The sequence below is a fragment of the Staphylococcus sp. GDY8P85P genome, from assembly GCF_017892405.1.
In the GTDB taxonomy this organism is placed as follows: Bacteria; Bacillota; Bacilli; order Staphylococcales; family Staphylococcaceae; genus Staphylococcus; species Staphylococcus borealis.
Genome location: NZ_JAESLA010000047.1, coordinates 1 through 57671, shown reverse-complemented (window position 1 = coordinate 57671; position 57671 = coordinate 1). Strand labels below are relative to the sequence as shown.

Genomic DNA, 57671 nt, shown 5'->3' with positions numbered 1-57671 from the left:
GTAAGAATTGAGGTGGTTGTAATCCTGCACCCACACCAGCTGGTGTACCTGTAGCAATAATATCTCCTGGATGCAATGCTACATATTTAGAAATCTCTTCAATTAAGTCATCAATTTTATTAATCATTTGACTTGTATTACCATCTTGACGAATTTCATTGTTAACTTTAGTTACAATATTAACATTTTCTGGTGTTGGTAACTCATCTTTAGTTACAATGTAAGGTCCCATTGGGCAACCACCAGTTAAACTTTTAGATAAAAATGCCTGATCTTGTTCATTTTGTGCTTTACGGTCAGTGATATCATTAATAATTGTGTAACCATAAATATAGTCCAATGCTAACGCTTTTGGAATTTTTTCTCCAGATTTGCCGATGACGATACCTAATTCGCCTTCATAATCTAATTGATCAGTGATATCTTTATGATTTGGAATTGTTGATTCATCACCAGTTAATGATGATGCTGCTTTAGTGAATACGTATAAACGTTGTACCTCATGATTTAATTCACTTGCGTGATCTTGGTAATTACGACCGAATGCGATAACATTATTTGGTGGTGTAACCGGTGGCAAGAATTCAATATCATTGAAAGCGATTTTGAATTCTTCTGCTTTACCACTATCTTCAGCTGCGACAACTGCTTTACGTACTTGTTCTTGGAAATCAAGTGTTTGGTTTTGTTGTAAACCTTCTAATAGTGTTTTAGGGTGGAAGTCACCTTCGCCAAATTGTGCAAACACTTTTTTTAGATCCCAAACTGCGTCTTCACGCTTAACTTTTACGCCGTAAGATTCAGCGTCATTATAATTGAATGATAGAAATTTCATTCAGTATCAACTCCTCATCTATATCTTAATACATATTATAACTTTAATCTTTGCTAAACCACAAATATATATGTCTGAAATTTTAGAAATTTAGTGAATTGCATGATATTTAATTAGAAGATCGTTTGTCGCCGTCGTCGATACTCATTTGACCAAATTGGAAGAAATACAGATAACCATACACTTTAGAATTCAAAATCGTTTCTAAGGTATTTTGATAATACTTCATTTGAATTTTATATTTATCTCGAAGTTGATTACCTATTTCTTCATCCGTCATACCCCTACGTTTATTAAAGGCATCCGTCTTATAATCTACAAAGTAATATTGCCCGTCTTTTAAGAAAATTAAATCAATCATTCCTTGAATTATGGATACATCTTCATCCTCTTCAGGCATTTCGTCAACACGTGCTTGATTTACAACAAACGGTAACTCTCTATATACTTCATCAGCTTGTGTAATCGTCATATACAAGTCACTTCTGATAAAATTCATAACTGCTTCAAATTGAATATCTTTCTTAGCGTCCTCTTCAATGATATGCTTTGCGATTAACTCATCAATATAATCATTTAATTCTGTTTCAGTCATTCGTGTTTCTTTAAATGGTAAATGTTGCATAACCGTATGCATTAAGGTACCAATTTCATTAGCTTTTCGATTGCGATTAGCGCTTAAGAATTTTGGTCTTTCATACGTTGAAACACCAATACGATATTGTCTGACTCTTTCATAACTTGTGCCACTTTCTTCTGTTTCTAATTGTCGCTTTAATTCAGAAACGGATTGTTTTGATGGCTTCTTCGTATCCTTTAAGTAAGGATATTCAAAAGATAGTTGATCATTAATTTGTTGTTTCAAAGCATCATCATGAGCGCCTTCTGTCTCTAAATCCGAAAGGCTACGACGCTCCTGCTCGGACTCACTATTTTCAATCGAAAGTGCTTCAAAATGTACGACCTTAATTTCCACAGAAGGACGTAAACTTTCATCTAATTGATCAACTGATTTTTCAAATTGATATTCCGGTAATAGAGATGAAGATTGATACTTAGCTAAAATACTATAAATTAAATCAAAAGGTCGATCAGCGGATAAACGCTTGTGTAATGCAATATGATTATTTGAAATAGGCAGTCGTTCATATTTTTCTAAGACTTCTTCCTTATCAATTGTCCCAATAAGAATGAGTTGTTCTTTAGCACGGGTCATAGCCACATACATCAAGCGCATTTCTTCTGAGATTAATTCTTTTTCAGTAATTGATTTAATGACTACTGATGATAGAGAAGGATACGTCACATTTTGTTCCAAATCATAATAATCAATACCCAGACCATATTTTTGATTTAAAATTAGTGGTTTGCGTAAATCACCTTTATTGAAATTTTTAGAGAGTCCAGAGTAAATCACATATGGGAACTCTAAACCTTTACTACTATGAACTGTCATCATTCGCACCACATTATCATTAGGTCCTATAACGTTCTCTTCACCAAAGTCTTTATTGCGCTCGATTAATTCATCAATAAATCTTATGAATTGATATAATCCTCTAAAGCTAGAATTCTCAAATTCCACTGCTTTGTTGAACAATCCATAAAGATTTGCACGTCTACCTTTACCACCTATTAAGCCACTAAAATATTGAATAACATAGTGGTCATTATAAAATTTGTCAATGAGTTGGTAGACTGGGTGTGACTGACTATATACTTGATACATTGTTAAATCATCGATAAAACGTTGTAACTTTTTAACTAATGCTGGTCGCGCTTCCTCATCTTTAATATAGTGCATGATAGATTGGTAGAAATAATCATCATTCATACTGAGCACACGTATATGGGCTAATTCATCTTCTGTAAATTGATAGATTACCGATCTCATCAATCCAACTAGATAAATATCTTGCAATGGATTATCGACAGTTCTTAAAAAAGATAAGACTAATCGCACTTCAGTTTGTTCGAAGTATCCTTCCTTACTATTTACATGAAACGGAATATTATTGTCTTTAAATACCTGTTGCAAATTACGTGCATTTTTCAAACCTCTCTCAAGTATGATAATATCTTTGAAAGTCGCCTGTCTATATGTTTCCGTCTTCATGTCATATACCTGTTTATTTTCAACGATATCTTTAACTTGTTCAACGATATAACGGGCTTCTTGTTCTAATTTTTCTAAATCAGCATCACTGCTTTTATCTTGAACTAATGCATGTAATTCAAGTGGCATAGATTTATCGGAATATTTAGTAGCACCAAAATAAAGTCGTGCATCAGCATCATAATCAATTTCACCAACTTCTTCATCCATCATATGATCAAATAAATAGTTGGTCGTGGCGAGCACTTCTTTACGCGAACGGAAATTTTTAGATAAATCAATACGCATACCAGTTCCATCACCATTCTTTGTAAAACGATGATATTTATTCATAAATAGCGTTGGGTCAGCTTGTCTAAATTTATAAATAGATTGTTTAACATCGCCTACCATAAATAAATTACCATTAGACTCATCGCCATGTTTAATTTTAGATATAATAGCTTCTTGTACTTGGTTTGTATCTTGATATTCATCTACTAATATTTCTGAAAACTGGTCACGATATGCTTTAGCGATGGGTGAAGCATTTCCTTCTTGATCTGTTAATATTTGTAATGCAAAGTGTTCATAATCAGAAAAATCTAGAACGTTACGACTACGTTTCTTATCAGCAAAATCATTAATAATATCTTTAACAATTCGAACAAGATACTGTATTCTTGGTGCTAAACGCTTCATATCTACCTTTAATTCTTCAAAAGAACGCATTAAATACTTATTTTTTACATTTAATAATAGCTTTTTATAGTCATCATAAAAGTCTTTCGCATTTGTTAAAAATTGAGCACTTATACCTGCGTCTTCATTCGTGTCTTTTAATTTTTTAGTAATTGTAGGCAATTTTTCAGAAGCGTAATTAATAATTTCTTCATAATTTATTACATTACCCTCTAGCATTTTTTCACATTTGTATTTTTCTAATTTAATAACATCTAAATGTTTTTCTGCTTCAATACAATTTAAAAAGTTATTTTCCGCTTCTAATAAGGTACGGTATGCTGCTTTGATATAAATTTTTGCTAGTTTTTCTAATTCTTTCAAATATGCTACATGTTTATCTTCATTGTCATAGATATCAACTAATGAATCTAGCCACTCAAATGGTGATGGATTAGCGATACTAAAGTTGTAGAAACGTTTTAATAAATCTCTAAAACTATCATCATTTCGGTCATTCGATAATTGTTCCACAAGCGTAAGAAACTCAACATCTGGTGTTTCATAATGTTTTTCTAGTACCTCATCAATAGCTTGTTCAAGTAAAAGTACATTTTCCACATCACTTATAGTACGGAAGTTGGGATCTAAATCAATGACATCATAGTGCTGTTGGATAATCTTTAGACAGAAACTATGTAGTGTTGAAATTTGTGCTTGATGAATTTTAATACGTTGATTCTTTAAATGTTCATTGCTTGGATCTTCAATTGAAGCTTGTTGAATACGTTGATCTACACGATGTTTCATTTCTCTAGCACTTAAATTAGTAAATGTGACAACAAGTAACTTATCAACATCTATTTCGTCTCTAATTATTTTTTGGATAATCCTTTCTACTAAAACGGCAGTTTTGCCGGAACCCGCAGCAGCGGCTACTAATATATCCTTCCCATTAGCATATATACTTTTCCATTGCGCATCTGTCCATTGCGCATCTTTAGGTTTAATTGGAATATCATTCATTATTATCACCACTTTCTAACTCGACATCTTGTACTGCTTTAATAGGGTCTATTGTTTCATCTACATGACGATAATGTTTACTATCTATCATCGTATCCACGTGACAAACAGATTTAAAATTACAAAACTGGCATGGGAGTTGGTCATCAAATTTAAGTGGTGCAACTTCAGTGTGACCTTTCATAATGTTTGTAGCAGTATTTATAAAATTATCTTTATTGTGCTTAATAAATTTATGAATCGTTGTTTCATCAGCCACACTACTTCCCCTACTACCAATACTTCCATCTTTCTTCAAACTAACTGGAACAATATCAGATTTGCCAATGTCTTCTAATCGAATATCTAATGCATCTACGACATCCATATCACTATTAACTAAGCCACGTAATTTATACTCTTTCAAAAATGCTTGTTCCAGTTTATCTTCTGTTAAAGCATCATCTTGCAATTCGCCCCAATCTTTAAAGTTAAGACGTTCATCGTGGACATGGAAATACAATAGTCCACCTGGTTTAATTTCATTTGACAAGCCCAGTCTTTGGGCATTTTGCAATGCAATATCCATATAAGTCATCATTTGCATTTGTTTGCCATAATAAACCTTTTTCAAATCTAATGTCGCACTCGGATTAGATGATTTATAATCAATGATATTTATATAACTCGTATCATTCTTAGTATAAGCATCTATACGATCAATTTGTCCGCGTATATTAACTGGAATACCTTGTTTTGTAATTAATGGTTGTGCAATAAGTTCTTCACTGTTCTTAGGTGATTTTCTAAATCCTGCTTCGAATCGTTGCGGTTTAAACTTTGTATTTTTATTTTGGTAGCGTAGTGCTTTCAGCGTACTTTCAACAATAACACCAATTCGTTTAGACATATATCGGTAGTACGCATTTGAATCCATAAGATTAAACTGAACTTGCGGCAATACATTTTCTAAAGCTTCAACAGTTAATGCGCGAATCTTTTTATTATCAAGATTTTTAAAATCGCCATTAATCTTATCAGAAATATACTTTAATGCAGTATGGAAAATATTACCTAAATCAAAATTTTCAAGTTTATATTTCGTGCGTTCATTTAATCTTAGACCATGGTTCGCGTAATGTTTAAATGGACAGTCATTATATCCTTCAAATCTAGAAACGCTGGCATTGATTGTTGAACCATATAATGATGCTGCCAACGGTTCATCTAATTGCACCGTTTCATTATCATATGTCAACGCTGTTAATAAGTAACTTAAACCACCGTTCAATTTGTCATTATCTCGCATAACTTGATACGCATCTACCCATATATCTGCAACCATCTCTGCTTCCAACCAACGCTTTAGCGATTCAAATAGTGCTACCTTAGTTTGATGCGGATGTTCCATTAAAGAAATAGGTTGAGCATTATGTTTATAGTGAATATTCGTTACTTCTAAACCATTAAACAATGCTTGTATTTGATCAAGAAACGGACTCTTCTCTTTATCCTCACCTTGAGCCCCCATTAAGCTATATGAAAATGTAACTTGGTCACTGCCTCGTGTCATCGCAATATAGCAAACAAACGCTTCATCCATTTGTAAGATATCTGAGGTTGGACTCAATTCAACTTGTGTCTGTTGCTCAAACATTTTCTTTTCTTCATCAGTTATTAAACTAGAAGACGAAACAGGTTGTGGCATTGCGCCATCATTCATTCCAACCATATAAATATGCTTTTTATTGTCTACCTTAGCTAGATCCATTGTCCCTATACTAACTTGGTCGAGTGTTTGCGGAATCATAACAAACTCTAATTGTTCCAAACCAATATCAAAAACTTCTAAAAAGCGTTTAAGTGTCATATCTTCATTATCAAATACAGTGACTAAATCATCTAATATTTGGATAAGGCCATTCCAAATTTGGTCAATTTCTTCTGCTTCTTCATGATGACCCTCGACATCTAGTTGGTCCCGATGTGTCATTAAATATTTTGGTAAATCAAATGACTCCATAGTTTCATAAAATGCTGTCGCAAATCCTCTTACATTATCCGCTTCGTTCATTGCCTTTTCGAAAGTTACTATTTTATCGATAATATCATGCTTCAAATTAACGACTTGCTCAAACGTTTCTCGTTCTTCAACAGTCAATTTATGCTCTTTTCGGCCCATTTTAGTAAAATTATCTACACTAAATAATTTATCATCGAGCCAACGTTTGCCATAAACGCCACGTTCAACTACAAAATTCTCTAATAAATCAATTAAATACGCACTATCTTTAAAATGATTAGACAAAATATTGGTTTTAATTAAGCGCATCATCGGACTCATATTCCAGTTCGTTTGAATTACTTCTAAAAGCGAACGCACCATTTCCATGATGGGATGATGTGTCATTGATCTTTTGGTATCTATATTAAATGGGATGTCATATTGTGGAAGTACAGAGTCAAATAAATAGGCATAGCTTTCATCGCGATACAGTATAGCGATATCTTGGTATCGATATTGCTTATCTCGTGTATCTTTTATAATTTGGCGAGCCACTTCATTCACTTCTTCACGTATACTTGATGATTCTAAAATATTAATATTACCTTCATAAGTTACAGGATTAATTTGCAGTGCATCAAATTGTTGTTCCAATTGCATTAAATCTTTGTTGTTAAAACGATGTTGTTGTTTAAATAATTGTTGTTGTAAGTCTATATTTAAATCATTAGCAATTTCCTTTAAGTGGGTTAATACTTCGGATGGTTTTCTAAAGAGACTGAATGGATCTTCATTACCATCTGTTGTCAGAAGGACTGTAACTTTTTTGGCATTTTGTACCAGCGCTTTAATTATTTGATATTCCAATGTAGAGAAGTTATGGAACCCGTCTATGTATATTTCTGACCTTTTAATCCATTCTGATTGATTCAAAATATCAATAAAATGATTTAAGCTATCCTCTGAGGTAATAAACGATCCATTTATACGTTCCTCAAAAGATTGGTATATGAGGGATATATCTTCTAATTTATGTTTCGTTCTCGTACTTATGTCATTATCTTGCAAAAAGGATTTCAAATGTTCAGGCGTAACAGCATATTTCTTAAAATCTTGAATTTGTTCACTTAACTTCTCACTGAATCCATAGTAATTCACTTGTGATCGATATAATTTGAGTTCAGATTGATGTTGTTGAACGAGATCATAAATCATCATCTCAGTGGCTGCTTGCGTTAATCGTTCTTCAGTTAATCCCCCTACTTCTTGAAAAACTCTATAACTCAAACGTTCAAAGTGAAGCACTTCAGTTCTTAAACTTCCATTCAATGCCTTGTCATTTACAAAAGCTTGTTCTAATTGAAACGTACTTTGAGTTGGTGCGATTAAAATAATCGGATCACCAAGTGGGTCATCTTTCATTTGTTGCTTTATATTATTAATCATATAATGGGATTTACCTGTCCCGGCTCTACCTATGTATGCGTTCAACTCCATTATTCCCACACTCCTTTGAGTTCATTTTAACATAGAACATACGTTCCTAAAAATGTTTTGTTGTATTAAAATAATGAACAAAAAAAGACTGGTTGGAATCTCTATAACATTCCATTACCAGCCTTGATAGGTATATATTAAATCATTAGTCAATGCCTTTATTTATCGTTGTCAGGATTAAAATTAAACTTAAATTCACTGAATGGCCAAAATCTAAATGATACTTTACCTACAATTTGATCTTTATCGATTAACCCGAATGCTCTACTATCCTTACTTACTTCTCGATTATCACCTAAAACTAAATACTTATCTTTAGGTATAACATTAGATTTAGGATTGGCATTTAGTAAATCTTTCGTTTCAAATGAACCCGTAATATATTCTCCTTGTTTACGCTTTTCATTGTAATCAAGGTACGGTTCATCTATCTTTTTACCATTCACATATAGTTTGTCATCTTTGTAAACAACACTATCTCCCGGCACGCCAATAACACGTTTTACATAGTCGTCTTGTTGATTCGCATGAAAAACGATGACGTTCCCTTTTTTAATGTCTCCAACTTTGTATCCTAAAATATTGACCATAACGTGTTCGCCATCTTTTAATGTTGGATCCATAGAATCGCCTTTAATCGTATATGACTTAGCGACGAAGTTTACCATTACCCATACTAGTAATAAACCTACCGCTATGGCCACAATCCATTCAACTATTTCTTTTTTCACTATTAACACCTCATCTACTTATTAAATTGATAGGTAAATTCTTTAAATGGATAATATTTCAAACTAACATCTCCAACAATATCGTCTTTATCTATTAATCCATATCTACGTGAATCACTGCGTTTATCACCATTATCATTTAAAACAAAATATGAATTTGGTGGAATAATATCACCATCAGAATCATGTAAATCTCTTATCGCAAAATTATTAATATCTCTATTTTTAGCATAAAATTTGTCAACTTGTCTATCATCTCTATACAATTCACCATTTCTGATTTCTATAGATTCACCAGGTTTACCCACCAATCGACCAAAGTGCAATTGATTATTTTGGCGATACATGATGATATCACCATCATCCAATAAGTTAAAGGTGATTTTTATTTTATTAACAATGACGCGATCACCTTTATTTAAAGTGGGAGACATATCGTTAGTTTGAACGACCGCACTTTTAATGATGAACATTTGTATAAAAATGACAAAGAGACAAGCAAATAGTAATGCTACTACCCAACTTGCAATTCTACGCACGTTGTCACTCCTTGTCCGAACCCATAAAATAGCCTTCTACTTTCTTACCAATAAACCATAATGCTATCGTTATCATTATTATCATGACTGCTCTAAAAGGATGTGTAAAAAAAGTTGTTACACTTTTTCCCATAATTGCCAAAAATGTGATAGAAATAAGCTTAGAAACAAGTAAAATCATAAAATAATATTTCCCTCTAATATGAGACAAACTAGCTACAAAATTAACAAGTGTATTAGGGGTAAATGGAAAGCACATCAAGATAAATATAGGTACCAAACCTTGTCTATCAATAAAATGAATTAATCTTTCGACTGATCGTCTTGATTTAATTCGTTTCATAAAGTTGGCATTCACAAATTTTCTACAGAAGAAGAAGACAGTGTAAGTACCTGCTACAACACCTAACCAACTCACAATCGTACCTGCTAAAAAGCCATACGCATGAACACATAAAATAACATACAATGTTAATGGAAGCACTGGTACAATGGCCCTAAAAAATAATATGATAAACCCAGCTAAATAACCAAAACCTTGTAATAAATCAAACCATTGTTCAATTTGATGAAACACAGTTACATCAAATCCTTCCTATTAAATTAACAGTCATTATTTCATAGAAATATTGTACACTGTTTCATTTATAAATCTACCTCTATGGTTACAAATCAGTCATAGGTAGTAGTTAGAACTCATTCCTTAGCTTTAATATAAAGGTATATAATAAAAAGGGAGTGGAACAGAATTCTTTTAAATTCGTCGTCCCACCCCCGCAAGGATGACTAGAATTGAGAAAAGCTTGATTTAAGCGCCTTCTCAGTTCAGTCAGCTACTGCGAATTTGCAAAATAGCTTCATTATATTATTTTTGTCCCGGACTCTTCTTAATATATATTTAATTTAATCAATGAGAAGATTAGCGTATTATAGACGTTCTTCTAACGCTTTCTTCTTATCTTCATATCCAGGTTTACCTAATAACGCGAACATGTTTTGTTTATATGCTTCAACACCAGGTTGGTTGAATGGGTTAACACCTAATTGATATCCGCTCATTGCGCAAGCTAATTCAAAGAAGTAAACGACATAACCAAATGTTTCTTCATCTAAACGTGGTATATTCACAACTACGTTAGGTACGCCTCCATCAGTATGTGCTAATAATGTACCCTCAAATGCTTTCGTATTGACTTCATCAATTGTTTTTCCTGCTAAGTAATTCAATCCGTCTAAATCATCACTATCTTCTTCAATTGTAAGATCGTGTTTAGGGTTGTTTACTTTTACAACTGTTTCAAATAAGAAACGACGTCCTTCTTGAACATATTGACCTAATGAATGTAAGTCCGTTGTATAGTTTGCGCTTGATGGATAAATACCTTTAAAGTCTTTACCTTCAGACTCACCGTACAATTGTTTCCACCATTCATTGAAATATTGCATTGATGGCTCATAGTTAATCAACATTTCAGTTGTATATCCTTTACTATATAAAATGTTACGGATTGTCGCATATTGGTACGCAATATTTTCATTTAAGTTGTCTGATGATAATTCTTTACGCGCTTTGTTTGCACCAATCATAATTGATTCAATATTAATGCCAGCTGTTGCAATTGGTAATAAACCTACAGCTGTTAATACTGAATAACGGCCACCTACATCATCTGGTACAACAAATGTTTCATAACCTTCATTATCAGCCAATTGTTTTAATGCACCTTTAGCTTTATCTGTAGTAGCAAAAATACGTTTTTTAGCTTCATCTTTACCATATTTTTCTTCAACTAATTGTTTAAACAGTCTGAATGCTACTGCAGGTTCTGTAGTTGTTCCAGATTTTGAAATTACATTCACAGAGAAATCTTTATCTGATAAGTAATCTACTAATTCTTTAGTGTATGTTGATGATAAATGATTACCAACAAATACAATTTCAGGATATTCATTTGAATTTCGGAATGAAGAAGTTAACATTTCGATAGCAGCACGTGCACCTAAGTATGAACCTCCAATACCGATAACTACAAGTACATCTGAATTTGATTTAATGCGTTTTGACGCTTCAACAATTCTTGAAAATTCTTGCTTATCGTAATCTTCTGGTAGATTGACCCAACCTAAGAAATCACTACCTGCACCAGTACCTTCATGAATCGTTTTATGGATAGTTTTAACGATATCTTGTTGTTGATCAATTTCATGTTGACCAAAGAATTCTAATGCTTTGCCATAATCTAATTGAATATGAGTCATTTTATAAAAGCCTCCTGTATGTCCTTGTTGATTTAATTTTACTAACTTTATGCTATCTATTCAATTGACATGACTGACTATTCACATATTTTCAAATTAATTCAACAATTTTAAGACATTTTCTAATAATTCAAAAATGAATATTTTATAAATAAAATAATAATGCTGAAAATGGGTCATGTTGCATTATATCCTTTAATTCAATGCAATTCATTATTATATACAGATTTCAAAATTTTGTATATTTATGTAAAAAAATGGTTTTATTTTCATTTGATATCTGTTAGTATTAATTTATATCAATTTTCAGAAAAATTATGAGGTGAATTTTAATGAAAGAGAAAATCGTATTAGCATATTCAGGTGGATTAGATACAAGTGTTGCCGTTAAATGGCTTATAGATAAAGGCTATGATGTTGTAGCTGTATGTTTAGATGTTGGTGAAGGTAAAGATTTAGATGTCGTTTATTCTAAAGCATTAGATATGGGGGCAGTTGAGTGTCACATTATTGATGCAACGAAAGAATTTAGTGATGATTTCGTAAGTTACGCTATCAAAGGTAATTTAATGTATGAAAATAGTTATCCACTCGTATCGGCGTTATCACGTCCACTTATTGCGAAGAAATTAGTTGAGATTGCAGAGAAAACGAATTCAATAGGTATTGCGCATGGCTGTACTGGTAAAGGTAACGACCAAGTTCGTTTCGAAGTTGCTATTAAAGCGTTAAACCCTAATCTTAAGACATTTGCGCCAGTTAGAGAATGGGGCTGGAGTCGTGAAGAAGAAATTGATTATGCTATCAAACATAACATCCCTGTTGGCATCAATCATGATTCTCCGTATTCTATCGACCAAAACTTATGGGGCAGAGCAAATGAATGTGGTATTTTAGAAGATCCATATGCTGCACCACCTAAAGACGCTTATGACTTAACAGCAGAATTAGAAGATACACCAGATACACCAGATGAAATCATTCTTTCATTTAAAAATGGTATTCCTGTTCAATTAAATCATAAAGATTATGACCTAGATCAATTAATTTTAACTTTAAATGAATTAGCTGGGAAACATGGTATTGGACGTATCGACCATGTTGAAAATCGTCTAGTTGGTATTAAATCTCGTGAAATATATGAAACACCTGGTGCTGAAGTTATCTTAAAAGCACATAAAGCACTTGAGACATTAACCTTAACTAAAGATGTAGCTCATTTTAAACCAGTAATAGAGAAACAATTTGCTGAACAAACATATAATGGCTTGTGGTTCTCACCTTTAACAGATAGCTTAAAATTATTTATCGATAGTACACAACAATATGTTGAAGGTGATGTCAGAATTAAACTATTTAAAGGTAATGCAATTGTTAATGGAAGAAAGTCTCCATATACTTTATATGATGAAAAATTAGCAACATATACTAAAGAAGATGCATTTAATCAATCAGCAGCTGTAGGTTTCATCGATATTTATGGTTTACCTACTCAAGTCAATGCTTATCTTCATGGAGGTTATAGTAATGAGTAGTAAAGCATGGGGTGGCCGTTTTCAACAACAACCTGAAGATTGGGTCGATGAATTTAATGCGTCGATTGATTTCGACCAAACATTGTTAGATGAAGATGTTCAAGGTAGTATTGCACATGCGACCATGTTAGCTAATCAACATATCATTTCGCAAGATGACAAAGAAGCTATCATTAATGGATTAAAAGAGATCCAACAAGATTTCTATAATGGTAAGCTTGATTTTAAGAAGTCACTCGAAGATATTCATTTAAACATCGAACATGAACTCATTCAACGCGTTGGTGACGCCGGAGGTAAATTGCATACAGGTCGTAGTAGAAACGACCAAGTTGCCACTGATTTGCATTTATATGTAAAAAAAGAAGTCCAAGAAATCCAAACACTTATACGTTCATTCCAAACATCCATTCTTAACCTAGCACAATCACATGTCGACACTATTATGCCAGGTTATACGCATTTGCAACGTGCACAACCCATTTCATTTGCACACCATGTTATGACGTATTTCTGGATGCTTGACAGAGATTATTCACGCTTTGTCGATAGTATGAAACGTATTGATATTTCACCATTAGGTGCAGCAGCATTAAGTGGTACCACACACCCTATTGATAGACATGAAACGCAACAGTTATTAGGATTCGGCTCAGTTTATGAGAATAGTTTAGATGCAGTAAGTGATCGTGATTATATTATTGAAACACTGCATAATATTTCATTAACAATGATTCATTTATCACGTTTCGCTGAAGAAATTATATTTTGGTCAACAGATGAAGCGAAATTCATCACACTATCTGATGCATTCTCTACTGGTTCATCTATTATGCCTCAGAAGAAGAATCCTGATATGGCAGAACTTATTCGTGGTAAAGTCGGACGTACGACAGGCCATTTAATGAGTATGCTTGTCACACTAAAAGGTCTACCACTTGCCTATAATAAAGACTTACAAGAAGATAAAGAAGGTTTATTTGATTCAGTGCGCACAGTAAAAGGATCATTGCGGATTTTTGAAGGTATGTTAGATACAATGACTGTCAATACAGACCGTCTCAACGAAACCGTACATCAAGACTTTTCAAATGCAACAGAATTAGCCGATTATTTAGTAGCTAAAGATGTGCCTTTTAGAACAGCGCACGAAATTGTTGGAAAAATCGTCTATGAATGCATTCAACAAGGTATTTATTTATTAGATGTACCACTTGCGCGTTACCAAGAATTAAATGCAAACATTGATCAAGATGTTTATGATTATCTTAAACCCGAAAATTGTCTTAGCCGTAGAAAAAGTTATGGTTCTACAGGTCAAGATGCAGTACGCCATCAACTTAACGTTGCTAAGAAAGTATTAAATAACGATACCTTATAAAGGCTTGGAATGGGGCAGAGTTCATTCATTATTCTGCCCCACTCTAGCCTTTTTTGTTAACATTATTGAGTGAATTTTAACTATTTAATAATTATTTTAAGCTTTTGAAAATTCACTTCCTTTCATAAATATGCTTTGCTAGATTTTAACTGTAACTTTAACTGTGAAAGGATGAGTTTGTTGAGAGCAAAGAAAAAAGGTATCATTTCAAGTCTAACTATAGTTACTTTAGGGTTAGCGATTATACATACGCCTGTTGAAGCAAGTGGTAGTGCGATCTCAAATACTATAACGCCGAACCAATCTAGTACTTCTACACCTCAAGATAATCAATCACAATGGACAACCAATTTAACAGGAGAACGCTACACTACTATTGCTCATCGTGGCGCAAACGGCTATGCACCAGAGCATACATTTGCAGCCTATGACAAAAGTCACAATGAGTTAGGTGCTTCATATATTGAAATTGATCTACAACGTACCAAAGATGGTCATTTAGTCGCCATGCATGACGAAACAGTTGACCGTACAACGAATGGCTCAGGACGTGTCGAGGATTACACTTTATCGGAATTAAAGAAGCTCGACGCTGGTTCACCTTTCAATGAACAACATCCTCAATTTGCTAATGATCGATATAAAGGTGCTACAGTTCCAACATTAGATGAAATTTTGACACGTTATGGTACAGATGCCAATTATTATATCGAAACAAAGCAGCCTGATGTTTATCCTGGCATGGAACAACAACTTTTAGACACACTGGACAAACACAATATGCTTACTTCTAACGCGCTTCAGCATGGTCACGTATTGATACAATCATTTTCAGAAGCGAGTTTATTAAAAATGCATCAACTAAATGCGAATGTGCCATTAATTCGTTTATTAGACAAAGGCGAATTAGCACAACAAAGCGATGCCGATTTACAACGCATTCGTTCTTATGCAATTGGTGTAGGTCCTGAATATAGTGATTTAAACGAACGAAATACAGCGCATTTAAAAGACCTCGGCTTTCTTGTACACCCATTTACTGTCAATGAAACGGCTGATATGCAGCGTTTAAACCAATATGGTGTTGATGGTGTGTTCACTAACTATGCTGATCAATATAAAGCAATCAGTGTTCAAAAATAAAAGTATGACTATGGTTCATAAATTAATAATTTAGAGAATAACAAAATAAACGCTATCGCTTGTTTTTGTATCAAAACAAACGATAGCGTTTTAATTATAGGCGCTTCATCAAATGGGACTGATGACTAAATTCATCAGTCCAATTTATTATGGCGCCTAATTATATTGATATTATGGCTTAAGCCCAACCACGATAGCGTGCTGCTTCAGCAGTACGTTTAATACCGACAATATAAGCCGCAAGTCTCATATCGATTTTTCTATTCTGAGCTAATTCATAAATCGTATCAAAAGCATCTACTAATTTTTCACGTAATTTATCGTTTACTTCTTCTTCAGACCAATAATAACCTTGGTTATTTTGTACCCATTCGAAGTAAGATACTGTTACACCACCAGCACTTGCTAATACATCTGGTACTAATAACACACCGCGTTCAGTTAAAATGCGCGTTGCTTCAGGTGTCGTAGGTCCATTTGCAGCTTCAACAACAATATCCGCTTTAATATCATGCGCGTTATCTTCAGTAATTTGGTTAGAAATAGCAGCTGGTACTAAGATGTCACAGTCTAATTCGAATAATTCTTTATTAGAAATTGTATTATCGAATAAGTTTGTAACTGTACCGAAGCTATCACGACGGTCTAATAAATAGTCGATATCTAAACCTTCAGGATCATGTAATGCACCATAAGCATCAGAGATACCTACAACTTTCGCACCCATGTCATATAAGAATTTAGCTAAGAAACTACCTGCGTTACCAAATCCTTGAATAACTACGCGAGAACCTTTAATTTCTTTACCACGACGTTTAGCTGCTTGTTCAATTACGATAACTACACCTAATGCAGTAGAACGGTCGCGTCCTTGTGAACCACCTAAGACAATAGGTTTACCTGTGATGAAACCTGGTGAGTTAAATTTATCTAATGCATTGTATTCATCCATCATCCAAGCCATTATTTGAGAGTTCGTAAATACGTCTGGTGCTGGAATATCTTTAGTAGGACCAACGAATTGAGAAATTGCACGTACATATCCACGTGATAAACATTCAACTTCATGAATACTCATTTGACGTGGGTCACATACGATACCACCTTTACCACCACCATATGGTAGGTTGACGATACCGCATTTTAAAGTCATCCACATAGATAATGCTTTAACTTCTTCTTCATCAACTTCAGGGTGGAAACGTACCCCACCTTTAGTTGGACCGACAGCATCGTTGTGTTGTGCACGATAACCTGTAAATGTCTTAACCGTACCGTCATCCATGCGTACTGGGATACGAACTTGTAAGAATCTTAATGGTTCTTTGATTAAATCATACATACCATCGTCAAATCCCAATTTGTGTAAAGCTTCTTTAATGATACTTTGTGTAGAAGTCACTAAATTATTATTCTCAGTCATGATCACTTTCGCCTCTTTTTAACAAATGATTTCGCTTTCATACATATTGTAACACATGTCTTTGCTTTTTAAAGGGTTTTCAAAATGAATGTTACAACTTTTTGAACTTAGTTAAATACGCTTCTAATTCTGTCTAATGCATCGTCTAATTCTTCCTTAGAAATAACTAAAGGAGGTGCAAAACGAATCACCGTATCATGTGTTTCTTTACATAATAGGCCTTTTTCTTTTAATGCCTCACAGAATGGTCTAGCACTTTCATGTAATTCAACTCCAATAAAGAGGCCACGACCACGTACTTCTTTAATAGCTGGGTGATTAATTTTTTGTAATTCAGATTTAAAGTATTCCCCTAATTCATTTGAACGACCAGGTAAATCTTCATCTAAAATAACATCTAATGCAGCAATTGAAACCGCACAAGCTAATGGATTACCACCAAACGTAGAACCGTGTGAGCCAGGCGTAAAGACGTCTAATACTTCATTGTCAGCTAACACTACTGAAATTGGTAATACACCACCGCCAAGTGCTTTACCTAAAATATAAACATCTGGTTTAACATTATCCCAATCAGTCGCAAATAGTTTACCAGAACGTCCTAAACCAGCTTGGATTTCATCGGCAATAAATAGAATGTTATGTTCGTCACATAATTCTCTGATAGCTTTCAAATAACCTTCAGGTGGAATATTAATACCCGCTTCACCTTGAATTGGTTCGACTAAAATAGCAGCTGTATTTTCATTAATTGCTTCTTTTAATTTATCAACGTCACCGAAATCCACCTTACGGAAACCATCTAATAACGGACCATATCCACGTTGGTATTCAGCTTCTGATGATAAAGACACAGGTGCCATCGTACGACCGTGGAAGTTACCGTTGAACGCAATAATTTCAGCTTTATCTGGTTCAAGACCTTTAACATCATATGCCCAACGACGTGCAGCTTTTAATGCAGTTTCAACTGCTTCTGCGCCCGTATTCATTGGTAATGCTTTATCTTTGCCAGCTAACTTACATACTTTTTCATACCATTCACCTAAATTATCACTGTGAAACGCTCGAGAAACTAAAGTAACTTTATCAGCTTGATCTTTAAGCACTTGAATAATTTTAGGATGACGGTGACCTTGGTTTACAGCTGAATAAGCTGAAAGCATATCCATGTATTTATTACCTTCTGGATCAGTTACCCAAATACCTTCCGCCTCTGCTACAACGATTGGTAGAGGTACATAGTTTTGTGCTCCATAGTGGTTTGTTAATTCAATAATTTGTTCTGACTTAGTCATAATATCTCCCCTTTGCTTAATTTATATTAAAACTAATGGCCATACGTTTGCGGCTTTCGATGCTATATACATTGAGGATATGTGCAAAATTAATAAGAGCATGAAATGATTAAATATTACATCATATATGCCCTTTGAATCTAAGTGAAAGCCCTTACAGATATAATGACATATCTCCCAATAAATTTACAAGCAAAATATTAAAAATTTTCCGATAAATAAAATACTTCAATATTTGTCATATTAAAAAAACAGGTTAAAGCAAATGTCATTGCCATAACCTGTTTCAACTTGTCATATCATTAAATTGAATAACGACACATGACTTAACATATCATGCACGCGCACCATTACAATATAATGCTAAGTCAACATTTCTTTATAAAGACGAACCAATCGTTCATACTTATTTATCTTTACGAGGTAAAGGATAAAAGCCTTCGTTAAATTGATTCCATAAATTAGGTGTTAATCCATGTTTATCTTCGCGATTTGGGTCAAATTCTGATAAAACTTGATTTTCTTTACCTTCTTGAATTTTGCTGATGAAATTATAATCTAATAGTATTTCACGACCTAGCGCTACAAGTTCAACTTCTGTTGACTCAATCGCATCTAATGCATCATCAGCTGTAAATACTGAACCTACACCAATGACAGGCATACGACCATTAACCCATTGATGGATTAATTTCAATCGTTCTTGTCCAGCATACTTACCTTCTCTTGTTTTTGAATGAATATCGCCTAAAGAAATATGAACATAATCAATGGATTTTTCAGTAATTGTATGGATTAGTTGTTCTGTAATTTCCATAGTAATACCTGGTGATTCTGCTTCTTCAGGAGAAAGGCGATAACCGACGATGAAATCATCATTTGCATATTGTTCCTTGGCATTTAATACCTCATCTATAACAGCAGTTGGAAATTTCATGTGGTCAGACCATTCATCATTTCTTCTATTATAATATGGAGACACAAATTGATGGATTAAATAGTGATTGGCACCGTGAATCTCTACACCGTCAAAGCCAGCTTCAATGACACGTCGTGTAGCTTCACCAAAATCTTTGATAGTTTGTTCAATTTCTTCTGGTGTGATTTCTCTAGCGGCATGTTCTTCTGTTTGTCCGAAGCTTTTTAATGTGACTGGACTTGGCGCAACCACATCTCCATTTGGTGTTAAATTAGGTAAAGCTTGGGCACCGCCATGGTGGATTTGAACTAATGCTTTAGCGCCATTTTTCTTCATTGCGTGCGCTAAACGTTTGAGTCCTTCTATATCTGAATCACGTGCAACAGAAGGTTGTCCCGGAAAAGCTTTACCGATATCGTTAACATTACTTGCAGCATTGATTGCTAAACCTACATCTTTAGAACGCTTTTCAATATACGGTATTTCAACATCTGAAATCGTACCGTCATCATTAGATGAAATATGCGTCAATGGTGCTAAAACAAAGCGATTTCTCAATTCAACTCCGTTAGGTAATGTGACTGTTTCAAATAATTTTTCGTATTTATTATTCATAAGTAAGTCCTTTCCATTTTTATTATGACTAGACTATAGCACGAAGAAATCATCTTCCACCAATATTTTGCTTGCATGTGCATGCATACATATACATAGCACCTTACTTAGAAACGAGTTATCACACTTATAAACGAAGATACTAAAAAAGCTAGCGTTATATGTAACATATAACGTTAGCTGAGCGTGTTAACAGTCAATCAATTATTACGAATCGCACGTTTAGACTGTTTAATCCAGACCGGTAGGCGTTCTTCAAGCGTTTGAAACCCATACTTTTCTGTTTCTTTAATTTCATCTAATACTGACTGCTTTTCTTTTTTTCGTTCATAATTCTTAAAGTAATCATTATCTTTAAGAGACAAATTGAGTTTTCCTTCATCATCAATTGATAAAATTTTTGCTTTAACGATTTGTCCTTCTGATAGAAATTTTTTTAAATTGTGGACATAATCATCCATAATTTCTGAAATATGGATAAGTCCTTCAGTATGGTCAGGGGTCTCAACAAAAGCGCCATACGGTTGAATGCCAGTCACACGCACTTTAATATGCTGACCTGCTTTATAGTGATTATTCAACTTGATAACCCCTTACTTCGATTTACTTAACATAATTATAATAGCATAAATCACAAACTTGGACTAACTATAAACCAATAAAAATCCACATTTTTTCAATAATATTATACGCCTACTGACGATTATGACTTAAACGTTCGCATTTAAATGCGTCCTATGACTATGCTAACTTTTGCTGCGACGTTGACATTAGATTCAAATACGCATCTCATAAAAAAGCGAATCGACATCAACCGCCGACTCGCTAGACAGAACTTTTATTGTATAGCCACTGATTATTTATCTTCTACATCAATAGATTCAATGACTACATCATGTACAGGTTTATCTTGTGCCCCTACTTTCGTATTTGCAATATCTTCTAATGTTGCTTCACCTTCGATAAGTTGACCAAATACTGTGTGTTTTTGGTCTAACCAAGGTGTCCCACCATTCTCAGCATAAGCTTTAGCAATTGGTTCAGGCCAACCACCATCTACTAATTGATTCACCATAGATTCAGGTACTTCTTTCATTTGTACGACAAAGAATTGTGAACCATTTGTGTTTGGTCCTGCATTTGCCATTGAAAGTGCACCGTATAAGTTGAAAGCTTCTAATGAGAACTCATCCTCGAATGAGCCACCATAAATACTTTCACCACCCATACCAGTCGCTGTTGGGTCGCCCCCTTGGATCATAAAGTCATTAATGACACGGTGGAAAGTAATACCATTGTAATAACCATTTTTCGCATGTGTCACAAAATTTTCAACTGTTTTCGGTGCGATATCTGGGAACAGTTTAAATGTCATATCGCCTTTATTTGTATGCATAACTACTTTAATTTCATTATCTTGTATTTCTTTGTTTAGTTGTGGATAGTTAGTCATTTCAATTCTCCATTCATGTTATGATGATATAGATACATCTTAACACATTTGAAAGGAAGTAATATAGCATGTTATATCGATTCTCACATAAGACGGGTGCTTATGGTGTCACAATTAAAGAAGAGAATGATGATCAAGTTCTCGTCCAAGTCGAACAAGTGATTAAACATCCAAAACAAGGTGACTTACATAACCCAGGTCAAACGGAAGGTGTCTTTTTCCATGAAAGACGTGCTTTAAGTCATTATGAGAAACGTTATGCAACACGTTCGCAATTACGTGAATTTAATGTAGAAGCAATGCCTTATGAAGCGTCATTGCAACAAGCCATTACAAAAATGGAAAATGATTTAAAACAACAGGATACAGAATTTTCAAAATTAGCATTAACTAATCTTGAAAATCTAAAAAATGACTACTCAATTCAATATAAACAAAAATTTTTATAGGAAATTTGAACGTGTTTCTTCTTATTTAACAAGTTCCGAAAAATCGCTACCCGTAAGCGTTATCGTCGTTTTTCAGAACAATATGATTCATGTATAATATATTTCATAAATATTTTTTAAGGAGGATAACATAGTGAGTTTGTTACATATTGCGGTCATACTACCGTTAATATTTGCACTCCTTATTCCAATTCTTTATCGATTCTTTAAAAAGATTCATTTAGGTTGGTTTGTATTACCTATTCCTGTTGTCTTATTTATTTATTTCTTATCTCATATTGCGACTACTCAGTCAGGTAATACAGTAATAAAAACATTAAACTGGATGCCTCATATAGGTATGAATTTTGATTTATACCTTGATGGCTTAAGTATTTTATTTAGTTTACTTATCACAGGTATCGGCTCATTAGTCGTCTTATACTCTGTCGGCTATTTAAGTAAGTCTGAACAACTTGGTAACTTTTATTGTTATTTATTACTTTTTATGGGTGCAATGTTAGGCGTTGTCCTTTCAGACAATTTAATCATTTTATATTTATTTTGGGAATTAACGTCTTTTTCAAGTTTTTTACTTATTTCATTCTGGAGAGAAAAACGTGCATCAATTTATGGTGCACAGAAATCTTTAATCATTACAGTGTTTGGTGGTTTAAGTTTATTAGGGGGATTCATTTTAATTTCTCTAGCTGGCGATTCACTTAGCTTACATGAACTCATTGCTAATGCTTCAGTGATTCAACATAGTCCTTTATTCACTTTAGCAATGGTACTCATTATGTTAGGTGCATTCACAAAATCAGCGCAAGTACCATTTTATATTTGGTTACCAGACGCAATGGAAGCACCTACCCCAGTGAGTGCATACTTACACTCAGCTACGATGGTTAAGGCTGGCTTGTACCTAGTAGCGCGTGTCACACCACTCTTTGCAATTTCTCAAGGGTGGATTTGGACCATTACATTAGTCGGTTTAATCACACTATTCTGGGCATCTTTAAATGCAACAAAACAACAAGATTTAAAAGGTATCCTTGCCTTTTCAACTGTGTCTCAACTTGGCATGATTATGTCAATGTTAGGTATTGGTGCTGTAAGTTATCACTTCGAGGGAAGTCAGAGTCAATTGTATATCGCTGGCTTTACTGCAGCAGTATTCCACTTAGTCAATCATGCTACTTTTAAAGGTGCGCTATTTATGATTACAGGTGCTGTTGATCATGTTACAGGTACAAGAGATGTTAAAAAACTTGGTGGCTTACTAACGATTATGCCTATCTCATTTACCATAACTGTTATTACAGCTTTGAGTATGGCTGGTATTCCACCATTCAATGGCTTCCTTTCTAAAGAGAAATTCCTTGAAGCCATGATTGAGATTTCTCATGCTAATCTGTTTAGCTTAAATACGTTAGGTATTATTTTCCCTATTTTAGCTATAGTGGGAAGTATTTTCACTTTCGTTTATTCAATCAAATTTATTACGTATATTTTCTTTGGTAAACATCAGCCGAATGCCTTACCAAAAAAAGCACACGAAGCTTCAATGCTAATGTTACTATCTCCAATCATTTTAGCTGTGCTCGTTATTGTCTTTGGCTTGTTCCCTGGATTAATAACACAATCTATTGTTGAGCCAGCTACAACTGCAATCAGTGGCATGCAGAATGTGAATGCAGAATTCCATTTATTCCATGGTATTACACCTGCGTTTATTTCAACATTAATAATTTGGGTAATCGGTATTCTATTATTACTCACATTTAGTTATTGGATTCGATTATTGCACGCACAACCAACACGTCTTACATTGAATCATTGGTACGATTCAACTGGAAAATATTTACCTAATTATTCAGCGAACATGACGAATAGTTATGTAAATGGTTATGTTAGAGATAGTTTAGTCATAATATTCGGCATGCTTATCGTCGTTACGATTGTGACATTATTAAACGTTCCATTTGATTTTAATTTTAAAGATATTAATAATATTCATATTTATGAAATTGCGATTTTAATATTATTAGTCATCGCAGCATTTATGGTTGTCATAGCGAAATCTCGTTTATTTAGCGTTATTATGCTCGGTGTCGTCGGATATTCAGTGTCCGTGCTATTTGTATTTTTCAAAGCACCAGACCTTGCATTAACACAATTCGTAGTAGAATCTATTTCAACAGCACTATTCTTGTTATGTTTCTATCATTTACCGAATTTAAATCGCTATAATGAAACGCGATCATTTAAATTAACGAATGCACTTATCTCTATAGGTGTAGGTCTAGTAATTATCATCTTAGGCTTAATTGCATATGGCAACAGACATTTTACGTCTATCGGAGAATACTATAAAGCACATGTTTACGATTTAGCTCATGGTAAGAATATGGTAAATGTCATCCTTGTTGACTTCCGTGGTATGGATACATTATTCGAATCATCTGTATTAGGTATTGCCGGTTTAGGTGTATATACAATGATTAAATTGCGTCGTAAACATCAATCAAGTGAGGTGAAACGTGATGAACAGACAGAACAATAATTTAATGTTTCAATATGCTGCTGTTATTATCGCTTTTCTAATCGCCTTATTTGGTGTCACATTATTCTTCGCAGGACATTACACACCAGGTGGCGGTTTCGTAGGTGGCTTACTATTATCATGTGCACTAACAATCATTGCAATTGCATTTGATATTAAGACGATGCAAAAAGTATTTCCATGGGATTTTAAAATTCTAATTGGTATTGGCTTATTATTTTGTGTTGGCACACCATTAGCGAGTTGGTTCTATGGTCAAAACTTTTTCACGCACACAGAATTTAATATACCGTTGCCCCTACTTCAACCTGTGCATATGAACACGCCTATGTTCTTTGATTTTGGCGTGCTATGTGCAGTAGTTGGAACGATCATGACAATTATTATAACGATTGGAGAGAGCGAATAGTGGAAATAATCATGATATTTGTATGTGGCATCCTCACTTCAATTAGTGTCTATCTCGTTTTATCTAAAAGTTTGATACGTATTGTTATGGGGACAACATTAATTACACATGCATCCAATTTATTTTTAATTACAATGGGTGGATTAAAACATGGCGAAATGCCCATCTATGAAAAGGCGATTAGTCAATATGTTGATCCTATCCCCCATGCATTAATACTTACGGCAATCGTTATCGCGTTTGCGACAACTGCCTTTTTCTTAGTGTTAGCATTTAGAACTTATAAAGAGTTAGGTACAGACAACGTAGAAAGAATGAAAGGAGTGTTAGATGATGATTGAAAATAATTTAGTCGTCCTTTCATTAGTCGTACCTATTTTTACAGCAATTATATTGGTCTTTTTAGGACAACGTTATCGTGCAAAACGATATGTCACGTTAATCGGTTTGTTGCTTACATTAATCGTTGCGATTATAAATTTATATAATGTTTATGTTCACGGACCACTAAAAGTAGAATTAGGTTCTTGGCCTGCACCCTATGGCATTATCTTTTTACTAGATAGTTTCAGTGCAATGTTAATTGTGACTAGTATTATTATTACTATTTTAATTACTGCGTTTTCGTTTACAACTGCAGGCATCGATAGAGAACGTTATTACTTCCATTTCTCTATCACATTTATGTTAGTCGGTATTATCGGCGCATTTACAACTGGTGACATTTTTAACTTATTTGTATTCTTTGAAGTTTTCTTAATGTCATCATACGCACTACTCGTACTTGGTGGTACGCGAATCCAATTGCGTGAAACAGTTAAATATTTATTGGTCAATATTGTTACTTCAACATTCTTTGTGATGGCGGTTGCGATTTTATATTCTATCGTTGGTACGTTAAATATGGCGGATATTAGTGAGAAGTTATCTACATTATCTAATACTCACGGTGGGCTCTTAAGTATTGTCTTTATTTTATTTATTTTCGTATTTGCAACTAAAGCTGGTGCCTTCCCTATGTATGTATGGTTGCCAGGTTCATACTATGCGCCACCATTTGCAATTATTGCATTTTTCGGTGCTTTATTAACAAAAGTTGGTGTATATGCGATTTTAAGAACATTGAGCTTGTTCTTCCACGATACAATGAGTTTTTCACATTATACGATTTTATTCTTAGCCTTATTAACGATCATATTTGGTTCGGTAGGTGCCATCGCCTATGATGACACTAAAAAGATTATTATTTATAATATCATGATTGCTGTAGGCGTTATCTTAGTTGGTGTAGCTATGATGAATGAAGCGGGTATTATAGGTGCTATTTACTATACAATCCATGATATGTTAGTTAAAACTGCCCTATTCTTACTTATCGGTGTAATGTATCAAATTACGAAATCAACCAGTCTTAAAGACTTTGGTGGTCTTATCAAACACTATCCGGTGCTTGGATGGACTTTCTTCATCGCAGCACTAAGTTTAGCTGGTATACCGCCATTAAGTGGTTTTTATGGTAAATATTACATCGTACAAGCAACCTTTGAAAAAGGCTTTTATGTCAGTGGCCTTATTGTATTACTTTCAAGTTTAGTAGTACTCTATTCTGTTATTCACATTTTCTTGAAAGGCTTTTTCGGAGAACCAAAAGGATATGAAGTTACGCAAAACGTTAATGTTAAACAAGCAACTACAATTTCTATTATAGCTGTCATCATTACCGTTGTATTTGGATTATCTGCTGATCTATTATATCCATTAATATCTGAAGCGGCTCAATCATTTTATGATCCTAGCGTCTATATCAAGAGTGTCTTAGGAGGTAGATCATAATGGCGATTCAAATTATTTTAAACTTCATCTTAGCTTTTATTTGGATTTTCCTAAGTGGTAGCTATACATTAAATAACCTCTTACTCGGATTCATACTAGGACTAGGATTGGTATATTTATTTAGTAGAATATTACCAGGAAGATTTTATTTAATTAAAGTTTATAAGATTTTAAAATTGGCAGTTGTATTTTTCGTAGAATTATTAAAAGCCAATATTGATGTATTAAAGATTGTTCTACAACCTAAACTTAAAAATGAACCAGGTTTCTTTGTATATCACACTGATTTAAAAACAGATTGGCAAATCGTATTATTATCTAATCTAATTACTTTGACACCAGGAACAGTCGTATTAGGTATTAGCGATGATAGAAGAAAAATATACATTCACTCTATAGATTTCAGTACAAAAGAAGAAGAAATTGAAGGTATAAAATCTTCATTAGAGAAAGTAGTTAGAGAGGTGGGCGAAGACTAATGGTAAAAATCATTATGATGATTGCTTTAATTATTGTTGCCCTATCAATGTTAGCGATGTTTACACGTATTATCAAAGGTCCTACATTAGCTGATAGAATTTTAGCACTTGATGCAATTGGTTTACAATTAATGGCATGTATTGCGCTATATAGTATTTTTATGGGGGCGGAATATCTACTCGTTGCCATTTTGTTAATTGGTATCTTGGCCTTTCTAGGTACAGCAGTCTTCTCAAAATATATGGATAAAGGTAAGGTGATTGAACGTGATAACGAACATCGTCACTAGTTTGGCAGTTATCTTTGTTATTTTAGGAGCAATTATTAGTGCTGTTACAGCTATAGGCATTATAAGATTGAAAGATATTTATTCACGAGGCCATGCTGCTGGTAAATCAGCAACTTTAGGTGCTATTTTCCTTCTGTTTGGTACATTCTTATACTTTATTGCTACTGACGGATATATTAATATGCAATTGATTTTTGGTATTCTTTTTATCCTTGTAACTGGCCCACTCTCAAGTCACTTAATTATGAGAGCAGCCTATAATAATAAAACACCTTACACTAAAGATACAAAAATTGATGAACTTAAAAATGAATTTAAAAATAAAAAGATATAACTCAAGGTCCTAACAAAACAAAGGCTTGGTTTACTTCTAATCATAAACGCGGGTACGAGATAGAATTCAAAGTGATTGCTATCTTGTACTCGCTTTTTATTGTCTAATTAAACTAGATATGCTATCATAAATCGTAATTATTACGTTTTATTGAGAAAGAAGTGTTACTATGCATTGGACAATTATCGGTGGTGGCATACAAGGTACAACGATTGCAATTCAACTTAGAGCTTTAGGATTATCTCAAGATGATTTAAGTATTATCGACCCTTATTCATCACTCTGTGAACAATTTAATGATTTTTCACATCGTATCAGTATGCCCTATTTACGCTCTCCTATTGTACATCATATTCATCCTAACCCATTTGATTTAAAGCAATTTGCTAAAATGCAACAATATACTCATGCTACATATGGTCAATATCAACGTCCACAAACTGATATGTTTATGCATCATGTTCATGAGCAAGTACATCACTATGATTTAAATGAAAGTCATATTCAAGGATACGTGAAATCTTTAGCAAGAAATGATGAACAATGGCAAATTCAATTAAATCATAACCAAGTTATTCATTCAGATTGTGTGATATTAGCAAATGGATGTACGCATCAACCTTATATTCCTGATATTTATCAACACGTTGATAATGCATGCCATATTTTTGATACGTCTTTTAATTCAAGTATGTATGAACACAGTTCGCACGTTGTTGGTAGTGGTATTTCTGCTGCACATTTAACTTTGAAACTAATCAATCAATCCCACGATAAAGTAGTTCATTTGTGGATGAATAAAGATATTGACATACAACATTTTGATGCTGATCCAGGTTGGCTTGGCCCTAAAAATATGAGTCGTTTTTTAAATATTGATTCTTCTATAGAACGAATGTCTATCATACAACAAGAACGACATAAAGGATCAATGCCGAGAGAACTCTATCTACGACTAAAAAACATGTACAGTCTGGACGTCTTATCATTCATAAAGATACAATTGAATCAGTTGATCAACATCATATTCACACACAACATTCAACTGATCCCTATGATTTTATTTTATTAGCAACTGGTTTTAAATCTACACTATTACAACAACCTATGATTCAATCATTAATTACAAATGAACATGCACCACTAACACGTTGTGGTTTTCCTTCCATTAGCTCTGAATTAGAATGGTTGCCACAGTTATTCGTATCTGGAGGTTTAGCTGATTTAGAGCTAGGGCCATTTGCTAGAAATATTATGGGTGGACGTGAAGCAGCTCAAAGAATTAAACAAGCCTATCAACGTTTATCAGATCAACATATCCAAAAACATGCATAATTTAATTAGACGTAAGTATTAACATACCAACACTAGGGATTGGGAAAATTTTTAAAATTCGTCGTCCCACCCCCAACAAAAACGCAGACGTAGAACAGAATTCATCATGAATTCATCGTCCTACGCCTGCGTTCTTTTCTTAGTCAAAAGCTTTTATAATGAAAGTATTTCAAACGATACTTAATTGAACTTAAGTAGAATATGTGCTTTTATTGCTTTAACGGTTTAATACCAATCGTTCCTCTCATAATGCTAATCAGCTGTCCTTGTTCACTGTTTATTTCTACATTCCACACTTGAGTCGTACTTCCCTGATGGATAATTGTTGCTGTAGCAATCACACGACCTTCTTTAACTGAATGGATATGATTCGCATTCATTTCCAGCCCCAGCGGTATAAATGACTTAGTATCTACTAAATGAGCAGCACCTAATGAACACGCTGTTTCACCTAAAGCAATTGAGGCACCACCATGCAAGTAACCAAATGGTTGTTTAACTTTATCCGTCACTGGCATAGAAATAACTACACTACCTTCTGACACTTCTTCTATCTTCATTTCAAACGTTTCTAATAAGTTCGTCATTTCTTATTTCACCTCATATACACTTATAATATCATAGCTGCAATCGTGCCAAATATCATTAAAGGTATATTATAGAACAAGAAGTTAGGTATACATGTATCACGTATGTGATCATGTTGTCCATCCACATCTAAACCAGCTGTTGGTCCTAGTGTAGAATCACTTGCTGGTGAACCTGAATCACCTAACGCACTTGCCGTACCAACTAAGGCGATTAAAGCCATCGTATTTAAACCTAGTGAAGCACCAAGTGGAATAAATAAAGTGGCAATAATAGGAATCGTTGCGAATGATGATCCAATTCCTAAAGTTACAATTAAGCCAATGATATACATAATAATAATACTGATTAATTTATGACCACTAGAAATATCAGTCAAGCTTGATACTAATTTTTCGATATCACCAGTCGCATTCATTACACCAGCGAACCCATTCGCTGAAAGAATAACGACACCAATAAATGACATAATTTTAATCCCTTCAACAAATTGGCTGTCTAATTCTTTCCATTTATAAACTCCTGAAACAAAGAATACAAGAACACCCGCTAATGCGCCAAAAATCATTGAATCTGTAAATGTTTGTACTAAGAACGTAGCTAAGATAGCAACGATAGTAACGACGAGTACGTATGGTTTAATTTCTGTAGTCGCATTTTCATCTTCTACATACGTTTCAGTTTTATATTCACGTGGTTTACGATAATAAATCATACCTAAGATTAATCCAACGATATAACCAAGTGAAGGAATCAGCATAGCTTTCCAAATCATATTAAATTCGATAGGATGATGTGCTTTTTGGAAACCACTTTGAATGATTTGATGGAAAATTTGACCAAAACCATAAGGCAATAATACATAAGGCCAACATAAACCAAATCCGATGACTAAACCAATAAGTCGTCTATCCATCTTCAAATCATTAAATAAACTTAATAATGGCGGAATAACAATTGGAATAAAAGCAATGTGAACTGGAATGAGGTTCTGACTCATTATACTCATCGCAAGCAATGCTACGATAATAATAACTTTTACTTTGATTCTTGAAAGTCTACTATTCTCAGAGTGAATTGCACGAATAATCTTAGTTACAAGATAATCTGTAATACCACTATAAGAGATTAATGCAGCAAACCCACCAAGTAATGCATAACTTAATGCTACCTCAGAACCATCTACAATATTTTTACCAAATACGCTAATGACCTTTTCAATACTCATACCAGAAATGAGACCGCCTACGAGTGCACTAATAAATAAACTTATCACTACATTCAGTCTACATAAACATAGAATAATCATTAATAGCACAGCAATAACAACTGCATTTAACATAACAACACATCCTTTATCTCTCTACCGAACTAAAGTATTTTATATGTTTTTTATCTTACCAAGTAGTTAAGACGATGTCAATGTAAGATTACATTCAAATTTAATAAGATCATTGACATAAATAAAGAGCGGAAACGTGTATTAGTAATTGTTTCCACTCTTAAAGACTAAATCATTACTTCATATTTAACTTATCTTAGCCAATTCAATACAGTTGTTATCATACTGCCAGTTGGACCTTTTGGACCTTTATAACTGGCCTTAGTCGTTGTTGCCGGACCAGCTATGTCAAAATGAATATGGGGTGTAGCACCACTAAAATGTGTAATAAAAGTCGCTGCAAAGAGTGCTTTCCCGTGTACATTTGTATGATTAACTAAATCTGCAACATCTGATTGACGTATTAGTCGCTGCTCAGTTTGTGTCATTGGTAATTCAAATGCATATTCATCCATTGCTTTAGCACTAAGACGTATAGCCTCAATTTCTTTATCGGCATTAGAACTAAAAATAGCTGCCTTATCTTCACCTAATGCTGCAACCGCTGCACCTGTAAGTGTGGCAAAATCTAAAATGAGTTTCGGTTGAAATTGGTTAGCATAAAATACTGCATCTCCCAATACCAATCGTCCTTCCGCATCACTATTTAACATTTCAACGGTTTCACCACTTAATGCCGTTAATACATCATCCGGTTTCATTGCTTGATTACTAATCATATTTTCAGCGGAAGCGATAACCCCTACAATATTGATAGGAAGTTGTAAACGTGATGCAGCATCAATCATACCAACTACATTTGCTGCGCCACACATATCAAATTTCATGGTTTGCATGCCTATCTTAGATTTAATGCTATAACCACCTGAATCATATGTAATGCCTTTACCTACCAAAGCAATCGGTGCATCATTACTATTCCCACCATTGTAAGTCATCGTTATGACAACTGGAGGATGCTCAGAACCTTTACCTACCGCGTGAATAAGTCCAAATCCTTCATCTAATAGTTGGTTACCATCTTTTATATCAACAGCTACTGATGATTGCGCAAAGTGTTGCGTAATTTGTTCAGCAAAGTAATTAGGCGTTAATATATTTGGCGGCATCTGGCTAAAGTCGCGTGCTAGGTTAATAGACTGACCGATTGTCTTACCATTAATGATATATTGATTCAAATCTTCAGTGGCAGACGTAATATTTAACTCTAATTGATATGGTGCAGTCTTATCAGATTTATAATGATCAAAACTATAAATAGACTGTTCACTTTGAAGTCCCATAACCTCTGCAACTTTACTTTGTTCCAATTGTTTTGAAATCAATGTATCGAATAGCACATCTGCTTCAGTTACTTGTTCTTCTTTTAAAAATTGAAATAAATGGCCAAATACTTTTAATAATGCAGCATAATCAAGCGATTTTAAATTTCCTAATCCAACTGTAATAAGTCGTTTAGATGTATCTGCTAATGGTAATAAAGTTGAAGATACTTTACCTAATTTGCTGCTAACCAAATGATGATGGCGATATGTATCTATTTGATGGGTCAAATCTTGATTGTTGTAATGAATAGTACCGAGTTGATTGATGTGGTCAGGTAAACCTAGAATTAACACTTCTGATTGTAAAGATGCATTGTTACATATTTGAAAATTAACCATAACCTCTCACTCCTAATTAAATGTAATATAAAAAAGAGGGCGTGGGACAGAATTCTTTATAAATTCGTCGTCCCACCCCCGCAAGGATGACTAGATTAAAGTAATAACTTAGAATTTACCTTTTTTAAATGCTAAGCCTACGCCACCAATTTTGAATACTGCACGTGTATCGATAACTTTTTTCATGAATGCAGCTTTTTTACCAGTAATATCTCTACCGTAAACAATACCTACACCGTCATGAGAACCTAATGAACATACAGTACCACGGTCAACATATTCGAAGTCTGTTGGTGCTTGACCGTTTAAGATATTTTTAATGCTTTTAGCAACGTGTTCACCTTGTTGCATAGCAATTTGTGCTGTAGTTGGTAATGGACGTTCTTCACCAGCTGGGATGAATGCTGAAACATCACCAATAACGAAGATATCATCATGACCTTCAATTGTTAAATCTTGTTTAGTCACGATACGACCACGTTTAACGCCTTCGAATGATTCTTCCATTAATTTACTACCGCGAACACCCGCAGCCCAGATTGCTGTACCTGCTTCTAATTGTTGTTCTTGATCGTTAATTTTAACGACGAAACCTTTGTCGTTACATGCAACGATTGGTGTAGCAATTTTGAATTCAACACCACGGTCTTCTAAGTAGCTAACTGCATAATTAACTAATTCGTCAGAGAACATTGGTAACATTTTTGGTGCAGCTTCAACACAAGTTACTCTAACTTTGTTTTGATCAACACCATATTTATTACATAATTCAGGAATTCTTTCAGTTAATTCACCTAAGAATTCGATACCTGTAAAGCCTGCGCCACCAACTAAGATAGCTAAGTCTTTATCGTCTTTTTCTTTAGAAGCTGCGTAGTTAGCAAATTTATCTTCGATATGACGAGATAATTTACGTGCAGTTTCAACATTTTCGATTTGGAATGCATAGTCTTTCATACCATCAATGCCAAATGTTTCACTTTCGAAACCTAATGCTACTACTAAAATGTCGTAATCATAGATACCGTGATTAGTTTCTACTTTTTTAGCGTTACGATCGATTTTAGTTACTTCTGCATTGATAAATTTAACTTTATCTTCTTTAATTACACTTTCAATTGGGTAAATTAAATCTTCATAATTTAATGTACCAGCTGAAGCTTCGTGTAACCAAGTTGCTTCATAGTGATATTTATTTTTGTTAATTAATGTAATATCCGCTTCTTCAGCAGAAAGTTCTTTTTGTAATTTAGTTACTGTTTGTAAACCAGCATAACCTGCACCTAAAACAAGTACTTTTTTACGATCTTGTGCCATTTCATTCACCTAAGCTTTCATTATTATTTTCTTAAATGTAGAAAAAGGCTACAAACTTCAGAACATAACAAAGTTCAGACATAACAATATAGTTTACTTTAATATATGTTTATCTGATTCTATCCAAAGACTTTGCACTTAACCTAACTGTTCATCCCCATTTATAGTCTTAGTCAACACTTTCATTTTCAGTTCGATTTTATGAACTTACGTTCACAAAAAAGACAAAGTTCAATCCATCTTCAATTTTATAGCTTTTATAGTTCATTTTCAAGCTACAACAAGACGAATATTAAAATAATCATATTATCCATACAATGACGTCTTTGAAAATCAATGATAGAGACAAATGATTTGAATTTATCCTAGCATTCTTCAGGGTTTCCAGCTACTTTAGCAGTTCTGAATGAACTACCACAGCCACATGAAGCGATGGCATTTGGATTATCAATTTGGAAGCCACCACCCATTAAAGATTGTTTAAAATCAATCGTTGTCCCATTTAATACAGGTACATCATATTTATCTACTAATACTTTCAAACCGTAGAATTCGAGTACTTCATCATTCTCGCCAGGTTGTTCTTCGGCTGACATACCATACGTAAGGCCTGTGCAACCACCACCGTTTACTTTAATCTTTAAATAGCCATCTTCCATGTCATTGCTCTTCAACATATCTTTAACTTCATACGCTGCCGCTTCAGTTAATGTTACAGTTGGCATAAATTATTCCTCCTATAATAAGTTAGTAAAATCATTCTCTTCTATATGTTTATAAATATTGCTTAATAACTCATCAGGTGTATCACCTTCAACAGTATCACCATCTACTAATGCATACAACCCACATGAACATACGCCACAGTTGTTTAAACATCCATATTCTAATACATCCACATTGGGATCGTTATCAAGTTTATCGTAAACGTAGTCTCCGCCTTTTGCCATATTAGAAATGCAAAATTCGACTAATGGAAACATACTTCACCTTCTTCTTCATTTTTTAATTACATTATTATAACAAATCTAACTTAGAACTGCATTGTCCTGGCTCATCATTTTCATACTATTTATAACGAATTTCTCCGACTAGAAATCATTAACTTCATTTTCCATATCATACATTTCATTGTAGTCATTTTGAAAAAAAGATATAATACACATATACATATATCGCACACTTTATTGTTAGGGGCAATAAATGTCGGCGATAAATAACTTTATTAATTTAAAGTTTTCAAATTAAAGTATCGTTCATTTACAAAAGTTTGCTTAATTCAAAGGGTATAAGTCAAAATTTATTTCGGAATAACAAATTTTTTATAAAGGGGTATAACAAATGAAAAATTTAGTGTTACTTGGTGGTGGCTATGGTAATATGCGTATCATGTCGCGTATTCTACCAGATGCATTACCAGAAAATTATACTTTAACATTAATTGACCGTATGCCATTTCATGGTTTGAAACCAGAATTTTATGCTTTAGCAGCGGGTACTAAGTCTGATAATGATGTGCGCATGAATTTTCCTGATTCAGAACGCATTAATACGATTTATGGCGAAATTAATGATATTGATTTAGATGCTCAAATCGTATCTGTTGGTCATACGAAGGTGGATTATGATGAATTAGTCATTGGCTTAGGTTGCGAAGATAAATATCATAATGTGCCTGGTGCTGACGCGTATACGCACAGCATTCAAACACTTTCTAAAGCTCGCGAGACATTCCACAGTATTAGTGAATTACCTAGTGGTGCGCGTGTAGGCATTGTTGGTGCTGGATTAAGTGGTATCGAATTAGCAAGTGAGCTGCGTGAAAGTCGTGAAGATTTAGAAGTTATCCTTTATGATCGTGGTGAACGCATTTTAAGAAATTTCCCTGAAAAATTAAGTAACTATATTGCCAAATGGTTCCGCGAAAACAATGTGAAAGTCGTTCCAAATTCTTTAATTGATAAAGTAGAACCAGGTAAAATTTATAATAGTGGGTCACCAGAAAATGTTGATTTGGTTGTCTGGACTGCGGGTATTCAACCTGTTGAAGTTGTAAGACACTTACCTATCGATATCAATCGAAGCGGACGTGTCATTATTAATCAATATCATCAAGTGCCAACGTATCGAAATGTATTTATCGTTGGTGATTGTGCTGATTTACCGCATGCACCAAGTGCTCAATTAGCTGAAGTACAAGGTGATCAAATCGCTGATGTACTCAAGAAACAATGGAATAATGAACCACTACCAGATAAAATGCCCGAATTAAAAGTTCAAGGTTTCCTTGGTTCTCTTGGTGAAAAGAAAGGATTTGCCTATATTATGGACCGTACAGTTACCGGACGTCTTGCGCATATACTTAAATCTGGTGTTTTATGGCTATATAAATATCATAACGGTTAAGATGAAACACGGGATTAGGCCTGAGCATGCTCAGACTTAATCCCGTGTTCTATTTTACTATTATAGAGATTGATATTAATTTGCAAAATGTTTATCGACAAAGTTGGTAATTTGCTTCGTTTGAATATATCCATCTGCTACATACTCATCATTCATTGTAATTAATGGATAGAACAACTCATCTTCCTCAAGTTGTTCAATATAGTGTTGGTCGTGATCACTTAAATTTTCTGTTTGTTTTTGAAAATCAATATATGTGTATTCAAATTGAATGTCTGGATACTTTCTTTCTAATAAAGGCTTAATCCACTCAAATGTATTCAATGATGTTGGCGCATTGACACAACTCGCACACACAACATCTGCGCCGTAAACTACCACGCTAACTTTAGTCATACTCAAATCCCCCGTTTTGTTTTATAGATTTTTCTTTCTTTATCTATTATAATAAATAAATAATCAATTTATGAAGTAATTTACTTGAAAGGAGACATATCTCATGCCTACTGAGAATGCAACAATGTTTGATCAAGTAGCTGAAGTCATTGAGCGTTTACGTCCTTTTTTATTACGTGACGGCGGAGACTGTACGTTAGTAGATGTTGAAGATGGCATCGTGAAATTACAATTACACGGAGCTTGCGGTACGTGTCCAAGCTCAACAATCACATTAAAAGCCGGTATTGAACGTGCATTACACGAAGAAGTTCCAGGCGTTATCGAAGTTGAACAAGTATTCTAAACGTCTCATATATCGTTTATATATACAATAAAGCACCAATGAGCAGCGTTTTCACACGCTAATCATTGGTGCTTTTATTTATTATTTATGATCATGATGTTTTTCTTGATCTTTATTATCATCATTCATATGTTGAACGATGTGTTGGTTCATATGCGCCCAACCTTTCCAACCTACGTGAACGACATCACTAAGTACATATTTTTCATAGTCTTTATCTGACATGTCATACACTTTACCACCATGTGCTTCAACAGTTTGGTGTATTTTCTTATAGACAGGTTCTCTTGTGGCGCGTTTAATACCTAAATGATCATACCATTTACCATTTACCGGTAAAATGACATATTGTACGTCTGCACCTGCTTGATGCATCGTATCTACTAATAATGATAAATCATTAAATTCTGGAGAGTTCATTTTAAACTCATATTGACGATGATTCATCGGCTTTTGGTGCATCAATTGTTTCCAATATTCATTGCGGATGCCATAGTTATTAGATGATGAGCGTTTCTCACCTAAAGCTATAGCTTTATCTTGCATTTCTTTCCATGACGCATTTGGTTCAGTTATCGTTTTCACATGTGATAAAGGTGATTTATCAAATGAGAAGTATGTTTTAATTGCTTCAATCTTAAGTAATTGATTCTCTTTAAAGCGTGAAACATAATGACCATCTACCTCGCCATGATTGTTAGCAACATCTTTCAAGAATGCTTTATTTGACGCACTTTTAAATTGTAATAAGCGTTTGGCATATCTTTCCTTTAATTCTGAAGGCATATCTTTTTGTTGAAATAACTGATTAATTTGGGTAGGTGTTGTTCGTGCTGCAAAATCACGATTATTCACACCATGCGTACTAAACCATTGTGGCGAAATAATAAACGTTATCTTTTTCCCTTTAAGTTGATCATATTGACCAGCTAATTCAATTGCATTAATTAAATCGGTATTACCACCCGTACCCACTAAAAAGATTGGCTTAGTGTCTTTTCTATTGTGTAATGCAAGTGCAGGGTTAAATGGATCTAACTTATTCAATTCACTAGACCCATAGATAGGATAATAATTGTCATTACTAAATAGTTTATTTTGAATGAGCGTACCTTTAAGAACTTGATCTGTTAAAGATATTCTATTATCAGCGACAGCCTTGTTCGTGACTAATCCAGTAAACCAGCTAGCAGGCATTAACACAAAGGCTAGAAATAATATGCCGCTAATAATAATTGGTAAAAATGGTTTTAATTTCATCGTAATTCTTCTAATGCTTCAACAATTTTGTTAGGAGTTGCCCACTCATCACGATCGAAATCCATGATTGATACTTCAATACCTAATCTATTTTGAATTTCAAGTAATAATCCTACTGTTTGGAATGAATCGATAATACCCTCTTCAAAGATTTCAACATCAGGGTTTTCTTTTACAACATCATTTTCTGCCACATCAGCTAATAAATCTAATACTTGTTCTTTAAATTCCATAATTTATGACTCCTTTTAAATTAATTTTCCTGAAAAGATTAAAAATCCAAATGCTACAAAATGGAATGTAATGATAATACTTAATGCTGTAGTAAAACCATTTTGCCAACGTGGTGGATGTTTCTTTCTCCAACGTTCATAGTAACCATAACCGATAAACATCAGGCCGTGATAAATACCATAAACGATATAGAATAACTCTAAACCATGCCACACACCCATGATAAAGAAGTTTAGGAAGAATGCGAAATTAGACATCGCAAATTGACTTTTGAATGTTTTCTTACGTGACATATAAAATAATGTACGCATATAGATACAATCTCTAAACCAGAATGATAATGACATATGCCATCTGTTCCAGAAATCTTTAATATTCTTCGCTTTGAAAGGTTGCTTAAAGTTAGGTGGTGTATTGATACCATATAAATAACTTACCGCTACAGCAAACAAACTATATCCTGCGAAATCAAAGAATAAATAAAAACTGTAAGCATACATATACAGCCATTTATGCGTAAAACCATTCAAATCCATCAATAATGGATGAATTGCATAGACATTGATTAAATAAGCGAGTATATATTTATACAAGAAACCAAGCATAATCATATGTATCGCTTTAGCAACCATTTCTCTATATTGTTCACCTGTAGGAACCTTTTTATCATCTTTGACGAAACGTTTATAGCGATCAATCGGCCCTGAAGACACTGTTGGGAAGAAAGAAATAAATTGGAACAACTTGCCCACTTTAATTTCTTTTATAGAGCCATCGCGTATTTCCATAATTAACTGGATACTTTTAAACGTTACATATGAAATACCTAGGAAACCTACAAATTCAATTAGTTTATGTTCATGGAAGTGAATTTGTTGACCACCTAACCATGAGCTTTGTAATACTTTAACAATCGCTAATGGTAAAATGGATAAAATCATCACTATGACAAACTTACTAAATGTATTATTTTTCTGTCTCGATTTATAATATCCCATGATTAATAGCACTTGCCAAATGAGATAAATGATAAAACTAATAAGTTGAATACTTAAATATTTATTACCGAATAAATTATGTTTATCTGATGAAAAAATGACGACAATCATAATTGCAGTACTTATACCGTTATATATATAGCTTCGCTTACCTAAGAATCCGAGTATGATGACTGGTAAAAGTACTATAAATGCAACTAAGAAGAAGGTAAACGTACCATATGGAATCATGCGTTAATATCCTCTGCCACTTGTTTACGATCAAGCTTTCCGTTTGAAGTCAATGGTAATTGTTTCATCCAAACAAATTTTCTCGGAATCATATATTCAGGTAAGCGAGATTTGAGTTCGGATTTAATTTGTCTTGTCATTTCCAAATCATCTTTAACTTCTTCGGTTGGAACAACCGCACCGATTAAGTGTATAACCTTGTTATTTTTATACACTGGTACGACTACGGTTTCTCTTACGAATGCTGACTGTCTAAGTTGCGTTTCAATTTCTTCTAATTCCATGCGGTAACCGTTAAGTTTAATTTGGAAATCAATTCTTCCTTGAATGAACCATTGTCCGTCTTTTTCGATTGCTTTATCACCAGTATGATAAATGCGAAGGCCATCTTCAAAGTTGAATACCGCTTCTGTTTTTTCTTTATTATCTAAATAACCTAAACTAACACTATTACCTTTAATTACAAGTTCACCCTCATCCGTTGTAAATAAGGTTGTATTCGGTCTTGAAACACCAACTGGTAGCGGATTATACGTTTCAATAATTTCAGGCGTCAATTTAACACCTGTAACTGCAACTGTCGCTTCGGTAGGTCCATACGTGTTATAAACTACCGCACTTGGATATCTATCAAGTAAAGCTTTAGCAGTTCTATGCGGCAAGATTTCTCCACAGAAGAAGAAATGATTTAAACTTGGGTAACTTGCTTCATTAAGGTTAGGTAATAATAGGCACATTTCCATAAATGATGGTGTAGACACCCATGCATTTATTGGTGTATTAACTAACATGTCATTCAATAATTTAGGTTTGTTGATCATGTCCTTATCTACTAAATTTAATGTGCCACCAGAAGTTAAACAAGGATAGATTGCCATGACTGATAAGTCGAATGAAAATGGTGCTTGATTTAACCATTCTTGTGCACCTTCAGACTCGTTAAGTGATACCATCCATTCTGCAAACTCAATTAAACTTGCATATTCAATTTGAACCCCTTTAGGTTCACCTGTTGAGCCAGATGTAAAGATTGTATATACCACGTCTGTTAATCCCATTTGACTATCAAATAGTGTTGGATTATCTGAGTCTTGGATACTTTGGATTGTCAGCTCTTGAATACCAGGCTGATTTAAGCGTGTATCTGTTGTGTTAAATAACATTTCAGGTTGAACCTTATTTATAATCATGTTTACACGTTCACTCGGTACGGATGTGTCAATTGGTACATATCCACACCCTGCTTTAATCGCACCTATCATACCCACTAACATATAAGGAGACATATGTCCGTATACGATTAATGGTTTCTGATTATCTTGTAATAGATGCGCTAATTTACTAGATTCATCCATTAATTGTTGATATGTTAATGTTTCATCTTTATGTCTAACTGCTGCACGTTGAGGATGACGTTGACCGAAGTCATTTATTAAATTTATGATATCTGTCATAATTAGACTCCTTATTAAAATTCATTATAAATGAAATTATTATGTGTATCGCCGGAACCATAAATTAGGTACAGCGCAATAAATATAGCTAAATAGAGAAGCGTTACTAAATAGGGTTTAGCTTTCTCATAATATTGCATTATTTTATGATTATTTTCTTTCAATGCACTATTGCACCTCACTATCATGTCAATTATCGGAGCGGATTAATCGTTTTTCCCGCGAAGGATATTTGAAGCTCCGAAAAAGTAAATTCATTAAATATAATTTTTATATATTATACATTCATCTTATTATAATTAAAATTTGTTTTTATAGCAAATTAAATTTTGCACTTCAAGTCGTTGTGATAACGACACTGACATTCATATTTCCAAGTCCATAGAAGTAAGTGAGTCAGTATCCATATTAACTACGCCTTGTAATGGCATGGATGAATTTAAATGACATTAATTATATTAGTACCAATTAACCTACTTAACAATTACATACGACATAACAAAACTGTTAGATAATATAAAAGAACTTCTATCGTTAAATAGTAAATCATTACCTTAACGTTAGAAGTTCTATATCGCTTTATTTATTTGTTACTGGTGTAAGTGGTGCTTCCCCTTTTAATATCGCAGCAATATTATCCACACATAATTGAATCATGTGATCTCTCGTTGCTACTGAAGCACTGCCAATATGCGGTAATATAATTGCATTAGGCATTTTCAGTAGTGGATGGTCAAGCTGAATAGGTTCTTCGCGTAAAACATCCAAGCCACAACCACCAATATCTTGATTGTTCAATGCATCAATTAATGCTTCCTCATCTACAATAGCGCCACGGCCAATGTTAATAAAGATCGCATCGTTTTTCATTTTTGAAAATGCATCTTTATCAAATTTATTTTCCGTTTCCGGCGTTAACGGTGCAGTACATATGACGAAATCACTTTCTGCTAATAACGTATCAAACGATACGTAGGTTGCATTGAGTTGCGTTTCTGCATCTTCATGTCTAGAGCGATTATGATATAAGATATTTGCTTTAAACCCTTGCAATCGACGTGCAAAGCTCTTTCCAATATCACCCATACCATAAATACCTACAGTCGATCCATGGACATCTTTGCCTGATAACAAATAAGGCCCCCAACTTTTCCATTCGCCATTTTGAACGTAGTGTTCTGCTTGAACAATACGTCGCGCTACAGCTAACATTAATGTGAATCCTAATTCAGCTGTTGTTTCAGTAAGTACTTGAGGCGTATTAGTGACAACAATACCTTTTTGATTTGCTAACTCAACATCAATATTGTCAAAACCAACCGCCATATTTGCAATAATCTTCACGTTTTTCGCGTGTTCCAGACAGGTTGCATCTATCGTTTCACTCAATGTAATAAAGCATGCATCTACGTCTTCTATTTCCTTCAAAAATTGCGCTCTAGGCATAGGTTCAAATGCTTCTTCCCACATTTTAACGTCGCCGAGTTGTTCCAATTGCTCAATGAAACGATTTGGAATCTGACGTGTGACTAGAATTTTCACCATTGTCGTGCCACCCCTTTATCTATTTTTGGGCATTTTTTTCTAATTCTGCAATTGCTACATTTAAATCTTTAAATGAATATGTAGGTTGTTGATCTTTCTCTTGTAATTCTTCATACGTCGTTACACCTGTTTGAACATGAATCGTATCTACACCGACATTAATCCCTGACATGATATCTGTATCGTACAAATCACCGACCATTGCTACATCAGATTTGTCCAATTGTAAAATATCTAATGCAATGTCCATAATGACTGGTTCAGGTTTACCAATAAATTGAGGGGCTTGACCCGTTGATACACTTACTACACTCGTAATTGCACCATTACCTGGTAAGAAACCACGTTCTTTAGGAATAGATACATCTGGGTTTGTTGAAATAAAACGTGCACCCTTACGTACTGCAAGCGTTGCAACGGCTAACTTCTCATAAGTGACATTTTCATCTAAACCTATCGCAACATAATCTACATTTTCATCATCTTTTACAGTTAATCCAGCTTCAGTTAATGCTGTGCGTAAGCCATTACCACCTAACATATATACTGTAGCATCACTTTTCTCACCGGCAATAAAATTGGCTGTTGCTAACGCAGATGTGACAACCTCTTCAGGTTTCGCATCAATCTTCATCTCTTTTAATTTTTGCGTTACCTCTTCAGGTGTCTTTGTAGAATTGTTTGTAACATATAAATGTGGAATTTGATGATTGTTTAAGTAATCGATAAATTGTGCTGCACCATCAATTTCGTCTGTACCTAAATACATTGTTCCATCTAAATCGATTAAATAACCTTTATAATTCTTCATTAGCTGTTGTCTCCTTTTCCAAAAGCAGTAACCGGCACATTCTCTTTCTCAAGGAATTGCGTTACCTCTTGAATAAACTGTTCATAATACGGCAAAGCATGATCAAATAACGGTTGAATCTTAGTATCATCTAATTCCGTGTAATTGTGTGCGAACTGCTTTCTAACATCAATCGTTTCATTTACACGTTGCTGTGTAGATTTCGAAATAACACCTTCAAGTTCAAGAATATCAATGACATCTTTATAATTTCCAGGGTCTCTCAAGATAAAACCATCAATAATCATATTCCCTATATCCACAGATGATTCAATTAACATTTGAGCGATACGTTCAAATGCATAATGATTTTCTTTATTTGCTTCATAATCTTTAATTAATTGATTTAAGTAAGTTAATTTTAAAGTAAGTTGATCTTTATCTACAAAATACATATCCTTCACCTCTTAATATGTCTATCATATCACAGTTTTGCATCGGTCTTCATTTGTCGTTATACTAAATTAAAATACAAAGATAAAAGGAGTTCTACTCTAATGATAGATATGTACTTATATGACGATGAAGAACAAAGCCAAGTGCAATTTGTAGGCTTTGTAGGTGAACACAGTCGATATGATTTAATGCTTGTTCAAACAGACCGTCATTATGGCAAGACGCTTGTGCTAAATATGCAAACAAATAAATTTGGTATCATCGGTACAGATGATATTGAAGAAGAAGGCTACATCGCGCATATTCTAGGTGTAAGCCAAGAAGAAAGTGATGAAATTATTGAATATCTGAATCAAGTTATTCAATAATTTCAATTTAAATAAGCTGTGAAAAAATCTTTTATCCTGATTTTTTCACAGCTTATTTGATTATTTCTATTGTTTATCATCATGGTGTTTAACTTCTTGAATCGTAGGTTTAATTTTAACGTCATGCAACTTATCTTCTGTATCCGACAAAATGACATCATCTTTTTCATGTTCTAATTGTTGCACTTCTTTATTAGATAAATGACGCAATACAAAATAAGGACAACCAAAATTACAATATTCTAATATATAATCTTGAATACTTGAAAAACGTTTAGATATTTCAGCTTTCTTATTGGTATCTTTGTAAAAGCCTTTTAAACGTAACTGGTCATATCCAAAATCTCCTACGACAAAATCATATTTATCTAATATATCTGAATATCTCGATGCAACTAATTCTTCATCAAAACACGATCTATAATCTTCAATGATTTCAAAATATTGTTGACCTATCTTAATCATAATTTGTCACCTTTAACTCGTATAATAAAAACTTAGATTACACAATTTAGTAAAAAGTGTGCAACCTAAGTCTCTAAAAACTTAATCTAAACTATTCACGTGTTTAAATTAATTTTGTTGTAATTTTTCTTCACCTAGACGGTGTTTTTCTTTAGCCGCTTCATTTACTTGTTCATCAGCATGATAAGAACTACGTACCATAGGGCCAGCTTCACAGTGTTTGAATCCTTTGTCCATAGCTACTTTTCTTAATTTACCAAATTCTAATGGCGTATAATATTTTTCAACTTTTAAATGCTTACGTGATGGTTGTAAATATTGACCAATTGTTAGTATGTCTACATCATTTGCACGAAGATCATCCATTGTTTCGTAGATTTCTTCTATCGTTTCACCTAAGCCAACCATTAAACTTGATTTAGTAGGAATATCTGGTTGTAATTCTTTAGAGCGACGTAAGAATTCTAATGTTCGTTCATATGTAGCACGTGCACGAACTCTTGGTGTTAAACGACGTACTGTTTCGATGTTGTGGTTTAAGATATCTGGTTTAGAAGCCATTAAAGTTTCTAGTGCTTCATAGTCACCACCCATATCTGATGGTAAGATTTCGATTGTAGTGAATGGATTACGCTCACGTACTTTACGTACCGTTTCAGCATAAACGTTTGAACCTGCATCTCTTAGGTCATCACGGGCAACAGCAGTGATAACGACGTGTTTCAAGTTCATTAATTCAACTGATTCTGCAACACGTTCTGGTTCATTTAAATCTAATTCATTAGGTAAGCCTGTCTTAACAGCACAGAAACGACATGCTCTTGTACATACCGCACCTAAAATCATAAATGTAGCCGTACGTCTAGCTCCCCAACATTCATGTATATTTGGACACTTTGCTTCTTCGCAAACAGTGTGTAAGTTTTTTTCACGCATCATTTTCTTGAGGCCAATATAGTTTTCGTTCGTGTTAAGCTTAATTTTCAACCAATCTGGTTTACGTAAGATTTCTTCATTTTTAGTAGCCATAACCACGTATACCCTCCTGTATAATCTATCTTTTCCTATTATAACGAACTTTACATTAAATTAAAACGTAATAAGCTATAAATTTCGTGATTCACACAATTTCTATTTAATAAACAAATATATCTTGCACTATTTTATTATAATCTTAATAACTTATCCTTGAAAATATCTCTAAGGAATTGAGGCATTAAATAATCAATTGATTTACCTTTTAATATTGGGAAATATCGACCAAAGGTATACATATCAACTGTTCCTAGCGTATATGTCTTATCATCAATCACTTCTTCACCATTAACAAAAAAGCGATTGTCTGACTGAATATAGCCGCAATTATATAATATATACCCACCAAAAATATCGCCTCTAAAGCCTAAGCCCTGCGCATGTTCATGCATATATTCTTGCTTTTGGCTTTTGATAATGACTTTTTTAAGTTCAACACCTGTTAGACGTACACGCACTAAATTAATCGGATGTGGCAACATTTTATGAATGTCGTATTCTGTTAGTCGATCTGCTTCAACGCCTTTTACGATAAGCCCTGCATTAATAATTGTACAATCTGTATTCGTGAATTCGAATACACTTTCTGCTAATAAATACGTTGTTTTAGTAATCACATCGGTTTGACTACTTAAATTGATAGGATGATCAATCACTGGCTCACTCATAAGCGCTTTCCCTTCAGACTCATAATCCGTATCAACTAAAGGCAACGTTTCAACTGGATAAATCATGGCTTCTTTATTAACAACCTTTTTATTTTCAATAGTTAAATTAACTTCACCTAAGTAATATCCATATTTTCCGGCAGCAGCCATGAGTACACCATTGTTCATTTCACCATTATCAAAATGATGATGTGTGTGACTACCTAAAATGACATCAATTTCTGGAATCTCTTGGCATAACTTTTCATCAAAGAAGATACCAACATGACTCATCACAATAAGTACATCGTAATTACCTTGTTGATTGGCAATTTCATCTTTAATCGCTTCTAACGGATCTGTAACAATCCAATCAAGTGCGCGATAAAATGGCGTAAACGCTGCTGTAGCCGCCACGAATAAAATACGAACACCTTCAATGTCTTTAATACATGAAGCAGCAATATGTTGTGGTAATTGACCTTCTTCATCAATAACATTGGTGCAAATCACGTCAAACGTCGCATTGTTATATAACTGATTTAACGCTTCATGTGAAATCGTCATTCCTTCATTATTACCAATTGTCGCAATATCGCAATGTGCCTCGTTAAGCAACTCGACATTCTTACGCCCTATCGTTGCTTGAGTCACCGGTGCAGATAAATCTACATGGTCGCCTATATCTAAATAGAGTGAGGGATGTTGAAGTTGAGGTCTATGTTCTGCCATATAAGATGTAATACGTGCATATTCGTTTAAATGACTATGAATATCGTTCGTGTGAAAAATGGTTAACTTCACTTAAATTCCCCCTATTTTTATTTAAAGAAAAGATTTAATAATTAAGTACACACCCATTATCAACATCACCGTACGCAAAAGTGTGACAACCGTTTCAGATTTAATTGAGTGATTGACACGCACACCAATTTGAGCACCAATGTAACTTGAAATAATGAGGACGATAGAATAAGACCACGCAACATGACCTTGTATGATATGCCCTATGGAACTCATTACACTTGAAAAGAAGATCATCATCATACTTGTACCTACTGCAACATGAGGTGGAAATCTAAAGACGATTAACATGAGTGGCGTCATTAATGCGCCACCACCAATACCGAATAAACCAGTTAATATACCGATAAATAGCGTCGCAACAAATGCAAATAAAGGCGGTACACTGTAATGATACGTCTTGCCTTCAGAATCAATATACGTTTTACGATATTTCTCTTTATCAAAGATTTTAAACGGTTTGATTTTATGTCTTACCATTAAAATAATAGAGACAATAATCATGAAAATACCAAAATATAAATTGAATGATTCTAAAGTAAGGTATCTACTTAAAAATGACCCAAGCAAGGAACCTGGTAGTAAACCAAATAAAAAAATAGAGCCATTCTTGATATCCACTTGCTTCGTCTTTAAATAGCCTAGTGATGAAGATAAACCTGTGACGATTAAAATCACAGATGATGTTCCTATTGCTATTTGCGGAGTTATACCATGTAATACATCGTGCGTCACGCCTAAATAAACCAGTGTAGGAACAATGATAATACCTCCACCAATGCCTACTAATGACCCTAAAATGGCAGAGAAAAGACCGATAAGCACTAATAAAATAATTGTCACTAACATTATATTTCGCCTCTTAGAATAATTTTAATTGTTGGGGAGCTAAACCTGTGTATTCAATGTCTAAAATGTCTTGATATGTTTTAGCATTTTGAGCAGCATGGCCACCCGAATTATTATTGAATACGACATAAACTTTTTTGGCTTTTTGTTCTAAAATCCTAACTTTATTAGCTAAATCGGTAAGCTCTTCCTTATTGTAATTATATAAATATCGCACATCACGCCACTCTTGATCTGTCATATCTTTTTTAGTCCATCCTTGTCTGTTCCTTCCATGATAACGGACGAACGCTGTTTCAGTAGTAATACGGTTAACGAGTGGTATGGATCCTTCTCTTACTTGTGGTTCATCAACAACTGAATGAATTATATGGTGTTCCATTAAAAATGAGAGCGTTTGCTCTTTAAATTGTTCGTTAAACCATGATTGATGACGAAATTCAACACAAAGCGGTATATCAGATAATTGCTGACGAACGTATAAGATATACTTGATGTTCTGTGCCGTACAATCAAACCAAGGTGGAAATTGAACTAATACCATAGCTAATTTATGATGGTCAATGAGTGGTTGTAACATACGCTTAAATTGCGCAAATAATTCACTTCTTGTTTCTGCATAATCTTTATAATCTGCATGCAATGTGAGCGCTTGATGAATTTTCACAACAAATTCAAAGCGATCAGGTGTTTCTTTAATCCATTTCATGATATTTCGTTCAGGTTGGATGGCATAATATGATGCATCAAGTTCAACAATAGGAAAGTGACTTGCATACGTTTGTAACTTGTCCGACTGTCGTTCCAAATCTTCATATAACGTATCATGATCGCCCCATCCAGTAAGACCTATATTAATCATTTTTATCACCAGGTATATGATACCATATTCAATTTTAAGATATCACTTGTTCTATCCCATCTTTACATTATCTTATTATTTTTTGAAAATGCGGCCCACTTCAGCTCACAACGTTTTTATAAATCCATACTACTGCACAGCCTTCAATAACGCCTCGATTTGTTCGACAAGTTTATCCATGAATTGATCTACATGTTGCGCTGTAGCTAAACGTGGCGATTGACCACTCCACATATGTGTCCATTCACGTTTACCATTGGAAGCCGCAGTCTTTCTAATTGCATTGGTTAATTGGTTTTGAACTGGATACGGTGGTAGAACACCTTCATATCGCGACATTTTTTCCACAAATTCATTATGGATGCCACGCGCAAATTTACCACTAAAGACGTCCGTAACAATAGTGTCCGTTTCCTTACTATGTAGTACCGCTTGTTTCACTAAATCATTCGCACCGCTTTCCACTGTAGTTAAAAACGCTGTCCCCATCTGAACGCCTTGCGCCCCTAGTATTTGACTAGCTAATACGCCACGACCATCCATGATACCGCCTGCAGCAATAACTGGTATCGTGACTTGATCAACAATTTGAGGAATTAAACTCATTGTGCCAATTAGTGGTGTTGATTGCTGTTTACTTGGTAAAAATGACCCCCTATGGCCACCTGCTTCACTACCTTGAGCAACTACTATATCCATGCCTGCCTGTTCGTTTTCAATTGCTTCATCAACAGATGTTGCCGTACCTATTAAAGTGACTTGAGCATCTTTCAGTTGTTTAATGATATCTTGTGATGGTATACCAAAGGTAAAGCAACACACTGGTATTTTCTTTTTAATTATCATGTGAATTGCCTGGTTAAATTGTTGTGTTTCTGAGATATTAATGACAGGTTCTTCAAGATTTAAAGCCTTACGGTAAGGTTTTAGCCAAGCATTCATACGCTCAACTTGTTCATCGCTATACGTATGATGCCCTGGTACAAATAAGTTTACGCCAAATGGTTGCGTTGTTAACGATCGAACTTGTTCTATTTCTTGTTCTAACTTTTCAGTTGTAAAGTAGCCTGCACCAATACATCCTAATCCACCTTTATTACTAACAGATGCCACAAGTTCTGGTGTTGTACTACCGGCCATACCTGCTTGAATAATGGGATATTGAATATTTAAAGCCTCTGTGAATTGATTGTCATACCACATGTTAACGCCACCTTCTCTATAATGAGTAGTTACACATACTATACCTGTATTGTTCAACTTATTCCCTACTCTAATTTTCAATAAACTTACCCATTACTATATAAAAAAGTGGGAGTGGGACAGAATTCTTTTTAAATTCGTTGTCCCACCCCCGCAAGGGTGACTAGAACTAAGAAAAGCTTGAATTAAGCGTCTTCTCAGTTCAGTCAGCTACTGCGAATTCGCAAAATAGCTTCATTATATTATTTTTTCCCGGACTCACTTATGATTAAGCACAATCGGTAATGCTGAATGATTAACCGATAGAGCCTTCCATTTCGAATTTGATTAAACGGTTCATTTCTACTGCATATTCCATTGGTAATTCTTTTGTGAATGGTTCAATGAAGCCCATAACGATCATTTCTGTAGCTTCTTCTTCAGAAATACCACGGCTCATTAAGTAGAATAATTGTTCTTCTGATACTTTAGAAACTTTCGCTTCGTGTTCTAATGAAATATTGTCATTAAATACTTCATTGTATGGAATTGTATCTGAAGTAGATTCATTATCTAAAATTAACGTGTCACATTCAATGTTAGAACGTGCACCTTTCGCTTTACGTCCAAAGTGAACGATACCACGATAAATTACTTTACCACCATTTTTAGAAATTGATTTAGATACAATTGTTGAAGATGTGTTAGGTGCTTTGTGAATCATTTTAGCACCAGCATCTTGTACTTGACCTTTACCAGCAAAGGCGATAGATAATGTACTACCTTTCGCACCTTCACCTAAAAGAACACAGTTAGGGTATTTCATAGTTAACTTAGAACCTAAGTTACCATCTACCCATTCCATGTTACCATTCTCATGCACAAATGTACGTTTAGTAACTAAGTTATAAACGTTGTTGGCCCAGTTTTGAATTGTTGTGTAACGTACGTGTGCATCTTTATGAACGATGATTTCTACTACTGCTGAGTGTAATGAACTTGTAGTATAAACTGGTGCAGTACAACCTTCAACGTAGTTCACTGATGCACCTTCATCAGCAATAATTAATGTACGTTCGAATTGACCCATGTTCTCTGAGTTAATTCGGAAGTATGCTTGTAATGGTGTATCTAATTTAACATTCTTAGGTACATAGATGAATGAACCACCTGACCATACAGCTGAGTTTAATGCTGCGAATTTGTTATCAGCTGCTGGAATAACAGAAGCAAAGTATTCTTTGAATAGTTCTTCGTTTTCACGTAAAGCACTATCTGTATCTTTAAAGATGATACCTTTTTCTTCTAATTCTTTTTCCATGTTGTGATATACAACTTCTGATTCATATTGTGCAGAAACACCTGCTAAATATTTTTGTTCAGCTTCTGGAATACCTAATTTATCAAATGTACGTTTAATTTCTTCAGGTACTTCGTCCCATGAACGTTCTGTATGCTCTGAAGGTTTGACGTAGTATGTGATGTCATCAAAGTTTAATTCTGATAAATCGCCACCCCATTGAGGCATTGGCATTTTATAGAATAATTTTAAAGCTTTTAATCTGAAGTCAAGCATCCATTCAGGCTCTTCCTTCATTTTTGAAATTTCTCTAACGATATTTTCAGTTAAACCACGTTCTGATCTGAAAATGGAAACATCCTCATCGTGGAAACCATATTTGTAATCTCCAACATCAGGTGCTTTTTTAGCCATTTCAATCACTCCTTAAATATATTTAAAACGACGTGCGCGAGATTTTTAATATTTATTATTGTCTATTGTCATTGTAACAATATGCAACCTTCATAAAAAGTCAAACGTGTAAAAAGTTAAGGTTAAGCTTTAAATAAGATAATAAGGTCTTACATAAAACTGGCCGATTACTCTTCAGTCGAACCTTCTGCTTTACCTTCTTTTTCAACTGTTCCTTTTTCAAGTGCTTTCCAGGCTAATGTTGCACACTTGATGCGAGCTGGGAATTGAGATACACCTTGAAGTGCTTCAATATCTCCCATATCTTCAGTGATTTCATAATCTTCACCAAGCATCATCTTAGTAAATTCTTGACTCATTTGCATCGCTTCACCTAGTGAATGACCTTTCACCGCTTCAGTCATCATAGATGCACTAGACATTGAAATAGAACAACCTTCTCCTTCGAATTTAGCATCGTTAATGATGCCATTTTCAATATCAAACGTTAATCTAATGCGGTCACCACAAGTAGGATTGTTCATGTCTACAGTCATTGAGCCATTATCTAAAACGCCTTTATTTCTAGGATTCTTATAATGATCCATAATTACAGATCGATAAAGTTGATCTAAATTATTAAAATTCATAAGAGAAAAACTCCTTCGTTTGTTTCAATGCTTCAACAAGTTGGTCCACATCTTCTTTAGTATTGTAAACATAGAAGCTTGCACGCGCAGTAGATGATACGTTCAACCATTTCATTAATGGTTGTGCACAATGGTGTCCAGCTCTTACAGCAACACCTTCAGTATCTACTGCAGTAGCAACATCGTGTGGATGAATATCAGCTAAGTTAAATGTGATAACACCGGCACGACGATCTTTAGGCGGACCGTATATTTCAAGTCCTTCAATCGATGACATTTGTTCATAAGCATATTCTGTTAATGCTTTTTCATGTTCATGAATAGCATCGAAGCCTATGTTCTCAATGTAGCGAATTGCTTCTCCTAAGCCAATAGCTTGAGCAATAATTGGTGTACCTGCTTCAAATTTAGTAGGTAAATCTGCCCATGTAGCGTCATATTTGCTTACAAAGTCAATCATATCCCCACCAAATTCAATTGGTTCCATGTCTTTTAATAAGTCACGTTTACCGTATAATACACCAATACCAGTAGGTCCTAACATTTTATGGCCACTGAAACTGAAGAAATCAGCGTCTAAATCTTGAACGTCTATGTTCATGTGTGGCGCAGATTGTGCACCATCGACACTTATAATCGCACCGTGTTCATGCGCGATTTTAGCGATTTCTTTGACGTCATTAATCGTACCTAGAACATTAGATACATGTGCTATGGCTACGATTTTAGTGTTGTCATTGATTGTTGCCTTAACATCCTCAATATTTAATTCACCCTCTTCTGTCATTGGAATGAATTTTAATGAGGCATTTTTGCGTTTAGCTAATTGTTGCCATGGAACAATATTGGCATGATGTTCCATTTCAGTAACAACAATTTCGTCGCCTTCTTCAATATTGGCATCTCCATAACTACGCGCAACAATATTAATTGCGGCAGTTGTTCCTCTTGTAAAGATGACTTCTTCAAAGTATTTAGCGTTAATGAAACGTCTTACAGTTTCACGAGCACCTTCGTATCCATCAGTAGCTAGTGAGCCAAGTGTATGCACACCACGGTGTACATTGGAATTGTATCGTTTATAATAATCATCTAATACGTTTAGTACTTGAACTGGCGTTTGGCTTGTAGCTGTTGAATCAAGGTACGCTAATCTTTTTCCATTAACTTTTTGATCTAATATTGGAAAATCTTTAATAATTTTCTCAACATTTAATGAAGTTTCGGCCACTTTATTTCACGACCTTTCTTATATTAAAAATCTCTTTGGGATTGATAAGTTTATTTATTAACTTTAAGTTCGATAACTTCTCTTAATTGACGTTTAACATCTTCAATTGGTAATTCACGCACTACAGGGTCTAAGAAACCATGAATCACTAATCGTTCTGCTTCTTTTTGAGAAATACCGCGACTCATTAAATAGTAAAGTTGTTCAGGGTCAACACGACCTACTGAAGCTGCGTGTCCTGCTTCTACATCATCTTCATCAATTAATAAGATTGGGTTAGCGTCACCTCTAGCATTCTCAGAAAGCATTAAGACACGTGACTCTTGGTTAGCGATAGATTTCGTACCACCATGTTTAATGTAACCAATACCATTAAATACAGATGATGCATTCTCACGCATTACACCATGTTTTAAGATATAACCGTTCGTTTCTTTACCATATTGAACAATTTTAGACGTTAAGTTGATTTTTTGGTCGCCTGTACCAACAACAACGGATTTAAGTTCACTTGTTGAACGATCACCAATTAAATTAGTTGTATTATCAATGATTTGACTACCTTCATTCATCAAACCTAATGCCCAATTAATTGATGCATCTGCAGCAGTTGTACCACGGCGGATGATGTGACCAGTAAAGCCTTTGTCTAAATAGTCAACTGAACCATACGTAATATTAGAGTTTGCACCTGCAATGACTTCAGAAATGATGTTGAGTTGGTTACCTTCACCACTTGCAGTTGATAAATAGTTCTCAACGTATGTCACTTCAGCACTTTCTTCAGTAACAATAATCACATGATTAAAGAAGCTAGCATTCTCATCATCATGTAACACAACATATTGGATAGGATCTTTAACAACGACATTCTTAGGTACATAAACAAATACGCCACCATTAATTAAAGCCGTATGCAATGCAGTTAAACGATGTTCATCAACTGTAACTGCATCTGTCATTAAATATTTTTGTACTAAATCTCCGTGATTAACTAATGCTTCAGATAAGCCTTCAATAATCACGCCATTATCTTGTGTTTCTTGTGATACTTGCGTATAAGCTAAAGCATTATTATGTTGTACGACTAAATTTTTAGTGTTTTCAACGTCAATAATGTTTTTAATCGCATCTGGAAGCTCTGATAAATCATTGAACGTTTGTCCTTCGACTTTATGTTGTTTAAATGAATCAAAGTCCCATTTTCTTAATTTCGTTTTATCTGGTTTTGGCATTTCTAAAGTTTCTGTTAATTTCAACGCTTTTTGACGTAACTCAGTCATCCAAGAAGGTTCATTGTGCGCTTTAGAATAATCAACAAGTTGTTCTTCAGAAATGTTTAAAGTTTCGGTTGTCATAACTCTCTTTTCCTCCTACTTGATGAAAAATTTTAGCGACTGTAACACCATCGAAATAATAACTTTGTTTATATATTCGATGTCTCAGTCTCACATATTCAATCGTCATTATTAATGCATCAATTTACATTAATAATCTGCATCTAGTTTCATCATTTAAAAACAAACGACTGCTAGATTATTCTTTAGCACCAAATTCTTCTTTAACCCACTCATAGCCTTCTTCTTCAAGACGTTTAGCTAATTCAGGACCGCCTGATTTAACTACTTTACCACCGTACATAACATGCACTTTGTCAGGTGTGATGTAGTTTAATAAACGTTGATAGTGTGTAATCATTAATGCACCAAATTCTTCACCGCGCATTTCGTTAATACCTTTAGATACAACTTTCAAGGCGTCGATATCTAAACCTGAATCGATTTCATCAAGAATTGCGAATTTAGGTTCTAACATCATTAATTGTAAGATTTCGTTACGTTTTTTCTCACCGCCAGAGAAGCCTTCATTTAAGTAACGTTGAGCCATATCTTTATCGATATCTAAGAAATCCATTTCTTTATCTAATTTCTTGATAAATTGCATTAAGTTAATTTCTTGTCCTTCTTCACGTTTTGCGTTAATCGCTGAACGCATGAAGTCAGCATTCGTTACACCAGTGATTTCTGATGGATATTGCATTGCTAAAAACAGACCAGCTTTAGCTCTTTCATCAACTTCTAATTCTAAAATGTTAACACCGTCAAGTAACACTTCACCTTGCGTTACTTCGTATGATGGATGTCCCATAATCGCTGATGATAACGTTGATTTACCCGTACCATTTGGCCCCATAATTGCATGTATTTCGCCTGTATTAATAGTTAAATTAACACCTTTTAAAATTTCTTTATCTTCAATAGACACATGTAGGTCTTTAATTTCTAATGTTGATGACATTTATATTCCCTCCGTAAATATAAAGTTTTCTTAACTAGTTTATAATAATTTTAATTTGTAGTCAAAAAGACTTTGTGTACTTTAATACACTTCATTATAACGCAAATAGCCCTTAATATAAACTTATTAAAACTCTAAATTATAGTGATTATTTATCTAAAATAATTTTTATCTAAGACTCAATTTTTTCTTGCAACTGATAATCAAAGGCTTACAGTTCTCAATAGAAATAATTCAGACACAAACCCCATTCATTTAGTGCAATATTTATAAAAATTATAATATTACAATCTTAATATTTTATTATTCTTCAAAAGTCTGTTATGATGCTATTTAACCTATTTCGAAAGGAGACGTTCATGCAAAATTTCAAATGGATTAATATATTAAAAGGGTTCGGTATGGGAACAACCGATTTAGTTCCTGGAATTAGTGGAGGTACTATCGCGTTATTATTAGGCATATATGACGGCTTTATTTCTTCAATAAGCGGTATATTCTCCAAGCGATTTTGGCCTAGCTTAAAGTTTTTACTTCCTATATTAATTGGTATGGCTTTAGCAATTGGCATACTAAGTAACTTAATCAATTATTTATTAGAACATCATCAAATAGTTACCATGTTCTTCTTTACAGGATTAATCATTGGTATTATCCCTTACTTATTAAGAACTGCAAAATTTAATAAAACATTTACAACAAAACACTATGGCATTATGTTAGTAGGTATCATTATTTTAGTAGTCATAACATTAATGAATTCTGGTAATCAAAGCGCTGATACGTCACTAGATTTATCATTTGGTCTTATTATTAAATATTTCTTAGCTGGTGCATGTGCTTCAAGTGCAATGTTATTACCTGGTATTTCTGGATCATTCATGCTACTTGTATTTGGTACTTATGGAACAATTATGTTAGCCATTGCTGATTTAGTTAAATTAAACTTCGATGGCCTTCCAATATTAATCGTTGTAGGTTTAGGTGTATTAGCAGGATTTTTATTATCTAGTCGTATTATTAAATACTTCTTGCATCATCACTTCTATACCACATTCGCATTAATAACTGGATTCGTTATTGGTTCCGTTTATGCCGTTTTCCCAGGTCTTCCTCAAACTGGTGTTGAGTGGACACTTTCAATCATCACATTAATCGTCGGTTTTGCCGGCAGTTATTGGCTCGGCCAAATTACAGATGAGAATGTGTAATCAATAGTATGAAAAAATAATCGCCAACGATAGTCATCATCGTTGGCGATTTGTCTAATTATAAAGAAAAAATGGCTCTTCGTCAAATCGGACTGATGAGTCCTAATATTGAGATTAAGCAACCTTAGGTTGTTTAATCTCTTTTTTTGTGGTTGAGGCACAGAGTCGCGAAGTTATTATAGAGCCTTTTTATTATAAGTTAATAATGGCTTTAGAAAAGGATTGTACGAAAAATGAGTTCACCTATTATTGAATGGTGCA

53 protein-coding genes and 1 pseudogene (1 of these 54 running past the window's edge) are annotated in these 57671 nt (G+C 34.1%); 16 read left to right on the top strand and 38 right to left on the bottom strand.

Annotated elements, in window-relative coordinates; genetic code table 11:
- The 7 genes from KA828_RS10390 to KA828_RS10360 form a co-directional block, all read right to left on the bottom strand.
- On the bottom strand, positions 1–835 hold the 5' portion of the coding sequence (locus tag KA828_RS10390; RefSeq protein ID WP_053029751.1) for a fumarylacetoacetate hydrolase family protein. It extends 71 nt beyond the left edge of the window; the window shows 835 of its 906 coding nt (coding positions 1–835); the start codon lies at positions 833–835; its stop codon lies beyond the left edge, outside the window.
- 109 nt (positions 836–944) lie between these two features.
- On the bottom strand, positions 945–4637 hold the full coding sequence (gene addA, locus KA828_RS10385) for a helicase-exonuclease AddAB subunit AddA (RefSeq protein ID WP_210126177.1): 3693 nt from the start codon (positions 4635–4637) through the stop codon (positions 945–947).
- On the bottom strand, positions 4630–8118 hold the full coding sequence (gene addB, locus KA828_RS10380) for a helicase-exonuclease AddAB subunit AddB (protein WP_210126176.1): 3489 nt from the start codon (positions 8116–8118) through the stop codon (positions 4630–4632). The genes addA and addB overlap by 8 nt, the downstream gene beginning before the upstream one ends.
- Before the next feature lie 158 nt (positions 8119–8276).
- Positions 8277–8849 (bottom strand): signal peptidase I, encoded by a 573-nt coding sequence (gene lepB / locus KA828_RS10375; protein WP_053029760.1) that lies wholly within the window; start codon positions 8847–8849, stop codon positions 8277–8279.
- A gap of 14 nt (positions 8850–8863) precedes the next feature.
- Positions 8864–9388, bottom strand: coding sequence for a signal peptidase I (lepB, locus tag KA828_RS10370; RefSeq protein WP_075108695.1), 525 nt, complete (start codon positions 9386–9388; stop codon positions 8864–8866).
- A gap of 4 nt (positions 9389–9392) precedes the next feature.
- The gene (locus tag KA828_RS10365) at positions 9393–9965 is read right to left on the bottom strand and encodes a TVP38/TMEM64 family protein (RefSeq protein ID WP_075108694.1); all 573 of its coding nucleotides are present in this window, start codon (positions 9963–9965) and stop codon (positions 9393–9395) included.
- Positions 9966–10315: 350 nt separating this feature from the next.
- Positions 10316–11647: a glucose-6-phosphate isomerase gene (locus tag KA828_RS10360; RefSeq protein ID WP_053029766.1), complete on the bottom strand. Its 1332-nt coding sequence runs from the start codon at positions 11645–11647 to the stop codon at positions 10316–10318.
- Between the two features lie 332 nt (positions 11648–11979).
- Between KA828_RS10360 and KA828_RS10355 the strand changes: the two genes are divergently transcribed.
- From KA828_RS10355 to KA828_RS10345, 3 genes are all read left to right on the top strand, one after another.
- Entirely contained in the window at positions 11980–13182 is a 1203-nt protein-coding gene (locus KA828_RS10355; RefSeq protein ID WP_075108693.1) for an argininosuccinate synthase, read from the top strand.
- Positions 13175–14563 (top strand): argininosuccinate lyase, encoded by a 1389-nt coding sequence (argH, locus tag KA828_RS10350; protein WP_075108692.1) that lies wholly within the window; start codon positions 13175–13177, stop codon positions 14561–14563. Before KA828_RS10355 ends, argH begins: the two co-directional genes overlap by 8 nt.
- 180 nt (positions 14564–14743) lie before the next feature.
- Positions 14744–15706, top strand: a complete 963-nt coding sequence (locus KA828_RS10345; RefSeq protein ID WP_210126175.1) for a glycerophosphodiester phosphodiesterase — start codon at positions 14744–14746, stop codon at positions 15704–15706.
- Positions 15707–15884: 178 nt separating this feature from the next.
- Here KA828_RS10345 and KA828_RS10340 read toward each other — a convergent pair whose 3' ends face one another.
- The 5 genes from KA828_RS10340 to KA828_RS10320 all read right to left on the bottom strand — a co-directional run bounded on the left by KA828_RS10340 (position 15885) and on the right by KA828_RS10320 (position 21414).
- Positions 15885–17129, bottom strand: coding sequence for a Glu/Leu/Phe/Val family dehydrogenase (locus KA828_RS10340; protein ID WP_210126174.1), 1245 nt, complete (start codon positions 17127–17129; stop codon positions 15885–15887).
- Between the two features lie 107 nt (positions 17130–17236).
- On the bottom strand, positions 17237–18427 hold the full coding sequence (locus tag KA828_RS10335) for an ornithine--oxo-acid transaminase (protein WP_210126173.1): 1191 nt from the start codon (positions 18425–18427) through the stop codon (positions 17237–17239).
- Between the two features lie 406 nt (positions 18428–18833).
- Entirely contained in the window at positions 18834–19961 is a 1128-nt protein-coding gene (locus KA828_RS10330; RefSeq protein WP_210126172.1) for an NADH-dependent flavin oxidoreductase, read from the bottom strand.
- Positions 19962–20161: 200 nt separating this feature from the next.
- Positions 20162–20542, bottom strand: a complete 381-nt coding sequence (ygs, locus tag KA828_RS10325; RefSeq protein WP_053029779.1) for a S1 domain-containing post-transcriptional regulator Ygs — start codon at positions 20540–20542, stop codon at positions 20162–20164.
- Positions 20543–20817: 275 nt separating this feature from the next.
- Positions 20818–21414, bottom strand: coding sequence for a peptidylprolyl isomerase (locus KA828_RS10320; RefSeq protein WP_053029781.1), 597 nt, complete (start codon positions 21412–21414; stop codon positions 20818–20820).
- Between the two features lie 68 nt (positions 21415–21482).
- Here KA828_RS10320 and KA828_RS10315 point away from each other — a divergent pair, with 68 nt between their 5' ends.
- From KA828_RS10315 to KA828_RS10275, 9 genes and pseudogenes are all read left to right on the top strand, one after another.
- Complete coding sequence (locus KA828_RS10315; protein ID WP_075108687.1) at positions 21483–21863, top strand: kinase-associated lipoprotein B; 381 nt, start codon at positions 21483–21485, stop codon at positions 21861–21863.
- A gap of 133 nt (positions 21864–21996) precedes the next feature.
- Positions 21997–24408, top strand: coding sequence for a Na+/H+ antiporter subunit A (locus tag KA828_RS10310; RefSeq protein ID WP_210126171.1), 2412 nt, complete (start codon positions 21997–21999; stop codon positions 24406–24408).
- Positions 24389–24817, top strand: coding sequence for a Na(+)/H(+) antiporter subunit B (locus tag KA828_RS10305; RefSeq protein WP_053029785.1), 429 nt, complete (start codon positions 24389–24391; stop codon positions 24815–24817). The genes KA828_RS10310 and KA828_RS10305 overlap by 20 nt, the downstream gene beginning before the upstream one ends.
- The gene (mnhC1, locus tag KA828_RS10300; RefSeq protein WP_053029787.1) at positions 24817–25158 is read left to right on the top strand and encodes a Na+/H+ antiporter Mnh1 subunit C; all 342 of its coding nucleotides are present in this window, start codon (positions 24817–24819) and stop codon (positions 25156–25158) included. The genes KA828_RS10305 and mnhC1 overlap by 1 nt, the downstream gene beginning before the upstream one ends.
- Positions 25151–26650 carry a Na+/H+ antiporter subunit D gene (locus KA828_RS10295; protein WP_210126170.1) on the top strand — a complete coding sequence of 500 codons (1500 nt, stop codon included), beginning with the start codon at positions 25151–25153 and terminating at the stop codon, positions 26648–26650. Before mnhC1 ends, KA828_RS10295 begins: the two co-directional genes overlap by 8 nt.
- Positions 26650–27129 (top strand): Na+/H+ antiporter subunit E, encoded by a 480-nt coding sequence (locus KA828_RS10290; RefSeq protein WP_075108684.1) that lies wholly within the window; start codon positions 26650–26652, stop codon positions 27127–27129. Before KA828_RS10295 ends, KA828_RS10290 begins: the two co-directional genes overlap by 1 nt.
- The gene (locus KA828_RS10285) at positions 27129–27419 is read left to right on the top strand and encodes a Na(+)/H(+) antiporter subunit F1 (RefSeq protein WP_070855116.1); all 291 of its coding nucleotides are present in this window, start codon (positions 27129–27131) and stop codon (positions 27417–27419) included. The genes KA828_RS10290 and KA828_RS10285 overlap by 1 nt, the downstream gene beginning before the upstream one ends.
- The gene (locus KA828_RS10280; protein ID WP_070855117.1) at positions 27397–27753 is read left to right on the top strand and encodes a Na+/H+ antiporter subunit G1; all 357 of its coding nucleotides are present in this window, start codon (positions 27397–27399) and stop codon (positions 27751–27753) included. The genes KA828_RS10285 and KA828_RS10280 overlap by 23 nt, the downstream gene beginning before the upstream one ends.
- 169 nt (positions 27754–27922) lie before the next feature.
- Positions 27923–29088, top strand: a pseudogene (locus tag KA828_RS10275) (NAD(P)-binding domain-containing protein).
- Positions 29089–29297: 209 nt separating this feature from the next.
- On the opposite strand, the gene KA828_RS10270 reads toward KA828_RS10275, so the two are convergent.
- The 6 genes from KA828_RS10270 to KA828_RS10245 all read right to left on the bottom strand — a co-directional run bounded on the left by KA828_RS10270 (position 29298) and on the right by KA828_RS10245 (position 34982).
- Positions 29298–29675, bottom strand: coding sequence for a PaaI family thioesterase (locus KA828_RS10270; RefSeq protein ID WP_075108682.1), 378 nt, complete (start codon positions 29673–29675; stop codon positions 29298–29300).
- A gap of 23 nt (positions 29676–29698) precedes the next feature.
- Positions 29699–31018, bottom strand: a complete 1320-nt coding sequence (locus tag KA828_RS10265; protein ID WP_075108681.1) for a Na+/H+ antiporter family protein — start codon at positions 31016–31018, stop codon at positions 29699–29701.
- Positions 31019–31209: 191 nt separating this feature from the next.
- A complete protein-coding gene (locus KA828_RS10260; protein WP_210126169.1) occupies positions 31210–32682 on the bottom strand; it encodes a leucyl aminopeptidase family protein in 1473 nt (490 codons plus the stop codon).
- Between the two features lie 108 nt (positions 32683–32790).
- Positions 32791–33999 (bottom strand): NAD(P)/FAD-dependent oxidoreductase, encoded by a 1209-nt coding sequence (locus tag KA828_RS10255; protein WP_075108679.1) that lies wholly within the window; start codon positions 33997–33999, stop codon positions 32791–32793.
- A 365-nt stretch (positions 34000–34364) separates the two neighbouring features.
- Entirely contained in the window at positions 34365–34724 is a 360-nt protein-coding gene (locus KA828_RS10250; protein ID WP_053029805.1) for a HesB/IscA family protein, read from the bottom strand.
- Positions 34725–34736: 12 nt separating this feature from the next.
- Positions 34737–34982: a YuzB family protein gene (locus KA828_RS10245; protein ID WP_053029806.1), complete on the bottom strand. Its 246-nt coding sequence runs from the start codon at positions 34980–34982 to the stop codon at positions 34737–34739.
- Positions 34983–35340: 358 nt separating this feature from the next.
- Here KA828_RS10245 and KA828_RS10240 point away from each other — a divergent pair, with 358 nt between their 5' ends.
- A complete protein-coding gene (locus tag KA828_RS10240; RefSeq protein WP_070855123.1) occupies positions 35341–36405 on the top strand; it encodes an NAD(P)/FAD-dependent oxidoreductase in 1065 nt (354 codons plus the stop codon).
- Positions 36406–36480: 75 nt separating this feature from the next.
- Here KA828_RS10240 and KA828_RS10235 read toward each other — a convergent pair whose 3' ends face one another.
- Complete coding sequence (locus KA828_RS10235; protein ID WP_053029810.1) at positions 36481–36801, bottom strand: YuzD family protein; 321 nt, start codon at positions 36799–36801, stop codon at positions 36481–36483.
- Between the two features lie 103 nt (positions 36802–36904).
- Here KA828_RS10235 and KA828_RS10230 point away from each other — a divergent pair, with 103 nt between their 5' ends.
- The gene (locus KA828_RS10230) at positions 36905–37147 is read left to right on the top strand and encodes a NifU family protein (RefSeq protein WP_002433501.1); all 243 of its coding nucleotides are present in this window, start codon (positions 36905–36907) and stop codon (positions 37145–37147) included.
- Between the two features lie 81 nt (positions 37148–37228).
- On the opposite strand, the gene dltD is transcribed toward KA828_RS10230, so the two are convergent.
- From dltD to KA828_RS10190, 8 genes are all read right to left on the bottom strand, one after another.
- Complete coding sequence (dltD, locus tag KA828_RS10225) at positions 37229–38407, bottom strand: D-alanyl-lipoteichoic acid biosynthesis protein DltD (RefSeq protein ID WP_210126168.1); 1179 nt, start codon at positions 38405–38407, stop codon at positions 37229–37231.
- Positions 38404–38640: a D-alanine--poly(phosphoribitol) ligase subunit 2 gene (gene dltC, locus KA828_RS10220; RefSeq protein ID WP_011276285.1), complete on the bottom strand. Its 237-nt coding sequence runs from the start codon at positions 38638–38640 to the stop codon at positions 38404–38406. Before dltC ends, dltD begins: the two co-directional genes overlap by 4 nt.
- A 15-nt stretch (positions 38641–38655) precedes the next feature.
- Positions 38656–39870, bottom strand: coding sequence for a D-alanyl-lipoteichoic acid biosynthesis protein DltB (gene dltB / locus KA828_RS10215; protein WP_070855126.1), 1215 nt, complete (start codon positions 39868–39870; stop codon positions 38656–38658).
- Positions 39867–41324, bottom strand: a complete 1458-nt coding sequence (gene dltA, locus KA828_RS10210) for a D-alanine--poly(phosphoribitol) ligase subunit DltA (RefSeq protein WP_210126167.1) — start codon at positions 41322–41324, stop codon at positions 39867–39869. The genes dltB and dltA overlap by 4 nt, the downstream gene beginning before the upstream one ends.
- Before the next feature lie 14 nt (positions 41325–41338).
- Positions 41339–41464, bottom strand: a complete 126-nt coding sequence (locus KA828_RS10205; RefSeq protein WP_107630223.1) for a teichoic acid D-Ala incorporation-associated protein DltX — start codon at positions 41462–41464, stop codon at positions 41339–41341.
- Between the two features lie 439 nt (positions 41465–41903).
- Complete coding sequence (locus KA828_RS10200) at positions 41904–42869, bottom strand: 2-hydroxyacid dehydrogenase (protein ID WP_210126166.1); 966 nt, start codon at positions 42867–42869, stop codon at positions 41904–41906.
- 19 nt (positions 42870–42888) lie between these two features.
- Positions 42889–43680: a TIGR01457 family HAD-type hydrolase gene (locus KA828_RS10195; protein ID WP_053029820.1), complete on the bottom strand. Its 792-nt coding sequence runs from the start codon at positions 43678–43680 to the stop codon at positions 42889–42891.
- Positions 43680–44114, bottom strand: coding sequence for a DUF86 domain-containing protein (locus tag KA828_RS10190; RefSeq protein WP_070855129.1), 435 nt, complete (start codon positions 44112–44114; stop codon positions 43680–43682). Before KA828_RS10190 ends, KA828_RS10195 begins: the two co-directional genes overlap by 1 nt.
- Before the next feature lie 102 nt (positions 44115–44216).
- Between KA828_RS10190 and KA828_RS10185 the strand changes: the two genes are divergently transcribed.
- Positions 44217–44483: a DUF3055 domain-containing protein gene (locus KA828_RS10185; protein ID WP_037548938.1), complete on the top strand. Its 267-nt coding sequence runs from the start codon at positions 44217–44219 to the stop codon at positions 44481–44483.
- A 66-nt stretch (positions 44484–44549) separates the two neighbouring features.
- Here the strand turns inward: KA828_RS10185 and KA828_RS10180 are convergent, their stop codons facing one another.
- From KA828_RS10180 to sufC, 11 genes are all read right to left on the bottom strand, one after another.
- Complete coding sequence (locus KA828_RS10180) at positions 44550–44948, bottom strand: YutD family protein (RefSeq protein WP_075108673.1); 399 nt, start codon at positions 44946–44948, stop codon at positions 44550–44552.
- A 108-nt stretch (positions 44949–45056) separates the two neighbouring features.
- Positions 45057–45977 (bottom strand): lipoyl synthase, encoded by a 921-nt coding sequence (gene lipA / locus KA828_RS10175; RefSeq protein WP_029376689.1) that lies wholly within the window; start codon positions 45975–45977, stop codon positions 45057–45059.
- 137 nt (positions 45978–46114) lie between these two features.
- The gene (locus tag KA828_RS10170; protein WP_210126165.1) at positions 46115–47434 is read right to left on the bottom strand and encodes a bifunctional metallophosphatase/5'-nucleotidase; all 1320 of its coding nucleotides are present in this window, start codon (positions 47432–47434) and stop codon (positions 46115–46117) included.
- 21 nt (positions 47435–47455) lie between these two features.
- Positions 47456–48283 carry a sulfite exporter TauE/SafE family protein gene (locus KA828_RS10165; protein ID WP_075108671.1) on the bottom strand — a complete coding sequence of 276 codons (828 nt, stop codon included), beginning with the start codon at positions 48281–48283 and terminating at the stop codon, positions 47456–47458.
- Positions 48284–48296: 13 nt separating this feature from the next.
- Positions 48297–49145: a DUF72 domain-containing protein gene (locus KA828_RS10160; RefSeq protein WP_210126164.1), complete on the bottom strand. Its 849-nt coding sequence runs from the start codon at positions 49143–49145 to the stop codon at positions 48297–48299.
- Positions 49146–49274: 129 nt separating this feature from the next.
- A complete protein-coding gene (locus KA828_RS10155) occupies positions 49275–50348 on the bottom strand; it encodes an NAD(P)H-dependent flavin oxidoreductase (RefSeq protein ID WP_210126180.1) in 1074 nt (357 codons plus the stop codon).
- A gap of 295 nt (positions 50349–50643) precedes the next feature.
- Complete coding sequence (sufB, locus tag KA828_RS10150) at positions 50644–52041, bottom strand: Fe-S cluster assembly protein SufB (protein WP_053029835.1); 1398 nt, start codon at positions 52039–52041, stop codon at positions 50644–50646.
- Positions 52042–52208: 167 nt separating this feature from the next.
- Entirely contained in the window at positions 52209–52670 is a 462-nt protein-coding gene (sufU, locus tag KA828_RS10145; protein WP_053029837.1) for a Fe-S cluster assembly sulfur transfer protein SufU, read from the bottom strand.
- Positions 52660–53901, bottom strand: a complete 1242-nt coding sequence (locus KA828_RS10140; RefSeq protein ID WP_193839592.1) for a cysteine desulfurase — start codon at positions 53899–53901, stop codon at positions 52660–52662. The genes sufU and KA828_RS10140 overlap by 11 nt, the downstream gene beginning before the upstream one ends.
- Positions 53902–53951: 50 nt before the next feature.
- Entirely contained in the window at positions 53952–55259 is a 1308-nt protein-coding gene (gene sufD / locus KA828_RS10135) for a Fe-S cluster assembly protein SufD (protein ID WP_070855137.1), read from the bottom strand.
- A 178-nt stretch (positions 55260–55437) separates the two neighbouring features.
- Positions 55438–56199: a Fe-S cluster assembly ATPase SufC gene (gene sufC, locus KA828_RS10130; protein WP_011276304.1), complete on the bottom strand. Its 762-nt coding sequence runs from the start codon at positions 56197–56199 to the stop codon at positions 55438–55440.
- A gap of 359 nt (positions 56200–56558) precedes the next feature.
- Here sufC and popT point away from each other — a divergent pair, with 359 nt between their 5' ends.
- A complete protein-coding gene (gene popT / locus KA828_RS10125; protein ID WP_210126163.1) occupies positions 56559–57410 on the top strand; it encodes a polyprenyl-phosphate transporter PopT in 852 nt (283 codons plus the stop codon).
- Positions 57411–57671: the final 261 nt, after the last annotated feature.

Coding starts and splice junctions, on each gene's coding strand:
- addA (WP_210126177.1), bottom strand. CDS start 4,637: ATGAATGATATTCCAATTAAACCTAAAGATGCGCAATGGACAGATGCG.
- addB (WP_210126176.1), bottom strand. CDS start 8,118: ATGGAGTTGAACGCATACATAGGTAGAGCCGGGACAGGTAAATCCCAT.
- KA828_RS10360 (WP_053029766.1), bottom strand. CDS start 11,647: ATGACTCATATTCAATTAGATTATGGCAAAGCATTAGAATTCTTTGGT.
- KA828_RS10355 (WP_075108693.1), top strand. CDS start 11,980: ATGAAAGAGAAAATCGTATTAGCATATTCAGGTGGATTAGATACAAGT.
- argH (WP_075108692.1), top strand. CDS start 13,175: ATGAGTAGTAAAGCATGGGGTGGCCGTTTTCAACAACAACCTGAAGAT.
- KA828_RS10340 (WP_210126174.1), bottom strand. CDS start 17,129: ATGACTGAGAATAATAATTTAGTGACTTCTACACAAAGTATCATTAAA.
- KA828_RS10335 (WP_210126173.1), bottom strand. CDS start 18,427: ATGACTAAGTCAGAACAAATTATTGAATTAACAAACCACTATGGAGCA.
- KA828_RS10330 (WP_210126172.1), bottom strand. CDS start 19,961: ATGAATAATAAATACGAAAAATTATTTGAAACAGTCACATTACCTAAC.
- KA828_RS10320 (WP_053029781.1), bottom strand. CDS start 21,414: ATGACTAACTATCCACAACTAAACAAAGAAATACAAGATAATGAAATT.
- KA828_RS10315 (WP_075108687.1), top strand. CDS start 21,483: ATGTTATATCGATTCTCACATAAGACGGGTGCTTATGGTGTCACAATT.
- KA828_RS10305 (WP_053029785.1), top strand. CDS start 24,389: ATGAACAGACAGAACAATAATTTAATGTTTCAATATGCTGCTGTTATT.
- KA828_RS10295 (WP_210126170.1), top strand. CDS start 25,151: ATGATTGAAAATAATTTAGTCGTCCTTTCATTAGTCGTACCTATTTTT.
- KA828_RS10290 (WP_075108684.1), top strand. CDS start 26,650: ATGGCGATTCAAATTATTTTAAACTTCATCTTAGCTTTTATTTGGATT.
- KA828_RS10285 (WP_070855116.1), top strand. CDS start 27,129: ATGGTAAAAATCATTATGATGATTGCTTTAATTATTGTTGCCCTATCA.
- KA828_RS10270 (WP_075108682.1), bottom strand. CDS start 29,675: ATGACGAACTTATTAGAAACGTTTGAAATGAAGATAGAAGAAGTGTCA.
- KA828_RS10265 (WP_075108681.1), bottom strand. CDS start 31,018: ATGTTAAATGCAGTTGTTATTGCTGTGCTATTAATGATTATTCTATGT.
- KA828_RS10260 (WP_210126169.1), bottom strand. CDS start 32,682: ATGGTTAATTTTCAAATATGTAACAATGCATCTTTACAATCAGAAGTG.
- KA828_RS10255 (WP_075108679.1), bottom strand. CDS start 33,999: ATGGCACAAGATCGTAAAAAAGTACTTGTTTTAGGTGCAGGTTATGCT.
- KA828_RS10250 (WP_053029805.1), bottom strand. CDS start 34,724: ATGCCAACTGTAACATTAACTGAAGCGGCAGCGTATGAAGTTAAAGAT.
- KA828_RS10245 (WP_053029806.1), bottom strand. CDS start 34,982: ATGTTTCCATTAGTCGAATTTTGCATTTCTAATATGGCAAAAGGCGGA.
- KA828_RS10240 (WP_070855123.1), top strand. CDS start 35,341: ATGAAAAATTTAGTGTTACTTGGTGGTGGCTATGGTAATATGCGTATC.
- KA828_RS10235 (WP_053029810.1), bottom strand. CDS start 36,801: ATGACTAAAGTTAGCGTGGTAGTTTACGGCGCAGATGTTGTGTGTGCG.
- KA828_RS10230 (WP_002433501.1), top strand. CDS start 36,905: ATGCCTACTGAGAATGCAACAATGTTTGATCAAGTAGCTGAAGTCATT.
- dltD (WP_210126168.1), bottom strand. CDS start 38,407: ATGAAATTAAAACCATTTTTACCAATTATTATTAGCGGCATATTATTT.
- dltC (WP_011276285.1), bottom strand. CDS start 38,640: ATGGAATTTAAAGAACAAGTATTAGATTTATTAGCTGATGTGGCAGAA.
- dltB (WP_070855126.1), bottom strand. CDS start 39,870: ATGATTCCATATGGTACGTTTACCTTCTTCTTAGTTGCATTTATAGTA.
- dltA (WP_210126167.1), bottom strand. CDS start 41,324: ATGACAGATATCATAAATTTAATAAATGACTTCGGTCAACGTCATCCT.
- KA828_RS10205 (WP_107630223.1), bottom strand. CDS start 41,464: ATGCAATATTATGAGAAAGCTAAACCCTATTTAGTAACGCTTCTCTAT.
- KA828_RS10200 (WP_210126166.1), bottom strand. CDS start 42,869: ATGGTGAAAATTCTAGTCACACGTCAGATTCCAAATCGTTTCATTGAG.
- KA828_RS10195 (WP_053029820.1), bottom strand. CDS start 43,680: ATGAAGAATTATAAAGGTTATTTAATCGATTTAGATGGAACAATGTAT.
- KA828_RS10190 (WP_070855129.1), bottom strand. CDS start 44,114: ATGTATTTTGTAGATAAAGATCAACTTACTTTAAAATTAACTTACTTA.
- KA828_RS10185 (WP_037548938.1), top strand. CDS start 44,217: ATGATAGATATGTACTTATATGACGATGAAGAACAAAGCCAAGTGCAA.
- KA828_RS10180 (WP_075108673.1), bottom strand. CDS start 44,948: ATGATTAAGATAGGTCAACAATATTTTGAAATCATTGAAGATTATAGA.
- lipA (WP_029376689.1), bottom strand. CDS start 45,977: ATGGCTACTAAAAATGAAGAAATCTTACGTAAACCAGATTGGTTGAAA.
- KA828_RS10165 (WP_075108671.1), bottom strand. CDS start 48,283: ATGTTAGTGACAATTATTTTATTAGTGCTTATCGGTCTTTTCTCTGCC.
- KA828_RS10160 (WP_210126164.1), bottom strand. CDS start 49,145: ATGATTAATATAGGTCTTACTGGATGGGGCGATCATGATACGTTATAT.
- KA828_RS10155 (WP_210126180.1), bottom strand. CDS start 50,348: ATGTGGTATGACAATCAATTCACAGAGGCTTTAAATATTCAATATCCC.
- sufB (WP_053029835.1), bottom strand. CDS start 52,041: ATGGCTAAAAAAGCACCTGATGTTGGAGATTACAAATATGGTTTCCAC.
- sufU (WP_053029837.1), bottom strand. CDS start 52,670: ATGAATTTTAATAATTTAGATCAACTTTATCGATCTGTAATTATGGAT.
- sufD (WP_070855137.1), bottom strand. CDS start 55,259: ATGACAACCGAAACTTTAAACATTTCTGAAGAACAACTTGTTGATTAT.
- sufC (WP_011276304.1), bottom strand. CDS start 56,199: ATGTCATCAACATTAGAAATTAAAGACCTACATGTGTCTATTGAAGAT.
- popT (WP_210126163.1), top strand. CDS start 56,559: ATGCAAAATTTCAAATGGATTAATATATTAAAAGGGTTCGGTATGGGA.